54 protein-coding genes and 2 pseudogenes (2 of these 56 cut by a window edge) are annotated in these 57671 nt (G+C 40.2%); 23 read left to right on the top strand and 33 right to left on the bottom strand.

Going from position 1 to position 57671, the window contains the following annotated elements:
- Together prmB and aroC are read left to right on the top strand one after the other, a co-directional pair.
- A protein-coding gene (prmB, locus tag MMO42_RS01800; RefSeq protein WP_005152873.1) for a 50S ribosomal protein L3 N(5)-glutamine methyltransferase crosses the window boundary here: on the top strand, positions 1–843 show its 3' portion. It extends 168 nt beyond the left edge of the window; only the last 843 of its 1011 coding nucleotides appear in the window; the start codon falls outside the window, past its left edge; its stop codon occupies positions 841–843.
- Positions 844–854: 11 nt separating this feature from the next.
- Positions 855–1946, top strand: a complete 1092-nt coding sequence (aroC, locus tag MMO42_RS01795; RefSeq protein WP_241318940.1) for a chorismate synthase — start codon at positions 855–857, stop codon at positions 1944–1946.
- Positions 1947–2053: 107 nt separating this feature from the next.
- On the opposite strand, the gene MMO42_RS01790 is transcribed toward aroC, so the two are convergent.
- The gene (locus MMO42_RS01790) at positions 2054–3283 is read right to left on the bottom strand and encodes a GGDEF domain-containing protein (protein ID WP_005294000.1); all 1230 of its coding nucleotides are present in this window, start codon (positions 3281–3283) and stop codon (positions 2054–2056) included.
- Between the two features lie 293 nt (positions 3284–3576).
- On the opposite strand from MMO42_RS01790, the gene MMO42_RS01785 reads away from it, so the two are divergent.
- Positions 3577–4323, top strand: coding sequence for an iron-containing redox enzyme family protein (locus tag MMO42_RS01785; protein WP_241318939.1), 747 nt, complete (start codon positions 3577–3579; stop codon positions 4321–4323).
- A gap of 119 nt (positions 4324–4442) precedes the next feature.
- Here the strand turns inward: MMO42_RS01785 and MMO42_RS01780 are convergent, their stop codons facing one another.
- Together MMO42_RS01780 and MMO42_RS01775 are read right to left on the bottom strand one after the other, a co-directional pair.
- Positions 4443–6671 carry a phospholipase C, phosphocholine-specific gene (locus tag MMO42_RS01780; protein ID WP_241318938.1) on the bottom strand — a complete coding sequence of 743 codons (2229 nt, stop codon included), beginning with the start codon at positions 6669–6671 and terminating at the stop codon, positions 4443–4445.
- A gap of 31 nt (positions 6672–6702) precedes the next feature.
- A complete protein-coding gene (locus MMO42_RS01775; protein WP_241318937.1) occupies positions 6703–6927 on the bottom strand; it encodes a hypothetical protein in 225 nt (74 codons plus the stop codon).
- A gap of 306 nt (positions 6928–7233) precedes the next feature.
- Between MMO42_RS01775 and MMO42_RS01770 the strand changes: the two genes are divergently transcribed.
- From MMO42_RS01770 to MMO42_RS01750, 5 genes are all read left to right on the top strand, one after another.
- The gene (locus MMO42_RS01770) at positions 7234–7716 is read left to right on the top strand and encodes a sigma-70 family RNA polymerase sigma factor (RefSeq protein ID WP_241318936.1); all 483 of its coding nucleotides are present in this window, start codon (positions 7234–7236) and stop codon (positions 7714–7716) included.
- Positions 7717–7723: 7 nt separating this feature from the next.
- Positions 7724–8692: a FecR family protein gene (locus MMO42_RS01765; RefSeq protein WP_241318935.1), complete on the top strand. Its 969-nt coding sequence runs from the start codon at positions 7724–7726 to the stop codon at positions 8690–8692.
- A gap of 71 nt (positions 8693–8763) precedes the next feature.
- Positions 8764–9342, top strand: a complete 579-nt coding sequence (locus MMO42_RS01760) for a biliverdin-producing heme oxygenase (RefSeq protein WP_241318934.1) — start codon at positions 8764–8766, stop codon at positions 9340–9342.
- A gap of 11 nt (positions 9343–9353) precedes the next feature.
- Positions 9354–9824 (top strand): YbaN family protein, encoded by a 471-nt coding sequence (locus MMO42_RS01755; protein WP_241318933.1) that lies wholly within the window; start codon positions 9354–9356, stop codon positions 9822–9824.
- A 71-nt stretch (positions 9825–9895) separates the two neighbouring features.
- A complete protein-coding gene (locus tag MMO42_RS01750) occupies positions 9896–12586 on the top strand; it encodes a TonB-dependent receptor (RefSeq protein ID WP_241318932.1) in 2691 nt (896 codons plus the stop codon).
- Positions 12587–12643: 57 nt separating this feature from the next.
- Here the strand turns inward: MMO42_RS01750 and MMO42_RS01745 are convergent, their stop codons facing one another.
- Positions 12644–13345, bottom strand: coding sequence for an NAD(P)H-dependent oxidoreductase (locus tag MMO42_RS01745; RefSeq protein WP_241318931.1), 702 nt, complete (start codon positions 13343–13345; stop codon positions 12644–12646).
- A 129-nt stretch (positions 13346–13474) separates the two neighbouring features.
- Between MMO42_RS01745 and MMO42_RS01740 the strand changes: the two genes are divergently transcribed.
- Positions 13475–14500 (top strand): AraC family transcriptional regulator, encoded by a 1026-nt coding sequence (locus tag MMO42_RS01740; protein ID WP_241318930.1) that lies wholly within the window; start codon positions 13475–13477, stop codon positions 14498–14500.
- Between the two features lie 3 nt (positions 14501–14503).
- Here the strand turns inward: MMO42_RS01740 and MMO42_RS01735 are convergent, their stop codons facing one another.
- From MMO42_RS01735 to MMO42_RS01710, 6 genes are all read right to left on the bottom strand, one after another.
- Entirely contained in the window at positions 14504–15448 is a 945-nt protein-coding gene (locus MMO42_RS01735; RefSeq protein ID WP_005294021.1) for a phosphatidate cytidylyltransferase, read from the bottom strand.
- Entirely contained in the window at positions 15445–16095 is a 651-nt protein-coding gene (locus MMO42_RS01730; RefSeq protein ID WP_241318929.1) for a lysophospholipid acyltransferase family protein, read from the bottom strand. Before MMO42_RS01730 ends, MMO42_RS01735 begins: the two co-directional genes overlap by 4 nt.
- A 7-nt stretch (positions 16096–16102) precedes the next feature.
- Positions 16103–16525: a hypothetical protein gene (locus MMO42_RS01725; protein WP_241318928.1), complete on the bottom strand. Its 423-nt coding sequence runs from the start codon at positions 16523–16525 to the stop codon at positions 16103–16105.
- 189 nt (positions 16526–16714) lie between these two features.
- Positions 16715–19687 carry a Tn3 family transposase gene (locus tag MMO42_RS01720; protein WP_241318927.1) on the bottom strand — a complete coding sequence of 991 codons (2973 nt, stop codon included), beginning with the start codon at positions 19685–19687 and terminating at the stop codon, positions 16715–16717.
- A gap of 39 nt (positions 19688–19726) precedes the next feature.
- Positions 19727–20683, bottom strand: coding sequence for a site-specific integrase (locus tag MMO42_RS01715; protein ID WP_241318926.1), 957 nt, complete (start codon positions 20681–20683; stop codon positions 19727–19729).
- A gap of 27 nt (positions 20684–20710) precedes the next feature.
- Entirely contained in the window at positions 20711–21349 is a 639-nt protein-coding gene (locus MMO42_RS01710) for a WHG domain-containing protein (protein ID WP_241318925.1), read from the bottom strand.
- 87 nt (positions 21350–21436) lie between these two features.
- Here MMO42_RS01710 and MMO42_RS01705 point away from each other — a divergent pair, with 87 nt between their 5' ends.
- Positions 21437–22876 carry a carotenoid oxygenase family protein gene (locus MMO42_RS01705; protein ID WP_241318924.1) on the top strand — a complete coding sequence of 480 codons (1440 nt, stop codon included), beginning with the start codon at positions 21437–21439 and terminating at the stop codon, positions 22874–22876.
- A 193-nt stretch (positions 22877–23069) separates the two neighbouring features.
- Here MMO42_RS01705 and MMO42_RS01700 read toward each other — a convergent pair whose 3' ends face one another.
- Entirely contained in the window at positions 23070–23525 is a 456-nt protein-coding gene (locus MMO42_RS01700; RefSeq protein ID WP_241318923.1) for an SRPBCC family protein, read from the bottom strand.
- Between the two features lie 408 nt (positions 23526–23933).
- Here MMO42_RS01700 and MMO42_RS01695 point away from each other — a divergent pair, with 408 nt between their 5' ends.
- A complete protein-coding gene (locus tag MMO42_RS01695) occupies positions 23934–24248 on the top strand; it encodes a hypothetical protein (protein WP_241318922.1) in 315 nt (104 codons plus the stop codon).
- A 121-nt stretch (positions 24249–24369) separates the two neighbouring features.
- On the opposite strand, the gene MMO42_RS01690 is transcribed toward MMO42_RS01695, so the two are convergent.
- The 5 genes from MMO42_RS01690 to MMO42_RS01670 are packed head-to-tail and all read right to left on the bottom strand — an operon-like array spanning position 24370 to position 30192.
- Entirely contained in the window at positions 24370–26157 is a 1788-nt protein-coding gene (locus tag MMO42_RS01690; RefSeq protein WP_241318921.1) for an NAD(P)/FAD-dependent oxidoreductase, read from the bottom strand.
- Between the two features lie 25 nt (positions 26158–26182).
- The gene (locus tag MMO42_RS01685; RefSeq protein ID WP_241318920.1) at positions 26183–27133 is read right to left on the bottom strand and encodes a metal-dependent hydrolase; all 951 of its coding nucleotides are present in this window, start codon (positions 27131–27133) and stop codon (positions 26183–26185) included.
- Between the two features lie 59 nt (positions 27134–27192).
- Complete coding sequence (locus tag MMO42_RS01680) at positions 27193–28089, bottom strand: metal-dependent hydrolase (RefSeq protein WP_241318919.1); 897 nt, start codon at positions 28087–28089, stop codon at positions 27193–27195.
- 52 nt (positions 28090–28141) lie between these two features.
- Positions 28142–28933, bottom strand: coding sequence for a hypothetical protein (locus tag MMO42_RS01675; protein ID WP_241318918.1), 792 nt, complete (start codon positions 28931–28933; stop codon positions 28142–28144).
- A gap of 5 nt (positions 28934–28938) precedes the next feature.
- Positions 28939–30192: an NADH:flavin oxidoreductase/NADH oxidase family protein gene (locus MMO42_RS01670; protein WP_241318917.1), complete on the bottom strand. Its 1254-nt coding sequence runs from the start codon at positions 30190–30192 to the stop codon at positions 28939–28941.
- 124 nt (positions 30193–30316) lie between these two features.
- On the opposite strand from MMO42_RS01670, the gene MMO42_RS01665 reads away from it, so the two are divergent.
- Positions 30317–30814, top strand: coding sequence for a helix-turn-helix domain-containing protein (locus MMO42_RS01665; protein WP_241318916.1), 498 nt, complete (start codon positions 30317–30319; stop codon positions 30812–30814).
- A gap of 61 nt (positions 30815–30875) precedes the next feature.
- Entirely contained in the window at positions 30876–31718 is an 843-nt protein-coding gene (locus MMO42_RS01660; protein WP_241318915.1) for an SDR family NAD(P)-dependent oxidoreductase, read from the top strand.
- Positions 31719–31928: 210 nt separating this feature from the next.
- Here MMO42_RS01660 and MMO42_RS01655 read toward each other — a convergent pair whose 3' ends face one another.
- The gene (locus tag MMO42_RS01655) at positions 31929–33275 is read right to left on the bottom strand and encodes a hypothetical protein (RefSeq protein ID WP_241318914.1); all 1347 of its coding nucleotides are present in this window, start codon (positions 33273–33275) and stop codon (positions 31929–31931) included.
- Between the two features lie 151 nt (positions 33276–33426).
- The gene (locus tag MMO42_RS01650) at positions 33427–34080 is read right to left on the bottom strand and encodes a TetR/AcrR family transcriptional regulator (RefSeq protein WP_241318913.1); all 654 of its coding nucleotides are present in this window, start codon (positions 34078–34080) and stop codon (positions 33427–33429) included.
- A gap of 286 nt (positions 34081–34366) precedes the next feature.
- Here MMO42_RS01650 and MMO42_RS01645 point away from each other — a divergent pair, with 286 nt between their 5' ends.
- A complete protein-coding gene (locus tag MMO42_RS01645) occupies positions 34367–35386 on the top strand; it encodes a DNA-binding protein (protein WP_241318912.1) in 1020 nt (339 codons plus the stop codon).
- A 73-nt stretch (positions 35387–35459) separates the two neighbouring features.
- Here the strand turns inward: MMO42_RS01645 and MMO42_RS01640 are convergent.
- The 3 genes and pseudogenes from MMO42_RS01640 to MMO42_RS01630 all read right to left on the bottom strand — a co-directional run.
- Positions 35460–36710, bottom strand: a pseudogene (locus MMO42_RS01640) (phosphatase); the annotation flags it as partial.
- 13 nt (positions 36711–36723) lie between these two features.
- Positions 36724–38472 carry a bifunctional alpha/beta hydrolase/class I SAM-dependent methyltransferase gene (locus MMO42_RS01635; RefSeq protein ID WP_241318910.1) on the bottom strand — a complete coding sequence of 583 codons (1749 nt, stop codon included), beginning with the start codon at positions 38470–38472 and terminating at the stop codon, positions 36724–36726.
- Positions 38473–38482: 10 nt separating this feature from the next.
- Positions 38483–39118: a CDP-alcohol phosphatidyltransferase family protein gene (locus tag MMO42_RS01630; protein WP_241318909.1), complete on the bottom strand. Its 636-nt coding sequence runs from the start codon at positions 39116–39118 to the stop codon at positions 38483–38485.
- Positions 39119–39403: 285 nt separating this feature from the next.
- Between MMO42_RS01630 and MMO42_RS18235 the strand changes: the two are divergent.
- The 3 genes and pseudogenes from MMO42_RS18235 to MMO42_RS01620 form a co-directional block, all read left to right on the top strand.
- A pseudogene (locus tag MMO42_RS18235) lies at positions 39404–39520 on the top strand (site-specific integrase); the annotation flags it as partial.
- A 111-nt stretch (positions 39521–39631) separates the two neighbouring features.
- Complete coding sequence (locus MMO42_RS01625; RefSeq protein ID WP_004961824.1) at positions 39632–39868, top strand: VF530 family protein; 237 nt, start codon at positions 39632–39634, stop codon at positions 39866–39868.
- Positions 39869–40156: 288 nt separating this feature from the next.
- Positions 40157–41077: a LysR family transcriptional regulator gene (locus MMO42_RS01620; RefSeq protein ID WP_241318908.1), complete on the top strand. Its 921-nt coding sequence runs from the start codon at positions 40157–40159 to the stop codon at positions 41075–41077.
- 46 nt (positions 41078–41123) lie between these two features.
- On the opposite strand, the gene madM is transcribed toward MMO42_RS01620, so the two are convergent.
- The 9 genes from madM to mdcA are packed head-to-tail and all read right to left on the bottom strand — an operon-like array spanning position 41124 to position 48426.
- On the bottom strand, positions 41124–41891 hold the full coding sequence (madM, locus tag MMO42_RS01615; RefSeq protein ID WP_005294047.1) for a malonate transporter subunit MadM: 768 nt from the start codon (positions 41889–41891) through the stop codon (positions 41124–41126).
- Positions 41884–42300, bottom strand: a complete 417-nt coding sequence (madL, locus tag MMO42_RS01610; RefSeq protein ID WP_241318907.1) for a malonate transporter subunit MadL — start codon at positions 42298–42300, stop codon at positions 41884–41886. The genes madM and madL overlap by 8 nt, the downstream gene beginning before the upstream one ends.
- A gap of 49 nt (positions 42301–42349) precedes the next feature.
- Positions 42350–43279 carry a malonate decarboxylase subunit epsilon gene (gene mdcH, locus MMO42_RS01605; RefSeq protein ID WP_241318906.1) on the bottom strand — a complete coding sequence of 310 codons (930 nt, stop codon included), beginning with the start codon at positions 43277–43279 and terminating at the stop codon, positions 42350–42352.
- Between the two features lie 12 nt (positions 43280–43291).
- A complete protein-coding gene (locus MMO42_RS01600) occupies positions 43292–43894 on the bottom strand; it encodes a malonate decarboxylase holo-ACP synthase (protein ID WP_241318905.1) in 603 nt (200 codons plus the stop codon).
- Positions 43891–44712, bottom strand: coding sequence for a biotin-independent malonate decarboxylase subunit gamma (mdcE, locus tag MMO42_RS01595; RefSeq protein WP_241318904.1), 822 nt, complete (start codon positions 44710–44712; stop codon positions 43891–43893). Before mdcE ends, MMO42_RS01600 begins: the two co-directional genes overlap by 4 nt.
- A gap of 1 nt (position 44713) precedes the next feature.
- Complete coding sequence (locus MMO42_RS01590; protein ID WP_241318903.1) at positions 44714–45565, bottom strand: biotin-independent malonate decarboxylase subunit beta; 852 nt, start codon at positions 45563–45565, stop codon at positions 44714–44716.
- Positions 45558–45860, bottom strand: coding sequence for a malonate decarboxylase subunit delta (locus MMO42_RS01585; RefSeq protein WP_241318902.1), 303 nt, complete (start codon positions 45858–45860; stop codon positions 45558–45560). The genes MMO42_RS01590 and MMO42_RS01585 overlap by 8 nt, the downstream gene beginning before the upstream one ends.
- A gap of 17 nt (positions 45861–45877) precedes the next feature.
- Complete coding sequence (locus tag MMO42_RS01580; protein ID WP_241318901.1) at positions 45878–46747, bottom strand: triphosphoribosyl-dephospho-CoA synthase; 870 nt, start codon at positions 46745–46747, stop codon at positions 45878–45880.
- Positions 46747–48426, bottom strand: a complete 1680-nt coding sequence (gene mdcA, locus MMO42_RS01575; RefSeq protein ID WP_241318900.1) for a malonate decarboxylase subunit alpha — start codon at positions 48424–48426, stop codon at positions 46747–46749. The genes MMO42_RS01580 and mdcA overlap by 1 nt, the downstream gene beginning before the upstream one ends.
- A gap of 343 nt (positions 48427–48769) precedes the next feature.
- Between mdcA and MMO42_RS01570 the strand changes: the two genes are divergently transcribed.
- Positions 48770–49003, top strand: a complete 234-nt coding sequence (locus MMO42_RS01570; RefSeq protein ID WP_005294069.1) for a hypothetical protein — start codon at positions 48770–48772, stop codon at positions 49001–49003.
- A gap of 256 nt (positions 49004–49259) precedes the next feature.
- Here MMO42_RS01570 and ppk1 read toward each other — a convergent pair whose 3' ends face one another.
- Complete coding sequence (gene ppk1 / locus MMO42_RS01565; RefSeq protein WP_241318899.1) at positions 49260–51338, bottom strand: polyphosphate kinase 1; 2079 nt, start codon at positions 51336–51338, stop codon at positions 49260–49262.
- Positions 51339–51628: 290 nt separating this feature from the next.
- Between ppk1 and MMO42_RS01560 the strand changes: the two genes are divergently transcribed.
- Entirely contained in the window at positions 51629–52327 is a 699-nt protein-coding gene (locus tag MMO42_RS01560; RefSeq protein WP_241319572.1) for a DUF1826 domain-containing protein, read from the top strand.
- Here MMO42_RS01560 and MMO42_RS01555 read toward each other — a convergent pair.
- Positions 52324–52923 carry a TetR/AcrR family transcriptional regulator gene (locus tag MMO42_RS01555; protein ID WP_241318898.1) on the bottom strand — a complete coding sequence of 200 codons (600 nt, stop codon included), beginning with the start codon at positions 52921–52923 and terminating at the stop codon, positions 52324–52326. The genes MMO42_RS01560 and MMO42_RS01555 overlap by 4 nt on opposite strands.
- A 181-nt stretch (positions 52924–53104) precedes the next feature.
- Between MMO42_RS01555 and MMO42_RS01550 the strand changes: the two genes are divergently transcribed.
- The 4 genes from MMO42_RS01550 to MMO42_RS01535 all read left to right on the top strand — a co-directional run bounded on the left by MMO42_RS01550 (position 53105) and on the right by MMO42_RS01535 (position 56501).
- Positions 53105–54157, top strand: a complete 1053-nt coding sequence (locus MMO42_RS01550) for a sugar phosphate isomerase/epimerase family protein (RefSeq protein WP_241318897.1) — start codon at positions 53105–53107, stop codon at positions 54155–54157.
- A 21-nt stretch (positions 54158–54178) separates the two neighbouring features.
- Complete coding sequence (locus MMO42_RS01545; protein WP_241318896.1) at positions 54179–55060, top strand: alpha/beta hydrolase; 882 nt, start codon at positions 54179–54181, stop codon at positions 55058–55060.
- Positions 55057–55968, top strand: coding sequence for an alpha/beta hydrolase (locus tag MMO42_RS01540; protein WP_241318895.1), 912 nt, complete (start codon positions 55057–55059; stop codon positions 55966–55968). Before MMO42_RS01545 ends, MMO42_RS01540 begins: the two co-directional genes overlap by 4 nt.
- Before the next feature lie 101 nt (positions 55969–56069).
- Positions 56070–56501 carry an SgcJ/EcaC family oxidoreductase gene (locus MMO42_RS01535; RefSeq protein WP_347005669.1) on the top strand — a complete coding sequence of 144 codons (432 nt, stop codon included), beginning with the start codon at positions 56070–56072 and terminating at the stop codon, positions 56499–56501.
- Positions 56502–56611: 110 nt separating this feature from the next.
- Here the strand turns inward: MMO42_RS01535 and MMO42_RS01530 are convergent, their stop codons facing one another.
- A protein-coding gene (locus MMO42_RS01530; RefSeq protein ID WP_241318893.1) for a TonB-dependent siderophore receptor crosses the window boundary here: on the bottom strand, positions 56612–57671 show its 3' portion. It continues 1061 nt past the right edge of the window; only the last 1060 of its 2121 coding nucleotides appear in the window; its start codon lies beyond the right edge, outside the window — the gene reads right to left on this strand; it ends in the stop codon at positions 56612–56614.

Here is a 57671-nt window from a genome sequence, read left to right as displayed (position 1 = left end):
ACACTTTCACTTGAATGGAAAGCTGATGCAGAAATCTTAGATTCGAAGCTATTACCAAGTGAAAAAGCTGAATTTTTAAGTCTTTTGGAACGTCGTATCAATGATCGAATTCCAACTTCATACTTGTTGAATCTTGCATATTTCTTCAATAAACCATTTTATGTCGATGAGCGTGTCTTGATTCCGCGTTCACCGATTGCTGAGTTGATTGAACAACGCTTTGCACCATACTGCTTAAATGAAAATGGTCAGATGTTGGAAGCATTAAACAACTTACCAGAAAGCAAAAATCCGAAAACACCGCAACGTATCTTGGATATGTGTACGGGTTCAGGTTGTATTGCGATTGCTTTGGCTTATGCGTACCCTGATTCAGAAGTCGATGCGACTGATATTTCGAAAGAAGCATTGGAAGTGGCTTCAATTAATACAGAACATCATGATAAGCAGTATCAGGTGGCATTGCTTGAATCTGATCTATTCTCAAAAATTCCTGCTGAAAATCAATATGATTTGATCGTCAGCAATCCTCCATATGTCGATGCTGAAGATATGGCAGATTTACCAGAAGAATTCCTGCATGAGCCTGAGCTTGCTTTGGCAGCCGGTCAAGATGGTTTGGATCTGGTTCGTAAAATGTTAGCTCAAGCTGCTGATTATTTAACTGAAGATGGTCTAATCGTGATTGAAGTTGGTAATTCTGAGTGGGCAATGCGTCAGAACTTCAACACGGTTGACTTCCATTGGCTAACATTCCAAAAAGGTGGTTCTGGTATTTTTGCTTTAACTGCTGAACAATGCCGTCGCTATAAAGAAGTATTTCAGCAATCAGTTCAAAACTAAGGGGTTAAAGCATGGCAGGGAATAGTATTGGGCAACTTTTTCGAGTAACAACATGTGGTGAGTCACATGGTGCAGGCTTGATGGCGATTGTCGATGGCGTGCCACCTGGTCTTGAGCTTTGTGAAGCCGATCTGCAAAAAGATTTAGATCGCCGTAAACCGGGAACCTCAAAGTTTGCCACACAGCGTAAAGAGCCTGATCAAGTCGAGATTATTTCTGGTGTTTTTGAAGGTAAAACCACTGGAACATCGATTGGTTTATTGATTCGCAATACTGATCAAAAATCAAAAGACTACGGCAATATTGCACAAACCTTCCGTCCAGGCCATGCTGATTATACCTATACACAGAAATACGGCTTCCGTGACTATCGTGGCGGTGGTCGCTCTAGTGCTCGTGAAACGGCGATGCGTGTTGCTGCGGGTGCGATTGCCAAGAAGTATCTTGCTGAAAAATTTGCTATTGATATTCGTGGACATGTCACACAAATTGGCAATGAAGTTACTGAAAAACTGGATTGGGCTGAAGTACCGAATAATCCATTTTTCTGTGGTGATATCGATGCAGTTCCGCGTTTTGAGCAACTTGTAACTGCTTTACGCGAGCAAGGAACCAGTTGTGGTGCAAAACTTGAAATCGTTGCTGAAAAAGTACCTGTGGGTTGGGGTGAACCTGTATTTGATCGTTTAGATGCAGATATTGCCCATGCCATGATGAGCATCAATGCGGTCAAAGGCGTTGAGATTGGTGATGGTTTTGCGGTTGCTGGGCAGTTTGGTCATGAGACTCGTGATGAACTGACGACAGATGGATTCCTTGCAAATCATGCTGGTGGTATCTTGGGCGGAATCTCAAGCGGTCAAACCATTCGTGTTGCAATTGCATTGAAACCAACTGCAAGTATTACCACGCCAGGGAAAACCATTACCATCGAGCGAGAAGATACGGATGTATTGACCAAAGGTCGTCATGACCCTTGTGTGGGTATACGTGCCACACCCATTGCAGAAGCAATGTTGGCGATTGTGTTAATGGATCACTTTTTAAGACATCGCGCACAAAATGCAGATGTTGTTGCTCCATTTAAACCGATCGAGCCATAATAAAAGTATTAAGCCACACAAATAATTTATTATATGTGTGGCTTACATCACATTTTAACAATATAAAATTAAATTAGTTTAATATTCATTTAATAATGATGAATGAATTATAAAGCTTCAGAAATCATATTATCTGATGTCGCAATATGATATTGATTCCGACCATTACTTTTTGCGATATATAATGCATGATCTGCTTGTGCAACAAACTCAGAAAGACTATCACCAACACATGGAACCATGGTTGCAACACCTACACTAATGGTCACGTGTTTTGAAACATTACTACGTGGGTGCAAAATTCCAATATTACGTACCAATTCCATAAGCCTTTGTACCTGAGTGATGGCCTGATCTCGATCAGTCATCGAAAACAGCAACAAGAATTCTTCTCCACCATAACGTGCTGCAAGATCACCGCTACGTGAGGCGATAGAGCCTAGCATGATGGCGATTCTCCTTAAGCATTGATCACCTTGAATATGTCCTAAAGTGTCATTGTAGAGCTTAAAAAAGTCGATATCGATCATCATGATGGTGATTGGCATTTCATGGCGGGTCGCTCGTTTCCATTCATTTTCAAGCACTTCATCTAGATAGCGTCGGTTGGCTAGACCTGTCAATGCATCTTGTTGAGAGAGAATAGACAATTGCTGTGCTTGTCGCATTAATTCCAAACGGTTCAGCTCAAGCATACAGTTTTGTAAATAGTTCTCACGGTGCTGCCGATCGGTTGCATAAGCAAGTGCCATACCTAAGAAACTGCTAAACGTATAGGTACGGTTTAGGAAGGTCCAGTCAATTGCACCACTGAACCATGTACTGGCCGCAATACCAATCAAACCACCAACCCAACCAGCAATAATTGCGGTGTAGAAGCGCATCCCAACAAAAGCATAGATGATAACCACGGCATACATCATCGCAGCATGGAACAGGACGTTATTCTGACCTTGTTCTAATACGTTGATGATGGTGAAGGAAATTGCCACAGCACCTGTTGAGCCAATACAAACATAATGATCAAACCATTTGTTCATGATTGGTAGGAAAGACAGTAACCATGCCAGCGTAATGATGATACCCACCCAGCCGTAGGTCGCCATCCAAGTAATACGGAGGTCTGTAGGCAAAACTTGATAGATACCGAAGCTTAGAAATAGATATAAACCTAAAATAATAGGGGCGCGATAGCGGAACTCATGCGCAGCCTCATTTCTATACTGATCTCGATAGATCGCTTCTAATTCTTTAGGAAACCAAACTAAATTTAGCCCGCGAGAAATTAACAAGTCGATTTGTTCTTGTCCCAAAATATTGGAAGCTTTCAACTTCATCTTATCTCTCACCACTCCCAATGTTCTTATAAATGTCAAAATAGGGATTATTTTTTTACTACGTTACACTGATTTAAATAGAATGTGTATTAGATTATAAAAAAATATTAATTTTTATATAAGGGTCATTGCCTAATATAATGATTCAAGTTTAAATTAGGTTCAAGAAATAAAAACTGTTACAAACTAAATCACAAGCGATTGTATCTTTGCGATATTAGGATACAATTTATAAAAAAGCAGCAATCATGGAACATGGTTGGATTAAGTCATACGAAATAGGATGCATCGCAATGACTGCTATGAATCAATATGGAACAAAACTAGAAATTACACCTCATTCGGATTGGGCTCAACGATTCTGGGATGAATTATTACCCTCAAAAGAACGGGTGAGTAAACATCCATTATTCTTAGATATGGCAACAGGTTCTTTAAGTCTGGAGTGCTTTCGCTCAGCTTTACTCAATTTCTATCCCTTAGTTGCACATTTTCCATCTTATATGGCGGGATCTTTGGCAAAAGCAACAGCTTTTTCCTCAGATGGCGTGACCGAAACCAGAGATTGGCTGATCCAAAATATTAAAGTGGAAGAACGACATTTGAACTGGTATCAGGACTGGGCTGGGGGCTTTGGTCTAACGGTTGATATGTTGAATAATGTTAAACCACCAGTGGCGATGAATGCGGTTAATCACTTCTTGTGGGATGTCAATTTTCGTGGCAGCTTGGCTGAAAGTATTGCGGCAACCAATCTGGCAATTGAGTGGGCGACAGGAGATTGGACGATTCAAGTCTATAAAGGGATTCAGACCTACACACAACATCCCGAAGTCAATATTAATAAACGCTCGTTGGCATGGTTAAGAGCGCATGCACATTATGATGATCTGCATCCATATGAGGCAATGGAGTTGATCAAACGCCTATGTGATAAAGATCCCGTACAGCAAAGAAAAGCCTTCTTGGCTGCGAAGGAAGGACTTGAATATTATGAGCTTGCTTTAGATGAGTGTTATAAACTTCAACATAAAAATTAAAGATAAAGTGCTTACAGCCATTGAAGATAAGGCTAACGGTTCAATCAGATGATCTAATCTAAAAAAACCGCCTCAACTGCATCTGCAATTGAGGCGGTTTCAATGAGATGAATTCAAAATTAAACCATTGCAGGGTCACTCACTGAGTCTTCACCTGTTTCTACACGACCTGAAAAACGGCGATAAAACTTTGCATCCTGAGTACAAGTCACAGCAAAATCATACCATTGCCAAGCATCTTGCAATTCCCAATGCTGAGTAGAGCTTTGTCCAGCTTTCACGATCACTTTTAGTGGAGCATCAGTACGATAAACCACTGGGCTAATCATCAACTCAATATCTTTAGTGCCAGTATTGTTCAGATCGACATAAACATTACCATTGGCAATATCATAACAAACACGAATCTCAGGATTAATCTGTAAATCTTGGTTGCGGTTCAGGTCACCTTTGAAATGACGATGAAAACCATTCGGACCGATGACCCAAAGATCATATAAGCCTTGATTATCCTTTTGTACATTCCATACATCATCTAAGCTTTTGCCTGCTTCGACAATGTAACGTCGCGGAATTCGGTTGAGGTTTAATTTGTCGTAAACATGAAAAACAGCACCTTGTGTGCCTGTATTCGAAAACAACAGCTTGACTGTGCCATCATTTAGGCAGCGCGCACTGGTATGCAATTCATAAGGCAATGCTTTTGAACGACGAATACCGCTGGTTTGAATCGGCAATTGTAAATTGGTAGGAATCGGCATATAAGGTAAGTTCTGCTGTGCACTACGCAATTGATCCGCTTGCTCACGAGTTTGCTTGCCATTTAATTCAGGCAATACATCTTCATTAGGGTTTTTAAAGTTGAATGCAGAAGTTAGATCCCCACAAATGGCACGTCGATAAGGACTGATATTGCTTTCTTTGACGCCAAAACGTTGTTCTAAAAACATGAGTACTGAAGTATGGTCGAAGACTTGTGAATTCACAATCCCACCGCGACTCCATGGCGAAATCACAAATAACGGTACACGAGGACCAGGGCCATATACACGATTGTCTTTTTTGGGCTGACTTTTGCTGCCTAGAGGTGCTTCATGAGAATAATATTCATACTGCATATCGGCTTGGCTAAGTGTTGATTTGCCTGCATAGGTATTATTAGCTTGTAATGTCGGTGCCGATGGAGAAGGAACATGATCAAAATAGCCATCATTTTCATCAAAATTGATCAGGAAAACGGTTTTACTCCAAACTTCAGGCACTGCTGTCAATGCATCGAGTATTTCTTGAATAAACCATGAGCCTTGTACTGGGCTAGATGGGCCAGGATGTTCACAATAAATTGAAGGTGCATTTATCCAAGACACCTGTGGCAATTTTCCAGTTTTGATATCATTTTTAAATGCATCTAAAAACTCTTCAGGTTTGTTGCCTGGTAAAGTATTTGCAATGCCTTTATAAAGCGGATTTTTGGCATTATCTGTGCTTGCATCGTAGGCTTTGTAAGGCAGCTTTTGTGCGGCCGCATTATAAGGACTATTGGGTGCACCACCACTTGAAACAGGATAGCCAGAGTCGATGTTGGCTTTTCTAAAGCTGCGGAATGCACCCAACATGTTATCGCCCCATTCGTCAGGCATATTTTGATAACAAATCCAATTGACCCCAGCTTCTTCTAAACGTTCGGCATAGGTTTTCCATGTATAGCCGACATCAACTGTTTCGGGATCGCCATCGATCCAGTCCCATTCATTATTGACAAATGCGGTACTGGTCGGCACTGCGCCATTGGTTCCTGTGAGATGAAAGGATCGGTTTGCATCTGTACCAGTATGCATTGAGCAATGATAAGCATCACAAATTGTAAAAGCATTGGCTAATGCAAATTGATAGGGGATTTCCTGTTCCTTGAAATACCCCATGGCGTAATCAGTTTTATAGGTTGGCCAGTTTGACATGCGGCCATTGTCCCACGCTTGTTGGCTATCCACCCAAGTATGGTTGGTTCCAGGTGTGCGTTGGGCATTATTACTTGAGCCATCTAAATGAAAGGGAGTTAATAACGCCCCATTACTGCGTTGTTGTTGCCAAACTGTACGGCCATTTTGCAAAGGAATGGTGAAACGATCGGCAAAACCACGAACGCCTTTTAATGTTCCAAAATAATGGTCAAAGGAGCGGTTTTCTTGCATGAGGATAACGACATGCTCAACATCTTGAATCGTGCCCGTTTTATTGTTGGCAGGAATCGCCAAGGCTTTTTGAATGCTGGCTGGAAAGGTGGTTAACGCAGCAGCACCAAAGCCAGTTTTAAGTGTATTTGCTAAAAATTGACGACGATTAATCACAATATTTTCCCTATCTTCGTTGTTCTTATGTTTATGGTGCACAGCGCATGACTGGTTTCTTGGTGTCATCAGGTTTTACTGCTGTCTGATCGTCACTGGAGTCATTGCACGCTGTAAGTGCGAATAGAATGGGGAAAACATAAAGACATGCCAGCCATCGTTTGGTTTTATTCAACATCTGCTTCATCCATAACAAAGATGTCAACACACTAGACAGACCTTGTGACAACACGGTGTCACCTTTATGACGATTCATTGACGTTTCATATGAAAGTGGGTGGTAAAGCGAGCGGGAAACATGTGCAAGGCAGTGCTTCGGTGAGACCTGAAAGTCTTAGATAAAATAGTGCAATTGTGGAGTCTTCAGTACTGTTGAAGGCTAAGCGAAACTCGTTTTAAGGTTGAAGAAAAAGCAGTGTGACTGTCTTTTGAGTGTTAAAAAAACTACTTTTAAAAAAATTCAATTAATCATCATAGATATAGCGATTAAGGTATAAAACAGAGGTGGTCATTTTCTTATTTTTTGTTAAGATATTATTAATGATTCTCATTATCTTTTGAAATGTCTGATCCAGTCAATACTCTCTATCGTCAACATCATTCGTGGTTGTATCAATGGTTGAAACGACGCCTCAATCACAGTGAAGATGCTGCAGATTTAGCTCATGATACCTTTATTCGTATTTTAAAACGTAAAGATCAATTGTATTTTGATCAGCCTCGTGCACTGTTAACAACGGTGGCAAAGGGAATATTGATCAATTGGTACCAGCGTAAATCAATAGAAAAAGCCTATTTGGAAGCACTTAGTAGACCTGAGTATGATGAAATTAGTCCTGAGCAAAAAATATCTGCAATTGAATCACTATGTTTGATTAATCAATTGTTAAATCAAATGCCTGAACGTCAACAGCAGGTCTTTATCTGGTCACAACTTGAGGGGCTTACACAGCAAGAGATTGCGAATCGTTTGAATATTTCTACACGAACGGTTATGCGAGATTTGGTTGCTGTACTGACTCAATGTTTAGCGATCATGGATTGAGATTGGCATGTCGCAGGCAAAAATTTTGAAAGAAGCCGCTGAATGGATTGTACGAATTCAGGCAGCAGCATTAACTGAATCTCAACAGATTGAATTCGAAAAATGGAAAAGTCAAAGCGAAGCGCATCAAACTGCATGGCTGAAAGCAGAGCGTCTGCTGAGTAGTTTTGATTATTTTCCTGAAAATGGTCATGAAATCATTAAAAAAGGCAATCAAGCTGCGCAGTTTCAGTGGACCAAACAACTTGTTGTGGCTTGTATTGCATGTCTGGGCAGTATCCTCGCATGGAATTCTGATTATCAATATTTCTGGCTTTCAGATTACAGCACAGCTACGGGTCAGCAGAAGAATGTGACACTGGAAGATGGAACGCAACTCCAATTAAATACCAATACAGCGCTTGATGTTCGCTATACACCCGTTCAACGAACGCTGCGATTACACTACGGTGAAATACAGATTCATACCGCAAAAGAGACTCAAAGCGATCGTCCATTTTTTGTCGAGACTGAAAGTGCTCATTTACAAGCGTTAGGAACAGTCTTTAATGTGCAATATCTCAAAAATAAACAACAGCAAACCTGTTTAGGCGTGATTGAAAGTGCGGTCAAAGTGACTTTGAATCAATCTAAAAAAATGACAGTTGTGCGGGCAGGTGAGCAGTTATGTTTTGATGATACGGACTTTAAAGCGTTAGGACAGCTTGATCCGAATGTATTGGTTTGGAAAAATCAGATGATTATGGCATTTGAAATGCCTTTAGAGCAGCTCTTTCAAGAGATTGGGCGTTATCAGCATCAATATGCTGATCTTGATCCTGAATTGAAATCATTAAAAGTTTCTGGTTCTTATCCCGTCAATAACTTAACTCAGTTGCAGTCGGCTTTGGAATTAAGCTATCCCATTCGTATGCAGCGACATTTAGGCGATCATGTCATTACAATTCGGGCTAAAAATGAAAAAAGTGAAAAATAATTGAAAATTGCTGTCAGCTTTTCAACTTTGGACGGGTAATACAGTTAAACCAAAGTAACTGGAGAAATCTCATGGCAACTTCATTCGTCCTCAATCAGCTTGCATCACGGTTAAAAAATGAAACCGCCAGCCAGCACCAACAGATGCATCTTTTGATGGAGAAAGCTCAAGTATTTGCTGATACACAGCGTTATGCAAAATTTACCTTGGCTCAATATTATTTTCAGCAAAATGTCGAATATTTATTTCGGCATCCTGAGGTTTCCGCGCTTATTTCTGATTTGGATATTCGTGGTCGTTCTCAGGCAGCTTTACTGGATCTTTATGACTTGCAGCTCAAACCAGAAGCACAGGAACTACTCACTGAAAATATCGACTTTCCGGAAGCATTGGGCTGGATCTATGTCTCGGAAGGTTCGACGCTGGGTGCAGCGTTTTTATTTAAACAAGCACAGCAGCTTTTAGGATTTACTGCTGAGTTTGGGGCACGTAATCTGGCTGCATATCCAGAAGGCAGAGCACGGGTGTGGAAGCACTTCATTGCTGAACTTGATACGGCTCAATTGAGTGAGAGTGAACAAGATCAAGTCATTTTAGGAGCTAAACAGGCATTTGATTACTTTGGCAGCCTGCTGAAAAATATTGATTAAGTAGCTACCCTATGCCCAAAAACGCTTCTGTAAGGTGTAAGGCGAAAAGCACAGATTGCGGTGATGTAGAGGCTTTACAAGCACCGCAAAAAGAAAAACTCCATGCATCGCTTATCATGCGTGGAGTGTTTATCGCACTAACCATTGTTTGTCTGGTTTTGGCAGTGCTGGGTATCGTATTACCTGGCGTGCCTACTTTTGATTTCTTATTCCTCGCCACCTTTTTTGCTGCTAAAGGCTCTACGAGATTGCATCACTGGATTCATCAGAATCGTTATATTCATCTGTTGCTTACGCAATATACAGGTGGTTTTAAATCCATCTCCCGTGTACGTAAGTGGATGATGGCCTTAACTATTGTTTTAGTTTCAATCAGCTTGATACTTTCATCTCTGCATATGCACATCAAGTTAACGCTCATGCTTATTTTGCTAGCTTGTATGCTATGGATATGGAGCAGAGCAGAAAAAATTGAAATTTAATGTCATATTTTTCGAAATCACTGGGTAATGATTATTGAAAATGAAAATCATTACCAAGTGTGGATCCTCCTATGAAATTTAAGAAGCAAACTCTCGCAATCCTCATACACTGTTTTTGTATCAGTGGAGCTTATGCCGAAATAACCTCATCTATTCAGGTATTAGACAAGCCCGCAGTGGAGAGAAATTATCAAATTGCAGAGAACCAATTGGGATATGTGCTGTCAAGCTTTGCGGCTCAGTCTGGCATTGTATTGAGCTATGATTCTAGCCATTTAAAGGGGTTAAAAAGTAAGGGGATCGTAGGAAAGTACTCTGTCAAGCAGGGTTTTGACTATCTCTTGGCTGATCAACCTTATCAAGTGATCAAACAAGGGCAAACCTATCTCTTAGTACCCAAAACCAGTTCCATGCTTGGGCATGCTGAGAAACTCACTTCCAATGCAAATACTCGTTCACAATTAGAGCAGCATGCTAAAGCTCTTGTCCTGATGCCAGAAATTAAAGTGAATGCTGAACCACAAAAGCAAAAGGTAAATACCACTCATCTTGATCGAGAACAGATTAGTCGATTCAGAGGAACGGGCAATGGTGATGTGTTTTCGGATATTGCAGGGGTACAAGTCAACAGTTTACGCAATGAAGCGGGTGCGATTGATATCGGCATTCGTGGTATGCAGGGTGAAGGACGTGTACCAGTAATCATTGATGGTAGTTTACAGTCCAGTCATACTTTCAGAGGTTATCAGGGAGAGAGTGACCGTACTTACATCGATATGGATTTGATTAGCCAAATCGAGGTTGAGAAAGGTGCATCTCGGGCTAAATTTAGCGTGGGAGGAATTGGGGGAATTGTAAAAATGCGGACCTTAAGCGCCAATGATATTCTACTGCCTAATCAAAATGCGGGTGTAATGCTCAAAGGAAGCTTCTACAACAATAACAGAACACCTCACACCTCAGATAATGAAAAGGAGCAGATGTCTTATCGGCTTCATAACAAAATTTCCTCAAACAATTTTCAAAATGGCGCAGGCACGTTGGCACTGGCTTATCGAAACGATATGTTTGATTTGGTTGCTGCTTATAGTAAGCGAGAAGTCGGCAATTACTATGCTGGAAAACATGGTATTGAGTATTACGAAAAACGGGATATCGTCGATGTGGGCCCTGGTCAAGAGGTCGTGAATACCAGTTATCAAAGTGATTCGGGTATTATTAAAGCTGGAATGAATATCACTGATGAACATCGTGTGGAGGTAAATTTACGTCGTCATGTGCAAAAAGCGGGTGAAGTCATGGCCTTTTATTGGAGTCGATCCAAAGTGATTGATCCTAACTCACCGCCATACGGCTATATCGATGACGAGTATGTTGAGCCAAAATATATAGAAGATGCTTATACCATGCCGCAATGGTCTTTGGGTTCAGCCGCAATTAATGCATTCAGTACGAGCTATACGTATAAGCCTAAGCATAATCCGTGGGTAGACCTTGAATTAGGGATGTGGCATACCAATGCCAAATATCGCCAGCACAATGGCATGATCGGTATGAAGAATTCTAGTTATGGTGATCAATATTGGGGGAGTTTCCAAGATTATCGTAGTGGTTTGAACCTAGAAAATACCAGTAAATTTGATATGGCCACATTGAATTATGGCTTAACCTACGATGAACAGCGTATGAAGCCACGTAATTTGATTGATCATGAAATTGCAAGGGATGGATTACGCCAAGAATCTTCAGTGTTTCTGAATGGTGACTATCTTTTTAATGATTTTACTTTGAGTTTAGGCGGTAAATGGCATAAAGCAAAAGTGAAAGACTATGGTGATCAGTATCGACCAATGACACCGGTGGCGCATTCAGACTTAAATAATAAGGGTTATGCTGTACGTGACTTTGGAGGCAACATTGATTGGATGTCGCAGTTGAACTATCAATTGGTCGATGGTATCGATATTTATGGAAAACTCTCCAATACACATCGTAGTCCAAGCCTCTTTGAATCAACTGTTTCTGGTCAAACCTTTAGTTATGATCCAGACCTACCGATTAAGCCAGAGAATTCTCGTCTTATCGAGTTAGGGTTTATGGGGGAGCGAGAAAATCTATTCGCTCAAGATGATCATTTGAAATTTAACCTGAATTATTTCCGTAACCAAACCAAAGACTTTCTGACTCAGGGCGTACAAAGAAAAGATATTCCAAACCAGATTACGCCTGACTATATTCTTCCATATACAACTTCTTATACATTCGTCAATTATAATCAAGTTGTGCTGAAAGGTTTGGAGTTAGATCTTTCTTATAACCACCCAAGTTTCTTTGCCAATTTGAATGGAACCTTGTATCAAGCACCTAAAGTCTGCCCAGCAACTAAAGATGATTGTAATGAGGTGGGTGATTCTTGGAGTTTGATTTCAACTCGTCTACCACCGCGTAAGATTTTTAATATCACGATCGGTAAAAATCTGTTTGAAAATAAACTTGTTGTTGGTGCACGTGCTAAATACCATTCGGAAAAGACAAATCCTAAAGGCTGGTTGGCAGGTACAGGTGTAAGTGGACGAGCAGTGACCGAAATTTCTTCTGAAACTTTAATTGATGTATTTGCGAGTTATAAGTGGAATCCAAATTTAGCGTTGTCATTTAATGTCGATAACTTAACAAATCGTTATAACTTTGATCCAGGTACCGTGATTGGTATGCCGATTCCAGGTCGTACCATCAAAGCTGGTGTTGAGATAAAATTCTAAGAATTATCGTGATAAGGTTCTTTAAATAGAGCCTTATCACCATAACAACATTCCGATTTATCCGAGTGGATTCATTCTCTCATCGAAATTTTCCAATAAAACAAACTCTAATGGCTGTAAGTCATCTAGGTTCTGTAAGTATTGCTCAAAATCGACCACGATCTTTTGTCTGTCTTCTTGGCTAATGTAGGGTACATGGTATGCAATAAATGGTGGCAGTACTTCAAAGCCCACATAAGCCAATGTGCCACGTTGTAGTGATGATAGATAATGTTCAATCGGCCCATGCACCGAACCTTCACCAAACATATGTTCACGACCGCCAAGTGTTAAACACAGCATCGCTTTTTTGCCAGTCATTCCACCATGATTGTAGAAACGTTTACCGCCATAAAACAGACCCGATACAAACACACGATCAATCCAACCCTTTAAGATGGCAGGCACAGAGGTCCAATACAAAGGAAAGTTAAATATAACCAGATCAGCACGTTGAACTTTTTCAATTTCCACTTGGATATCTGGTGCAAATTGGTGTTGTTTAAATGCATGACGCTGTTCCAACGCATAATTAAAATAATCAACTTGATTCAGGCTGCCAAAATCATCTTTAGAAGCAACAGGATTAAAGTTCATTTCATAGAGATCAGACACTTCGACAGTATGACCTTGCTGTTCAAAAGTCTGCTGCGCCGTATCTTTGAGGGCTGCGGTAAATGACTGCTTTTCAGGATGTGCATGTACGATCAAAATATGCATGATGTCACCAGTTTAAAATCTGAGTTTTTAGATAGGGCTACTATGCTTAAAGTAAGAAAGCTGTCATAGTTCATTAACCGCCAATATTTACCATTTTGCGCCAAATTTCCGCTGTCTCATGGAGATCACATGAATCCAGAATTACCAGGTACTTACGTCAATTTATTGGTTGAAGTCATACAAAAATGGAATGTGTCTTCTGAACAGCTTTTGTCTGGAACAGGGATTTCAGCACAAACTTTAAGTGCACCGTTTTGGTATGTAGATTTCGAAATCTTCAATCATCTATTGGAAAAAGCAGCATTACTGACACATGAACCTGCACTTAGCCTCTATCTTGCAGAGCAAATGCGAATCTCTTGTTATGGTCATGTTGGTATTGCCGCGACTGCCTCTGAAACATTAGGGGATGCGATCAAGATTCTAGAGCAATTTATTGGCTTACATTGTTCAGTGTTTCAACCTAAACTGAAAATACAGGCAGAAATGGCTTATTTGTACTTTCATCAACCTTCACCAAAGTTTAAGTTGAATCAACAGGGAACGATGTTCTTAATCTTGGGTTTTTCTCGAATTTTGGAAAACTTGGTGCAGCATAAACTTGCAGTCCACTTTCAGTTTCAGCAACAGCAACCCAGTTTTTATAAAAATACTAAGATTTTTAATGATTCAAATGTTAGCTTCGAGTGTGAAAAAGATTGTTTAACTTTCAATAAGGCGTTGCTACTGCAGCCGTTAAAGACAGCAGATGCGTTACTGGCACGCTTAAGCAAACAACAGTGTGAACAAGATGCCTCTAAGCTGTCATTAAAAAGACGGCAGAAGGATAGTCTGGACGCTCAGGTCAAAACATTACTTTATCATGAAGAGGATGGTTTCTTATCGCTAAAACAGGTGGCTGAAAAATTACATCTTTCAGAACGAACATTACAACGACAATTAAGCAATCAGCAAACTTCATTTCAGATTCTGGTGGCCGAAGTCCGCAGGAAGCAAGCAGAGCGGTTATTGAAACAGCCCAAACTTTCCATTGAGCAAATTGCAGAGCGTTTAGGCTATGCTGATATTTCTCATTTTTCTCGTGCATTTAAAAAGTGGACCAATGTTACACCGAAGTTCTATCGGCAAGTCAGCATTGGTCATTCTTTGTTTTAAGGATTAGCTCCACCAATAGCGAAGGATATGGAAAAATATTGGAGCAGAGAAGCAGATGGAGTCGATGCGGTCCAGCATACCGCCATGACCTTGAATGAGTTGCCCCCAATCTTTTACACCACGATCACGCTTGATGGCAGACATGACCAGCCCACCAAAGAAACCGAAAATACAAACAATCAATCCAATCAATGCTGCTTGCCAATAATTAAATGGCGTTAATGCTGACATCAGCACACCGAGTGCTGTGGCAAGAATGATACCGCCCACCAAACCTTCTACTGTTTTTGATGGGGAAAGGGTAGGAGCAACTTTATGTTTTCCGAACAGCTTGCCACATACATATTGCAGGACATCAGATGCTTGCACCACCATAATCAGCCAAATCGCCAACCAAATTTTTTCCCCTGTAAATTTTGGTAAATCCAAATTGAGCAGGGCGGGAACGTGTGAAATACAAAAGACACTGACCATCAAACCCCATTGGATTTTGGCACTACGTTCTAAAAAATGTGTTGTATCTTCAAGTTTCAAGCTTGCAATTGGGATTAGAAGAAACACATAGAGTGGAATGAAAATAGAAAATAATCCATACCAGTTGGTGTAGACCAAATAATATTGATAAGGAATAACGAAGTAGAACGCAATCAGTAAGGGAAGATAGTCACCGCGCCGTGTGGGCAATAGACTAATAAATTCTCTTAATGCAAAAAAAGAAATGAGGCCAAACAGCACAATAAAAGCAGTTTTACCCAATAAGATTGCTGCAGCCAAGACAATCAGCATGATCCACCATGCATTGATACGGGCATTTAAATTATCAATAACGGGGGATGGTTTTAACCCTGCTTTTTGCTTCAGAATAAAGCCAATACTTGAAGCGATAATCAAAATGACTGCAAAGATGCCAAACAATAGATAAGTTTGTTGCAAGTTGTCTAAACTCATTGATTCTCGGCCTCTTTTAATTTTAATAATTGCTGCTGAGCATGTTGCAAGAACTGGTCTTTGTCTGTGAGTTGATCAAGTGCTAAGGGTTCACCAAAGATGACTGTTGAGAGCAGAGGTAAGGGGATAAATGCACCTTTAGGCATCACCCGTTTTAAATTGGAAATCCAAACAGGAACAACTTCAACTTCTGGAAATTGTTGGCTGAGATGATATAGCCCACTTTTAAACTCAAGCAGTTCGATATCATCATTCAAGTTCCTTGTTCCTTCAGGAAAGAAAATAATCGAATCACCTTGAGCTAATACATCTTTGACAGGCTGTAAAGGATCTTGTTGATCTGTGCGATTACGCTGAATAGTGACACCTGAAAAAGTATCTTGAATCAGAAAACGCCTGAATCCATCTTTAAGCCAATAATCAGACGCGGCAATTGGTCGTGTTTGTCGACGGATATGAATGGGCAAAGAAGACCATAATAGAATGAAATCAATATGACTATTATGGTTGGCATAATAGATTCTTTGCTTGAGTTCAGGCTCACAGCCGACCCATAAACTTCTTGCACCCGTCAGGAGTCTAGCACTGCGCCGTGTTAGAAAAGCAATAAAACGTGCAACTGATTGCGTGATTATATTTTTTTTCATTCAACCTTCATCTATGCGCTAATTTATAAAAAAGTACAATGAATACAGCATATTGTACTAATACAATGCTCATCTGTATTCTAAACAATCTTAAACACCCCTTGAAACGTTGTAACCAGTCACGTCCTGTTTTTTCAGCGGGAATTAACTTTAGTTTGAGCAGTGATTGGTCTAATTGCTGGGTGAGGTTTTCAATATTCTCTGGCTGTTCAATCATATGCTGTATCAGCCCTTGATCAAACTGGACCCGAACAAAAACATAATGATGGACAATCAATAAGCCAGTGATCAGCAGGAGTGGAAATATGACCTGCATTTTTGAAAATAAAGATAAGATGATAATCGACAATATAAATGCTAAATAGCCTGATTTTAAAAGACTATTGCTTTGTTTTAGTAGCTGGCTAATGATCACAAAATCCATTTTCATTGATGCACCTCCTTTACAAGAAGAGCTTGAAAACGATTAATTTCAGCAATATGAGTCTTACTCAAAACAATCCAAGGACGTGACTTTTGAATCAGGTTAATTGCTTCCGTCGTTGTTTTTACATAGCCTTGCTGTAATAGAGGGTTGGCAGGGATTCGTGTAAAATTCCGCAAAACTTATTTTAACCAATTAATTTTTATTGATTATTTTAACACTATAGTTTAGTGGTCTACTTTTCTGATCCAGATTCAAAATATAATCACCATACCTGTTTATATGCTCGGTTCTATATGGTGCGAGACCTCCTAATACCTCCTCGTTAATAAACTCTCCCTCAGATTGCAATTGCTTTAAAACACCAGTCATCGCTTCAACATTGTGTAAAATTGCCAAATTTGCAACCAATTGGTTATATTTGATAACTTTACGCTGTTCATACCTAATGTTTTCTGCAATAACTCCTTGATTTCCAAAAAACAACCATTTAATAAATTGGTTAAATTCTTCGCTTTTATTGGTAGCGGCACTAATGGTTTTACGTAAATCTGCATCTCCAATATATTTCAATAAAAACTCTGTTCTTACCACTCGTCCTAATTCACGAAATGCAAAATAAAGCTTATTTTTTCTACTGGAGGTGCCAAGTCTTTTTAAGATAGTAGATGGTGTAATTTTTCCAGCTTTGATTGAGAGCACTATCCTCAACATATCTGGAAGGTGTGTTTCTATTAAATCCCATTGTATGGATTCACTAAAAATCCCATTAATATTTGTATATTTTATTGTGCGATCTGGTTTAAAAAATACCAGCTTCTTCAGATTCCTGATCCGAGGCATTAAATTAATACCTAATAGGTATGCTAAACCAAAGACTGGTGCACTTTGTGCGTGAGTATCGCCATGTAACGTATCTGGCTGAATATCCGACTCATTTTTAATTAAACCATCAAGAATATAAATTGCTTCGTAAACACCACAAGGAATGAAATGGCTAAATAGCGCAATATACATATCCGAGACATGATAATAACCTATGCCACCATAGCCGCCATAACGAATGTGGTACTCGGATAGCAAGTTTTGTTCATACATATTCCACTTTGTACCATCGGCAGAAGCGCTTTTACCTGTGCCCCAGTATTTGGGTAGCAAGAATTTATTATAGGCATTAACCACTTGAACAATAGCCTTATCTAATCTTTCTTCAGTGATATAGCGAAGATTTAACCAAGCAATTTGTCGTCTATTGAAACCTTTGATTGATCGAGCAGTTTGAGATGGCCCCAGATTGCAACCATAACAAAATAGACTGGTCACAAAGCGTTTGCGAGGATCATCAATTTTTCCTTCAAAACCAGATAATGGTTTGAATTGTTTATGTAAATCAAGCCACTTCTCAGTTTCAACCAGAATATCTAGAATATTTTTTTCGGGGAGTCGTTCTGTCAATTGTTTATCAATACGATCAAGCGTGGCTGGTTTAGCTTGAGCAGTCTGTTTTCGGATAATAATTTCATTACCATTGAGTTCAACGCCTTCATTATTGGGGAAATTCTTATCGATTATTGAGGCAGTGTTTGCAAGCCATTGTTTTAGGTGATTGGTAAACTCTTGGGGATCAATCGGTATATCAAGCATTGCCCCATAGTCAAAGGATTGCTGCTCATATTCATCCCAATCAATTAATTGATCTCTATAATCACTATATTGGTCACTATTGCTCACATACAAATCACCAGATTGCAGGTCACGCATTGTTTCGGTCAACACGCACAACTCAAAATACTTGCGGTTAATGAGCCGTGAGGTAACTTGAGATTGATCAAATATGAGTTTACGCCATTTTTCAGGTATCCACTTTAAGCTGCCGTTCTGAATTGGATATTCAAGCCAGACTTTATGGCTACTCCTATGCTCTAATATGAAATTTATTGCATGAATCAATGATATATCTGAAGAAGTTGGTTTTAACTCCAATAAACTCAAGCAGTTCAATAATAATGGTCGATGTGATTGATAGGGTTTTTGTAAGAAAGGAATATAATTATTTCCAGAATACGCAATATGCTCCTCACATTCGGCTAAAAGTAATGCGGGTTCTGAGTGAATTGCACTAGCTACACGCTCACCACGTTCTTCGTTTGATTGTCCTCCCTGAAAAGCCTCTAGGACATCTCTTAACTGAGTAATGAGTTTTTCAGCACGTTTCTGGTGTTCAATAAAATACTCTTGCAGTCGTTGCTCTGCAATAAAATGGAGTTTTCTCAGTGTTTTAATATACATATCCACTGCATCATCTAATACTTTTCCCAATTGTGCATGCAGTAAAACAATCATTAAAGCATATCGTTTATTGGGCTTTAATGCTTTCATCTCCTTAATATCCAAGGCACGAGCTTCGTAAACATATTGCTGCCTTTTGACGAAGGGAATATGGTCTATGGTTGGCATGTCTTTCTCCCAAACCTTAAGCCATTGGATATGTTCAATGTATTGTCTAATTTCCTTATTTGTTGGTTTTTTTGGTTCCTGCTTTATTTTTTGCCAACCACTTATTGATAATCTTGAACTCAGGGTAAGCATGTTATCAAGTTTGGACATGGATTCTGAAGAAAGTTCATTAATGATGCTTGTGTAATATTCCTCATTTACTTTACTTCTGATCCTTTGAGCTATCCGACTCAATGTGCTGAATGCTGGAAGCTCAAAACTTTGCCTGATTAACTCCTCAATCACCACATTAATAATATCAGCTAACTCTTGTTTCGTTTCTGCGGCTTGCTGAGATGCTTGCTCAATTGCTTTTATTGTCTCTGGAGTAATTGGCTTAACTTTTAAATAAAGCCTAATATATTCCATAAATCTTTGTCTTGAATCGGAATTTTCTACAGAAATCAAGCTCTTTATAGAAACATTACGCTCAGTAAACTGTTTAATTAAAAATTGAATGATAGAGTTTGGAACTTCTGAGAGCATCGGAAAATAACCCAGACGCTGAATTGATTTGAGCAAAACCATCAAATAAATACATAAAGGCAACGCTTTTGTGGAGCCTCTAGCAAATTTGATATCCTCTTGTGAGGGGGAGTAAATTGCTTGAATTTCTTGTGTTGTCAAATCTGGCTTAAATCGAGGGTATGCCGTTTCATAAACATCAACCAATGCGGTCTCCTTTTATATGCTAATTCTCTGAAAAAATAATCACTTTTCTATAGAAAAGGGTTTAACTAAACCAAGTTCAATACGATGTCGGCCAAAAGGATCACCACTTTCAATATATCTCATGGCAGAGTTAATGTTTTTCCAGCCCACGTACTCCATCAGCATCTTTAAGTCCCAACCATTTGCTGTTGCCCAGTTGGCAAAGCCACGACGTAATGAATGTGCGCTATAAAGTTCTGGTGCATCAATACACGCTTCTCTAAACAAACTGCGCAGCAAGGGAATCAAACTATCAGGATGTAAACCGCCACTGGATATTTGCCCCCACCGATTGATCGCTCTAAACACTGAACCCTCAACTAAGCCTGTCAGCTTGATCCAGTTAGAATATGCAGCTACAGGACATAATTGTGATAGTGCAGGGGTTTTGAAGGAGGTTCCTTTGTGTTGTCTATCACTTTTTGTTTGTGGAAAAAAACAAATCATACCCTCACTAGGGAAAACTTCAACATGTTCCACGTGTAACCGGGTGAGTTCATCACCGCGAAATCCACGCCAAAAACCAAGTAATAAAATAGCCTTATTTCTAGTATGACGTAACTCCTCACCATATCGACCTTGTTGTTGCGCATTATGTATAGCTTGATCAAGCCAGTCTGAAACGATTTTTAATTGTTCAATCTGGAAAGGTTTAGCTCTTTTTTCTTGGGCAGGGTGTAGTGTTTTAATACCGCGAAATACCTTGCGAACAAGGGGAGCTTTAGTAGGATCAGGAAAGCCTTGATCAATATGCCACTGCGCGAGTGCTGCCAGCCGTTGGTTTAATGTGTTGATTGATAGATTTTCTGCATGATCTACCAAATATTGAGCAATACTATCTGCTGTGGCAGGTAAGAATCCTTGCCAATCAACTTCAAAATGACGTACCGCAGAATCGTAACTTTTGCGTGTATTTTCTCTCATTGCAGCATAAAGATAGTCATCTAAGGTTTTCACAGACAGATCCTCGTTACACGTTAAGTTTTAATATTTTTTATCAGATTTACGCAAAGTCAATAGTGGTAATGTTTGTTGCATGACTGCATTAATCAAGTCCTCAATATTCGTGACGTGGCGATCTACTTGACCATCGATAATCAAATGACTCAACCCATGAATAACACTCCATGCATGTATGGAGGCAACAATCACCTGTTGTTCGTCGGCTGGTTTACCAAGTACGATAGCCAAGCTATAGCGCATCGCATCATAAGCAAACTGAGCTGCAGTTTTGACTTCTTCGTGTTCGGTTACGCTAGAAAAACGTCCATACATAAGGCGGAACAATGTTGGGTTGTGACAGGCAAAAATGATATAGGCTTTCCCAGCAGCCAGAAAACTTTCTGCAGGCTTGGAGCATGTCTGAACCGCAATACCTTGGGCATTGATCAATTTTCGGAACCCTTCTACTGCCATTGCCGTGAGTAATTCTTCTTTGTTGGCAAAGTGACGATAGATGGCATTGGCAGTAACACCAACCTGGCGTGTCAGCTCACGTAGACTGAACTCAGTACTCTGGGTTGATTCCAGTATTTCTAATCCCGCAATAATCAATGAGTCACGTAGATTGCCATGATGATAGTTTGATGAACTTTCTTTTTTTAGTTTGGTTAATGTTGACACTATTAATATCCTCATGCACTATGTAATAATGTGTATGTTATACACATTATTACATAGTGCATCATCAATTTTCGTCGGGAGACTCTCATGGGATCAACAGCCATCATCGGTAAAACGGTGCATAAGACTGTGCGTTGGGTAACCAATCAATTGCAAAGAAGCGTACCGTATGAAGCACATAATCCTTTCCTAGAGGGGCCATTTGCACCTATAGGCGCAGAATACACTGAAACGAATCTTCATGTACAAGGTGAAATTCCAAAAGCCTTAAAAGGTTTGCTGTTACGTATGGGACCAAATCCTTTAGACGTAGAGAATCCTGCTGTATATCATTGGTTTGTTGGGGATGGGATGGTACACGCTTTACGTTTAGATGATGGTAAAGCTGTGTGGTATCGCAATCGTTATATAGGCGTTGATAGTGTTAATCAGAAACTCGGTAAACCATCTTTACCGGGTCCACGTCGTGGCGTTCAGGATATTGTTAATACCAATATCATTGGTCATGCGGGTAAGTTATGGGCGCTTATTGAAGCTGGGGCATATCCCGTTGAACTGGATGCAGAACTCAATTCAGTCCGTCATGGTTTATTTAACAGTAAAACAAGCTTGCCTTTCACAGCTCATCCACATGTTGATCCTGATACAGGAACGATCCATGCTGTTTGCTATGATGCATTCATGAATAACAACAAGCTCTGTTACATACAAATCGATAAAGACGGCCAGTTAATCCACCATGTTTCGATTCCGGTTCGCCACGGCCCGATGATACATGACTGCGCAATTACCCAAAGCAAAGTATTAGTTCTGGATTTGCCGACGACTTTTTCTTATACAAGGGTGCTCAAAGGCAGTAAATTCCCTTATATCTGGAATCCGCGACATAAAGCTCGTATTGGTATACTTGCACATGATGGTAAGGCTAAAGATATCCGTTGGTTTAGCGTAGATCCCTGTTGTATTTTCCATACGTCAAATGCTTTCGATTTAGCCAATGGCGATGTTGTGTTGGATGCAGCAGTACATGATCGAACATTTGATCAGTCATTGCAGGGGCCTGTTGAAAAGGATGTAAAGGTGACCTTTGAGCGCTGGACATTTAAGTTTGCAACAGGTCAAGTTGAACGCAAAGTAATTTCTGACATTGCTCAAGAATTCCCACGCATGGATGAACGTCGTGCAGGAAAGCCCTATCGTTATGCTTATACCCTAAGCATCGGCGAAGGCGCAGTTTCTGTAGCACCAAACTATCTCATTCGTCATGATTTACAAACTGGTGAACTCATTGAACACCACTATGGTGCGGACAAACTCACTGGTGAGGTGATTTTCGTTCCACGGCATCCCAATGCTGCTGAGAATGACGGTTGGCTCATGTCTTATGTGCATGATATCCATTGTGGGTTTAGCCAAGTTGTCATTTTGGACGCGCAAAAAATGGGGGAGGCGCCACTAGCGGTCATTGATCTGCCAATCCGCGTGCCCCTAGGTTTTCATGGCAATTGGGTGGCTGATCAGGCTTAACTTACCGAGAAGAAGATTAGAGAGCTTGCACATCATAGGTGATGTGAAAGCTCTCTTTTGACATATGGGCTTTAGCCAGCTTTGTCATAGTTTATTTGAGTAATATAGTCATAAGCTCACGATCACACCATCATTGCGCAAGGCCGTATTGTCCTTTAACACGAGCAGCACTTTTTCAACAGAATATACATGTTTATCTTGCATTTATTTTTTGCAATACAATACGTTTCATTTGTATAGAGGCTAGCTTTAGTCCATAGCCACTAAACCATGCGAACCATGGCAGTACAACTTTGGCTAGACCTTTGATCTCAACGGTAGACTCCCAAGTCATTTGAGTGCCGCCAGAGACTGCCTTAAATGACATCCGTCCGCCAATATGGGTCAGAGGTAATGGCCATTTGATAAAGTGATAATCCCAATAATCGGGATAATGAAAAGCCGTGACCTGCTCATGAAAGACTGCAAACCCTAGATCAATTTCTCGAATCGCCCCCAATCCATTGGCCTCTTCAGGCTGTCCAGCCTGAATGAGTCGTGTACTTCTTACCCCTGTGATTTGTCGATAGGTATGGTAGTGAGTAAATACATCAAATACAGTTGCTGGTGGTGCAGGAATAAAAGTTGAAACGTGTATGGTTTTATGCATGTTTAACCCTTATGCCATAAAATTAAAGCCAAATTTGGAGGATCAGATCATCCACTATCACATTGCTCAGCAGTGGTACATGTGACCAACGGGTATCACTTAAACCACTCTAGTTCCAAAAAAGAACTAATAGAATTAAATATAGTTATGCCAAGATAACTTGTCAATTTTTATTCCTAAACTTTGAGACATTTATTGAGCTTTCATCAGCTTTGCAATTATACCGTTATGAGATTTGATCCTTAGTCGAAAGCTTCAAAATACCTATAAAAAGCACTAATTAGTAACACTTGAGAGTAAGCCGTTTGATACAATTCTTTTTCGTCAGAAATTTTACTAATATTCTCCTCGTTGCAGATAATTAAAAACGTCTATTTTCTATTTTCTATTTAGAAGGATGGCTATAACATGAATAACCAAGAAGATACATTGAGTTTCCCAACGGACTTCAAGCAAAGTTCATCAACCTCAGATATTGTTGTTGAATATCAGAAAATTATGTTAGATCGTATTAAGGAGATTACTCAACTCACTACGGATCAGCTTAATCTGGAACTTGAGCGAAGGGGTAAAATTGGGGTTAGAGGCTACAAGGGGGTAAGTATTGGTTATATTCAGTCAATATTGCATCAAGAATGCTTTGAATGGCTGCACAATGGAGATAAAAAAACCGCCTTATGGATTGCAGAAAACCAGACAAAATTGGCTCTGTCGATCGAATAGTTGGGCTATTAGTAATATCTGACTAAGGTCTAAGTGGTAGAGACGCTATTATTGCTCTACCACTTAGAGTTAAATAATTTATCCGTTAGATCGATGTACTGATCTTAAATAATAGGAGCATTTAACGTACGATTACGCGCCGACGGCGACGTTTACCCGCCACAGCTTGAGCTACTTCAAACGGATCCCACTCACCTTCTGGATCAGTGGGTAATGTGACTCCAAGGACAGTCCCACTCCGAATTTCAGTATTTAAATCACGGTCTAGCACGGCAGCGGCAGCATGCATCCCTGATAGCATGGCACCTTCAACTGCGGGGCCCCACGCCATACTTGCACCACACATATACAGTCCGTTAATTTCTGTTCGTACTCCAGGGCGGAAAGGCACAAATTGGCTAATAGATAACTCAATCCCATAAGGTGTGCCACCTGATGCTCGGGTGTAACGATGCTGTGTCAGAGGTGTCGCCGCTTCACACCAAACAATATGCTTTTCTATGCCTGGGATAACCTCAGAAACACGTTGAATCATAATTTGAGTCATGGCTTCTTTAGACTTTCGATAACGTGCATTTTTGCGGTAGCTTTCATCACCATCTTTAGGCCAGTGATCAAGTCCCCAAAATGCCAGATCTTCTGGACATAAGGTCATGACTTCGAGTACTGAGCAACCTTCAGGTGCAGCGCGTAGATTGCCACGATCCTTGGTACTGGTGACACTAATATAGGCACCCAGACGTTTCCTCGATTGCTCTATAAGCTCATCTTGACTATAACCGCCACGATTCTCAGTGAGATCATAATAAAGCGATGTCATGTCTTCAGAGGTAGGAATTGAATAGAAATTTGTATTAGACATATGTTCTGTCAAATCAATATCTACACCCAAATAACAGTTGAAAAATGGCTGAGACATGCGCATACGATTGATCCGCCATGCGGTACTACGGCGTATATGTTCACGTCCTACCATTTTCAAATAGGTATTTTTAATATCGGCATTGGACACCACAATCGGTGCATTGATACGAGTTCCATTTTCCAGTTCAACGCCAACCACTTTTTTATTTTCAATCAAGATACGGCCCACAGGCGCACGGGTACGAATCTCTCCGCCATTGGCAACAATCACTTCACCAAGACGAGCAGACAACACTTGTCCACCACCTTTAGGAAACCATGCACCATCCCGTAAGAAATTCTGCAACATGGTCGCATGAACCGCCACTGGGGTACGATGTGGTGGACTGGCATAGGTGCCATATTGCACGGCAAATGCTGATTTAAGCCCTGAACTTAATTGATGTGCATCCAGTAACTGCGTCAGTGTACGCAAAGCCCATCGTGCCGTTAAACCACTTTTAGCCAGGAACTTTGCTAATCCAGGTAAGGAAGCAGGTGTCGTACTTCGGTCAATACTACGACCAACTTTTTCCAGAATATCAACGATTTTAAGAATTTGCTTTTCTTCATCTGGAAAAGCAGCGATCAGGTTTTTGCGATACTGATCCCAACCTTTGGGTACTTTTAGGGTACGATCAGGAAAAACAATGGTATCAAAACCTGCTGGGTCGAGCGGTAAAAACTCCACCTTGCCTTTTAAACCGACACCGTTTAATAATGTCGGGATAACGCCTTGTGGACCGCAATCTCCCAGATAGTGTATGCCGACATCAAATTCCCATTTGTTTTTGCGGCGGAAAACATGCGTACAGCCACCAATCACAGTATAGGATTCTAATACCAGTGTACGTTTTCCAGCGGCAGCCAGATACGCAGCAGCCGTCATCCCACCAGCGCCTGAACCGATCACGATGGCATCAAAGGATTCCTGATGGTTGGTTTTATCTGAATGAAGAGTGGGTGACTTTAGTCGTGTATTGGATGGTGGTGAAGAGTTTGTCATGAGGCAATTCCCTATAAAGTAAGCGTTAGTGTTTTAAATGTTGCATGCCAGAGACACTGGTGATGGATTGTGCAGCAAGTACACCCGCAGACTTGCTAAGATAGTCGAGTGCTTGTTGGGTATTACCTTCTGTTTCAGGATGAAAGCGCGGTGCAATCCATCGTGCAGTTCCATGCAAAAGTAGGCTAAAAGTCGGGACGTGATCGGTTTTCTGACCGACCTTTTCCAGTTTCCAGAGTAGCCGTATCACTGATTGACGTGCCATCGTTCGCGCAGCAGGATCAGGATCTTGCCCTGCCAAAAAACGGCCTGCGTCAATGAGGAAATAAACAACCAGAGGAAAAACAGCCGCCATCAGCGCTTGTCGGCTGATATAAAAACCTAATTCGGTTTGACATAAGCGCTCAAACAGATCATAGGCAACATTGCGGTGCTCCACTTCTTCCGCCAGATGCCAGCGGAACAAATCTGCCATCACTGGATCGGCTTTATCCCAACCACGACTATCAAGTGACCATTGACCGAGAATGCATGTAAAATGCTCAATCGCTGCGATAATGCCGACACGGGTCACCAACCATATTTTTTCAAGCTGTTTGATTTTCAACGTTTTTATACCGAACGGACTTTCGCCCAGTAACTGACCGAACAACCAGTCGATACGGGCTTCAAACTCCTTGGTATTAAAACCATGCTGATGTAAGAACTTTTGTGCACTGCTGTGCGCACGTGAGTGAATGGCTTCTTGACCAATAAAACCTTTCATATCCGCACGTAGTTTTGGATCGGTTACATGTGGCAGTACTTTGTTATACACACGGCAAAACCATAGCTCGCCAATGGGTAAAATCAGATTGATACCATTAATGAGATGGGATGAGAACGCATCACCATAAATCCAGTGTGCTGGGGTCTCAGTAAAGTCAAACTTGACTGGTCTCGCAGCCAGCATTGGTTGTACAAAACTATTATTCATAAGCAAGTTCTCGATTTATAGAATTTATTTGGATGTGCGATGCACGACTTTTTTGCTTATTAGGCTGTATTGGAGCGATGATTAGTATCCACTAGGTTATTTGTTAATAATTGTTGTCGCCAATGTTCAAGCAATGCCGTTTGGTCAATATCTGAGGGATGAAAGTCTTTTTTATAAAATGAAAAATAATCAGGCAATAAACTGATCACCATATGTGCCAAGAAACCCATCCCTTTCAGGTTTTGCCAAAGCTGTCGGAAACTGCCTAGGCTGTGTTGACGATCTTGCCAGAGCAAATAAGTGGTCATCACCGTGGTACTGGTTAAAAAACCTATGGTAATGGTTCGCATACTACGACGACGTTGTGCAAGGTTGTTAAAGACACGCTGATAGACATCAAAAGCAATATGTTTATGCTCAATTTCTTCAACTGCATGCCATATCCATAAACTGGCCATGTTGGATGGCAGTTGCTGGATTAACCGTGGATGGGTGAGCATATATCCCGCGATCATGGCAGTAAAATGTTCCAGCGCAACCGTAGCCGCCAATTGACGACGTGGGGAGAGTGTTCTGAGTCTGATCATTTCCTGACGGGATGCTGCATCAAACCGTTTGAGGTGATAGGAACTGGATTGAATGTGCAGGTTAAATTGCTCATGCGCATGCGCATGCATAGATTCTTGTCCAATAAAAGCAGAGATGTCCGCTTGCAGACTGGCATCCTGAATCTGGTCACGCACATTTCTAATCGTTTCGACAAAAAAACGCTCTCCATCTGGGAACGAAGACGACAATGCGGTGAGAAAATGTGATAGAAGTGTAGACTGGGTATATTGCTTTGCTAAATCAATTGGCTTAAATCGAGTCTGTCGAATAAAAATAGCTTTAGACTTGAGTCGTCCAAGAGGTGACAATATTGTCTGTGACGTACTTTGTAGTGTTGTTTTTGTCATGATGACACCTCAATTTTACTCTTAACTTCATTAATCATTCTCAGATGCCTCTTTAAGCTGGATCAGGCAAATTTATTAATGCAGCCGTCATTTTCTGATGAACAACAGTGGCTTCCTGTTGAATGATCTTTGCTTGTTGTTCTGGATTAGCAGCATCAAACTCTGCGGCGGTGATGGTTGGACGATGCAATTGGATAAACCATGGATAACGCTTTAATCTGCCGGCACGTAATCGGCTCAGATTCATCCCATCTTTGTTCAGTAAAGCTCTCCTACGCTCAGAAAGCCAAGGCGTACCCTGTGGCAAACGCGCGATATATTTTCCAAGTGCTGGATAATGGCGTGTCCAATAGTGAGTTCCACGATGCACAGCCAATAGGATCGGTGTGTTGGTTCGAATCGCAATTTCAGCGAAGCGTGGGCTGATAAATGGCTCTAAAGCAATACCATTACCAAAGCCACAATGTTCACCCTCTGGCATGATTAAAATATCATCAACAGAATTACTGTTAATTTTACCTATTAGTTCTTTAGCATTGAGATTAGATAATGACTGGGTAAGGTAATGTGTAAAATATTTAAGGATGGGAAGCTGGTAGTAAATTTTTAAAGTGACCGTCAGTACCCTTCGATTTCCCCCTCCATAACGAACCAAAATATCATGCAGCGCAGGAAGTGAAATCACAGGTGCAAACATATGTCCATGGTTAAGAACGATTAACAGATGAGGTTCTGCATTCAGAATTTGCTGTAATTCTGATGAGCTAGAATTTAGACTAATCTGCTGAAAGAATAGTCTATGGAAAGGCCGACTCAAATTGGCAAACGTGGATAAAGGACGCATGGCGATTACACCCGTAATCGACTGCGTAAGCTGCTGATACCCATTTCAGGAATCACATTTAATAAAGACAACAGTGCATGTTCATTCGGTTTAGGTTCTAATCCTTTAGCCATCAGATGAATTTGACGGGCATACCACAACATTTCCACTGCGCCTGTCTTGTCAATAAAACCGATGCCTGTACTAATCGGTTTGACAGGATGATTGGCCTCCAGTCCTTTTAGCAACAGTGCAGGAAAATTGGGTTCCACAATCAGTCCACGTCCCAATCCAACCAGATCCAGACCGCCAGAAGCTAGTGCCTCCTGCATACCAGATTGACTACGGAATCCGCCAGTGACCATCAATGGGGTTTTAACGGTTGTACGCACTTTTTCGGCGAACTCAAGGAAATAGGCTTCGCGTTGTTGAGTTGATGTTTTTTGACCATTGGTGCTGACAATATTTACTGGGTTTTCATAAGTGCCACCCGAAATTTCAATTAAATCAATCCCTGCATGTGATAAGGCTTGGATCACACTCAAAGACTCTTCTTCAGTAAAGCCACCACGTTGGAAATCTGCGGAGTTGAGCTTAATACCAATCGGAAAATCTGTACCGACTTGACGTCTTATTTCACGATAAACCTCTAAGACAAAACGTTGGCGGTTCTCAGCGTTACCACCCCAGCGATCTGTACGTTGATTATGATGCGGAGACAAGAACTGACTGACCAGATAACCGTGTGCACCATGAATCTCTACCCCAGAGAAACCTGCTTTTTGTGCAATACGCGCAGTTCGTCCAAAGCGAGTAATGAGATCTTCAATTTCTGCCTCAGTTAATGCGCGTGGTGTGGCAAACGCAGCGGCAAGTTTAGGACTAAACGGAATTGCCGAAGCCGAAACACTATCTTTATTTAAACCACGAGGCGCTTGCTTGCCAGGATGATTAATTTGCATCCAGAGTTGGGCACCATTTTGCGTACCCGCAGCAACCCATTTTTGCAACATGGCGAGATCACGCTCATCCTCAACCACCACATTATTCGGCTCACCAATCGCCCGACGATCAATCATGACATTGCCAGTAATCAGTAATCCTGCTCCTGATCGACTCCAGCGCTGATATAGGCTGATGATTTTTTGGGTTACTCGTCCATCGGTAGTCGCAAGGCGCTCACTGAGAGAGGCTTTAACCAAACGATTCGACAACTCAACACCATGACCAAGTGCAAATGGCTGATTAATTAATCGCGGAGGAATAGGTTTCTGCTGCATGGATTTTGCCTCTTAAAGGAATAAATACTAACTTGACATTTTTTATAATAGATTCCAAAATAGAACTTGTCAAATTAGCACGATCAACGGTTCAATTAATGACGATCAAAAGAAGTAGCATGCTATGAAATGGAAAAATGTTGGCAAACAGCCATGTTCAATCGGACGTAGCCTTTCTGTATTAGGCGATCGTTGGACTTTACTCGTATTAAGAAATGCGTTTATGGGAGTTCGTCGCTTTGATGATTTTCAAGCTGTATTGGGAGTTACTCGTCATGTATTGTCTGATCGACTAAAACGATTAGTAGATTCAAATATTTTAAAAAAAGTTCCCTATCAAGGGCGTCAAGAGCGCTTTGAATATCGCCTCACAGAGAAAGGTCATGAGCTCCACCCAGTGCTTATGGCTTTGGTGACATGGGGTGACAAATGGATGGATGAAGGGCGTGGTCCACCTATTATTTATCAACACAAAAGCTGTGGTCACCAAATTACTCCTATCTTTGTTTGTCCTGAGTGTAAGGAACAAATCACATCGCGAGATGTTATTCCTATGGCTGGTCCTGGTTTGATCTTTGAGGGTGAAGACTCTGAGGATGAAAATTCTACCAACGCTGGTTGATATATCTAATCACCAAGAACATTGATTAGAGAAATGTGCTCATTCATGAAAGGTCTCAAATATGTCTTATTCCCAAAAAATATTTCACAATAAGCTTGCTCTTATCACAGGTGCTGGTTCTGGTATCGGTCGAGCAACTGCATTGAAGTTTGCCGAGCTTGGTGCAAAGTTAATTATCTGTGATCGGAATCTTGATGCACTTAAAGAGACCAAGCAACTTCTCGAAAATCAGTCAAACCATGCTGTACTTGAGGTTGCTGATGTTTCCGACTGGCAAGCCATGCAGCAACTTGCTGATCGTATTCATCAACAACATGGCCCACTTGATCTTCTGATCAATAATGCTGGTGTGGCAAGTACAGGTGAGTTTTTAAGTACACCTATTGAGGACTGGCATTGGCTCATTGGCATTAATCTGATGGGAGTGGTACACGGCTGTAAAGCCTTTGGTCAAAGAATGGTAGAGCAGAAGTCGGGGCATATTGTGAATATTGCATCCGCAGCAGGCTTTTATGCCGCACCAGAGATGTCGGCATACTCGGCAAGTAAGCATGCGGTCATGGGATTAACCGAATCATTACGCATTGAGCTTGCTGAGCATCATGTGGGAGTGAGTGCGATATGTCCTGGTGTCATAAACACCAATATTGTAAATAGCATGAGAGCACACGGTTCAGTAGCTCAATCTAAAGATAAAATAGCTGATATATACCGCATTCGAAATTATGGTCCTGAACAAGTTGCTGATGCAATTATTAGTTCGATTATCCATAATCGTGCCGTTGTGCCAGTCAGTCCAGAGGCATGGGCACTCTATGCAGGCAAGCGGTTTGTGCCAGCAGCACTTGATGTTGCACAACGCTCCAATCTATTTCGCAAGTTAAAGCAGCGGGCTCAGAATTAAAATATGGTATAGTAAATATAACGCCAAAATGTTAAAGATATCCATATCTAAATTTTGAACTTAGGTTGGTGAGATAACCTTAAATATTTATGACAATTTATTGTTTGTAGTTAGTTAGTTTTACTTAAAATAACTCTCGTTTTTATATACTCCTCCTCATTTACAAGATATCACCCATAAACGAGGAGGAGAAAATATTATAAAAAGTTTTTATGATTTACAGCCACGTGACTCAAATTCAGCTTTAGTGGTATAGCTAATTGTTGGTAAAAAATCACCCATGACTAATGATTCATCACCAGGGGTTTTGGTATTTTGAATCGCTTGAGTGAAGTTTGCTGAAGGGAGCATATTACGCATGATCAACAGCACATCATTTTCATGCCCCAAGCCATCACCCACATCTGACATGGAAAGATAGCCATTTCCGCATTCATTTATTGCATTGTTTGGCTTATCTTCATTTCGGGATACCACAATCGTGTACAAGCCGTCTTTGTCCACTGACACTTGTTCATCATATAAACACGTGGTGACTTTTTGTGTGAAATACTCATTACTGCAAATAGACCAATAACGAACTTGCCCCTGTTGTGCATATCGGTCGCCATTTAAGGTTTGCGGTACTGTTGGAATTTTACCGCGCAAGACAACAATCTTACCCAGATCGCGGCTGATATTTGCAAATGTATAGGCATTATCTGGATTTGCATAATACCCTACACCGCGAGGAGGTGTTCCTCCACAAGCGCCATAAAACATGCATTTAAAATTCCACACCTGATTATATGCAGACCACCAGATTGGGGGGGTTTTTGCTGGAAATCCAAGTGGCGTATCTGGACGATCACGTGCGGTAAGGTAGGTATTTTTATCTGGAGATGTTCTTGGGAACATATTTGGAGAGGCTTTTAGGGTGTCACAAGCTTTTGATCCTGTTATCTTTTTTCCATCTTTGGTTTCAATCTCAATTTCTGGTAATGGCACACCGCCCAAAATATCTCTATCTTTGTCAGCTACATAAATACGATACAAAATCGTAACCGTCTTGTTTGCTGCTATTGGGGCATAGATTGTATTTGCTGGTCTTTCTACAGTTGATGCTGTGCCAGAAACTACCTCAACACGGTAATCACGTTGTGTCAAAGTTCTCAAGTTACCTTCAATAAATGGATTCGTCGAGCCACTTTCAGGATTAATGGCTGTATCGGGTAAGGACTCTGACGGGGTGCCATCAATGGCGTTATAACTCACATAAGACATGTATCGTGCATGTGGATACTGGCCTTTGATAAACATGCGGGTATCTTTTGGAATGGTAACAATCGTAGACCAATAATATGCCCCAGAATCTGGAAACGCATAATTTGTTTCTGGATTAAAACCCGTTAGTGGACCCTTCCAGACACAGTTTGATGTCGGGTTAGGTGAACTCGGTACTGGGATAGTGTCTTTAGATGAACTATTGCCATTACATGCAGTTAATGTAGTTACAAGCGTTATAGTAGTCAATGCCAACACACCAAGTCGGCATAGGGGAGAACTCATGTTTTTCATAGCATACATCCTGTTTTACAATCAATGTAAATATTTGTTTTCAATCTTATGCAGCACATCATGTGTTGCATTGTTTATTGCGTCACCTCAGCACCTTCCTGAATAAATATTGATATCTCCTTTAAATTTAATGAATTGTCACTGATAGGGTTTAGGCATTAAAGCGGATGCCGCCTTCAATATAATCATGTAAATAACGATCAATTTGACGAGTATCTTGGGTCACAAGAGGCCAGTACCTCTCCAGACCAATATCGCTAATAATGTTGATGACAGAGTTAAAGGCAAATAAAACTTTGACGCTGGCAGCTTCTTCTCCAATGCCCGGTAAACTCCTTACAACTAATTGATTGCAACGCAGGGTTAATTCACGAAACTCATCCGCAACAAGTTTGCGGCCTTTGTCTCCTGCACCACCAATAATTCGGGCAATGAATTTAATTTTATGAAGCCCGTCAGGTTGTTGAATAATGCGCACCATCGGACGGATTAAGGCATCTACTATCTTATTCAACGCTGGTGGGGAAATGCCGTCAGACTCCAACTCAACCTGATCAAGCATGGTATTAACCCCACTAATATAAGGTGCTAATGCATAACTAAAAGATGCTGTCACCAAGCCCCACATATCGCCAAAGTGATAATAAATTGCAGACTGGTTAGCAATGCCTGCAGCCTGATTAATGTCCCTAATTGATACGGTAGAAAGCCCACCCTCTGCAAATAATGGAATAGCTACTTCAATCAGCTGAAACTTTGTCTTAATTTTAGGGTTGGGCTGGGTCGTCTCGCTGGACTGTTGCATTTTAATACCTTTGTATTAAATATTAATTAATACGAATGTATTAATTAATCTGGTTTTTGTCAAATGCTTTCTAAATAAAAAATATATTGTCTAGAGATTGATATTTCATACCTATTTTTTATACGTAATAAGATCTATCAATTTTCAATAAGATTAAGCTTTAACACAGGATAAGCACTACTTATCCTGTGTTATTTTTTGACTAAATTCTATTGAATAAATATTATAAATAGTATGTAATTATGTGGTATGTAATATATTACATGTAAGCAAAGGAACTTTTAAAATGGCACGTACTGGGTTAGATAAAACAGATGTTAAAAATGCTCGTGAAAGTCTGCTGGCACAAGGTAAAAATCCGTCTGTTGATGCCATTCGGGTAGAACTGGGTAATACAGGATCGAAGACTACTATTCATAAGTATTTAAAGGAATTAGAATCAGAAAGTGTTCAAGGTATTGGTAACCAACTCGATATTAGTGCCGCATTGCAGCAATTAGTGGCCAGTTTGTCTGAACAACTCCATACAGAAGCCAATATAGAAATAGAAAAAAAGCAGCAGGAGATGGATGAGCAAAAAGAGGAACATCAAAAACAAATATTAGCTTTACGTAATGAAATTCAAGCCCTGATAGATAAGCTAGCAAGCTCACATAAAACATTAGAACAAGAAAAATTAGCACACCAACAAGCCCAAAATGCCCTTCAGCATGAAACGGTCACAAGACATACACTGGAACAGCATGTTATTGATTTAAAAACGCAACTATCCACCAATGAAGAATATCGTCATTCGCTTGAAGAGAAGCATCAACACGTTCAAAAAGCCCTAGAACATTATCGTCAGTCGGTAAAAGAACAACGTGAGCAAGACTTGCGTCGCCATGACCAGCAGATTCAGCACTTACAGTCAGAAATACGCTTACTACAACAAACGATTATTGTTAAACAGGGTGATGTGACCAACTTGAAAGAAAATAACTCAGCAATTTCCACTGAATTACACTTATTAAAACAAAGCTTTGATGCTTCAAACAAAGAAAAGAACGTACTGCTACAGAAAAACAAAGAATTGGAGCTTATTGAAAATAAATATAATATTCAGAAAGATAATATTCTAACCAAAGAAAGTGAAATTCAAGAGCTAAGGGAGGAGCTGTTCCTGAAAAAATCCCAAACAAGAGAGTTGGAAAACTGTTTAAGCCAAGTCAACCTTGAGATCGGTGTTGCACACTCAAAATTAGTAATTCAAGAAATTCTGATTTCAGAGTTGCGACTACTAACTCAAGCCACAATTAAAAATTGATAACAGATTGTCACTTTTGCCTTTGAAAAACATAATATATTTAATAACTTATTTTGGTTTTTGCGGAATTTTACACGAATCCCTGTCGTCCCTCTAATAGCCACGCAATTAAGATGCTACAGCTCCGTGAATAACCAAGTGCGCAGAATATCAGTAATTTTTGCGGCTCATTTGCTTGTATTAACGGTTGAATAAAATGATCAAGTTTTGTTGCCGCTTCCAATAATTGTGAACTTTGGACTGGAATTAAATCAAGCGTACTATACTTCTCATAATGATGGTCATTATTTGCAGGCAATTCAGCGCAGCAATCAAATACAGCATGATATTGCTGAGAATGTATCGTTGCTGGAATACGACCTAGATAAAGCTCAACACCATTTAACTGTAGAATCAATGAATCCTCAGGATGTTGATAGGTCCAAATACGGCTATTAATCCATGCAACCAGAAAATAAGGCGCAAACAATAGCCATGCAGCGATAGTCATCCGACCATTTTCTTGCTTTTGGAAAAAATGTGGGCGAACAAAAAAGTATGCTAATGCGACCAGTAACAGACTTATTGCTGGATATAACATCCATAGCCAAATACCGTTGAATAAAAATGCAGGTGTAGCACAAAGATAAGCAGCGATCAGATAAAAACTACCGAGTTTTAAATGCTTAAAAGTAAATTGCTGTACAGGATTTTTTTGATAGGGTGCTTTTACCGTGAGAGGGAAAAGCCATAAGCACAGTGCACCAGCCAGTAGTCCCAAAGGAATATCAATAAAGTGATGTTGCCACGTAGTTAGGACAGACAATCCAATTAGAAAAGACCAAACATGGACCAACCAACGGTAGTTCGGTTGAATATGTCGACGGTAAAAATCCCACAAAATCACCAATAAGACGATATGCAATGATGGTGCTTGATTAAAAGGCTTGTCAAAACCCATGAGCACATCAAACCATAACCCAAAGAAACCATGTAATTCAGCACGTTCAAAACTAAATTTTAAAGGAAAGATCAAAAAACAACTGATGGAAATCAACTGAGCCGAAAATAGCCTAAGCGTATGTTGTTTTAATTCAAATTTATTCCAACACAGCAACAAAGATAATCCGTAAAAAAGATCGATTGACCAATACGGCACAATAGTCCATGCCCACAGTGGGATGTGATGCTCCCAAGCAAAAACGATACTTGGGACATGACTTAGGCCAGAAGCATATTGATTGGCAAATCCGTAGGTTAAAAAGAAAAAAGGGGCTAAAAAGACCAGACAGAGTAGTCCCCATTTCCATGTACCGTTTTGACGGTCTAAAATATTATTTTGCATAAAACGTCTTTATTTAAATTTTTTGAGCAACAGAAACTGTGAAAATCCCAAATTCATCAATACATTGATCAACTTTTTTGAAGCCAGCTTGTTCAACCAATGCATCCATCTCTGCTTGTGAGCGTAACCGCATTACCCAAGCGTCGCCCTGACGATGTGAGGTTAAAGCACGTGCAATAAACTCTTGCTGCGGATGCCAGATTTGTCCCGTATAAATCAGATAACCGCCTTGCAGCATGGCTTGATGGATACCAGAGAGGGATTGTCTTAATAAATCGTTATCACTAAAAAGTTCATAAAGCCCTGAAACAATGACTAAGTTTGGTTTTGGTTTAACCTTTGCCAGTGATGTGGTATCGAATGCATCACCTAATTCAAACTGAGCAATGTTTTCGAGATTTCTTTGTTGAATCAATGCTGTGCCAGAATCAACATTGAGCTGACTATAATCTCTCAAAAGCACAGATTTAGGCGGTGTCGGAAGCTCATTCACAGCATCTAAAATATAGCGACCATGACCCGCAGCAATATCTAGGATTCGAACATCTTTACGTTGCTTGATCAGTGCTTTTGCGTATTTTGCCAATAACTGTTCGATGTGTTGTTTACGGACACGAATTCCACGCCAACCAATTGCATTTAAATATTGTTGATCGATAATATTGCCAAGAATATTTTTGCTTTCACCTTGATTGCGATAAACAAAATCTAAAGTACTGCCAGAATCGTAACCGGTATCTTCACCAATTTTTAAACCATGAGAGAACTTACTGCCTAGCTTTAAATTACGTTTAGTTAAATTCCAGAATAGATTTTTGATTGAAGAGGCGGGAAGTGCGCTACTTAGCTGTTCTGCCGTTGCGCAGCTTGGACCGATTTTATCGGCATTCAATACATCTGGGGATTGATAATCTTCGGCAAAGCTTTGCAAAATGAAGCGACGAATCTTTTCAACAGCGATATGACGATCTTTTTCGCCTAAAGTATCGTGAAAAAATCCTTCTAATACATGAAATTCTTTTCTGGGATGAGGAAGCTTTTCATAAAATTGTTGTTGTGGCTTGCGGTACACCACAAAATCTGAGCCTGAGCACAAAACTTGTGTAGGTACAAAGATATTTTGTGCATCATTTACAATACGTTCAGATGCAGCATATAAACCCAAAAGCATACGGACCGAAATAGCTTTGGCGATTTGAGGATCTGTATCATAGGTTTTTGCACGTTCACCATCATGCGTCAGCATATTGGCTTTTACATAACTGGTAATAAAGAAATTACCCTTTAATTTGCTTAAAGCCGTTAAACCAGCTTTTGCAAATGGCACATACAGTTTAATGTCAAATGCTGGTGATGCAAGGCATAAAGCTCTGATTTTAGGTGCATAATCATGTACCCATGTTGCTGCCAAAACTGCTCCAACGCTTTGGCCAATAACAGCGATATTGGTGGATACAATGCTGTAACTTGCTTCAATATGCTGAACAAAATATTGAATATCTTTTACGCAAGCAGAAAAACTTGGCGCATCGCCACGTAAACCTGGGGATTGCCCATGTCCGCGAGCATCCCATGCAAAGAAATCAAACTCAGGTAAATTGAGTTCACTGACCAAATGAGCCATACGGCCAGAATGTTCATGTCCACGATGGAATAAAATAATTGCTTTTTTTACATCTTGTGGCGCCAATGCTGGCCAGTGTTGGTAAGCCAACTCAGTATCATCATGGGTCATAAATATATGTTTTTGTGGACTTTGCATCTAATTTTCCTTAAAGCTGAATACTATTTTTAATACGGTTATAAATTGTCAAAATCAGTAAGATAGCAATAATGACGAGAAGCCCATTGCATATATAAGCTAATGAATTTAAATAATTATTTTCGATTAAATATGGACTGAAACTTGCACATATTGCAATTAAACTAAACCAAAATGCACGGTCACTTTTACCCATAGGGCCATCATAACGGCGTTCCTGACCAATTAACGGTGCCATAACACCTGTATATTCACTCAGAATCGCTAGAAATACGACTAAACCTAGAAGAAATGGCTGAATAAAGGCTAAACCTAAAAAGCAGAGGTAAAGTGCAGAATCAGAGATGACATCGCAGAGCTCATTTAAATATGCGCCCAGTTTTGATTGCTGATTGAACTCACGTGCGAGCATACCATCAATTGCATTGAACGCCATGCGAACAAGCATCCATACAGGAAATAATAAGAACAGAATGAATGGTTGCTGGTAAACATGTAGGTTGTACAAAGCAAAAGCTAATCCAACAGAGATAAACATTGCTAAGAGCGTCACTTGGTTTGCAGTGATCTTTTTTGAATAAAGCCATTTTACCAATGGACGAAGTAAATTTTGAAATGCAGGTTTTAACTGATAAATCGAAGACATTGTTATTGGTATAAACATATTTATATAGTGACTAGCATTGTGTGTAACTTTCCAATGTATGTCAACATACTAGGAATTGGGCAAAATCTGTAATTGCAAAGGTATTTAGATATTAGGTTATTAATCTTATTTTATTTCGCATAATGTATATTATGTTAAATAGCTTACACCTGATAATAAGTTCATCTCTTTCATCCTCTGACCTTTATTCAATAACTTATATGAGTTCTATTAAAATTATAAAATATGATATGTTGACCTTAAGAATACTTCATAAACTTTACTATGTTTGCCCTAAAGACAATTCATTTAGAAAAGAAAGTCTCAAACGAAAATCAAATTATTCTGTTATTTGATCTAGATGCATCTTGTCCATGTTTGTACCCTATGCTTTACACAATATAGGAAGATAAGCTGTAATTTTATATGTTAATTACGTTTCAATTCCAACTCTCTCATTTTCTAACTCGCTCAGGTTATAATAATGGCCTCCCAAAATATGGTTGATCTATTATGAACGCCTCCAATGACCCTTTACACGGCAAAAAACTTGCTGACATTTTGGATGAGTTATTGGATTACTACGGTGGATTTGAAGGCTTAAGTCGTAAAATTGAAATTAGATGTTTTTGTATAGATCCAAGTGTTAAATCATCATTGCGATTTTTACGTACCACACCATGGGCACGTGAAAAAGTAGAAAACTTATATTTGTATGTCTTACGCCAAAAAGCCAAACAGAAATCGTAGCTATCAGAACCCTAGCCTAATCATTTAAATAGTGGTGGGCTGCCACCACTCTGCTAAACAAATTTAGTCTATTCTTAAGGCCTTTTTAGTATGAAAATATGTATTCATAGCTAGGTTCATCAATAAAATATTTTATAAGTTATCACTTTAGTGCTCTAAGTAATTAAATTTATTGTTTATTAATCATAGATTAAATTGTGAACTAGATTTTAGGTGAACATAAGTTGAATGGAATATCTAAGGATTTAGCTATATAATTGTTTTTACTATTTTAATTTTGATAATTCTATGAAAATAGAAGAAGAACTGACCCTCAAAAAGATCCAAATTTTTTTGGCTTTTATGCGTCATGGAAATTTATCCAAAGCGGCCGATGAGATGCAAATAAGCAATGTTAGTGTGCATAAGGCACTCCATTCTTTAGAAAGTGCTTTGCGCTGTCCTTTATTTAAGAATGAAGGACGAAACTTGATTCCACTGAAAAGTGCCTATGTCTTGCAAGAGCATTCACAGAAACTTATTCAGGATATGATTGTTGCAGTGAATAAAACCCGTGAGGCGGCTGGCTTTGCTGCAAAAATATTGAATTTGGGTTCTCTTTATTCGCTTACTGTGAATACGATTCCAAATGTAATTAGTGGCTTAAAGTTAAGGCGTGGTGAGTTGGATATTCAGCTCCTGCTGAGTTCAAATCTAGACTTAGTAAAGAAACTAAAATCGACTGAATTAGATGCCATTATTGTTGCTCTGAATGACACCACCAATGACGCTGACTTTGAAACGCTTCCGATGTTTCAAGATGATATTTATTTAGCTGTAAATAAAAATTCTCCACTGGCTTTAATGAATGAAGCGGATCTCACGACGTTAAAGGATGAAAAGTTTTTAACGCTTTCCAAAGGTTTTGCAACCCGTAATGATTCAGATATCTTGTTCGAAAAAGCAGGAATTGACCCAAAAGTATTTTTACAAGTCAGTGACATTTTTACTTTGGTTAGCATGGTGAGTACGGGTGTTGGTCTTGCCTTGTTACCAGGTCGTATTTCAACGATCTATGAAAGTTCAGTTAAGCTCATCCCTTTGAAAGCACCCTTCCAAATTAAACAAGAAATTGGTTTGGTTTTTCTAAAAAGTAAAGAACGTGATCCAAACCTACTTGCATTAATTGCAGAATGCCGTATGTTTTCCAAAAGATTTTTAGAAATGTAAAAAAGCCCTGCATACATTTGATGAAGGGCTTTTCAAATATAAATGCTTAGCTGCCAAGCAAAGCTTTAACGGTAAAAAACAAGATTGTTGGTCCCATTAAGCAGCCTAGACCAGTATGGAATGTTGCAGTTAATGCACCATAAGGAACTAAACGGCGATCTGTTGCTGCCAATCCAGCAGACACACCACTTACTGTGCCCGCCAGCCCACCAAAAATCATTGCTGAACGAGGATTATCGAGCCCCATAAATTTCGCAGTCATCGGTGTCGAAACCATGACACAAATTGCTTTTACCAAACCAGTGGCAATTGAAAGCGCAATAACTTCTGAACTTGCTCCAATCGCTGCACCAGTAACAGGTCCAACGATATAGGTAACAGCCCCTGCACCAATCGTGGTAATACTTACAGCATCACGATAACCGAAAATCCATGCAAAGATACATCCAACTATGAAGGGTAATATGGTGCCTAAAAGTAGTGAGAATGCACCAATAAACCCTGCCTTTTTAGCTTCTGTTGCTTGAACTTCAAATGCTGTTGCGACAATTGTAAAATCTCGCAACATCGCACCGCCCATTAAGCCAATACCAGAGAATAAGGCAATATCGGTAATCCCTTTTTCACCGCCTGTAACTGTTCCACCCACCCACGCCAATATCAAACCAATAATGATTGCAATTGCAGAGGCATGCACACGACCATTGGTTAAATATTTTGATAATTTAGTGGATAACCACATAATTAAAGCAATAAGTGCAAATGCTGTAATCAAGCCCAAATGCGTTAAATCCTTTAATAGCATCTCAACCATGAGCTTTGCCTCCTACCCTTGTTAATGTGCTGATTTCTTCTTTTGGTAAAGGCGTACCTTTTTTATAGCGACTTAAGATTGCAATTGTGATGGTACATAGTGCTACAGAAAAAATTGCGGCTAAAACGGCCATATGCCCACTTGTAATCGCAGAAACAACATTTTGCTGTGCTGCCATTGCAACTACGACTGGGATATACATCATGCCCCAAAAGACCACACCTTTTTCTGTATCGACATTCATCAGACCACGTTTGTCCATCCATAAACGAATACAAATCAGTAGGATCATCGCAATACCGACACCGCCAACATTTGAGGGTACGCCTAACAGAACACCTAGAGCATCGCCAATTATGACGCCTACCAGCGTACATAAGGCGAGTAAACCAACGCCATAAATAATCATTTTCAATTTCCTCTATCCATTGAGTGACTTCATTTATTTTTGATTTTGTTTATGCAAGACGATGTTGCTTCTGCATCTCAATAATCAAATTTTCCAATCTTGTATTTTGAAAAGACAAAACCGTTCCGTCCTTAAATACTTTCCGTGCTAAACCTGTCAGTGTTGTGCCTGGCAAAGCTTCGATCTGTAATCGAACACCTCGCTCCCATGCAGCCTGAACGGTGTTTTCCCAATCTATCGTTCGGCTCATATTAAAAACGAGATCATCAAGAATCTGTTCACCTGTTCTAAGCAAACGAGCAGAAGTCCCGCTTAAATATTTAATATTTGGTTGATTTAATTGAACTCCCTCCGCCAAATAGGCCAATTGCTCGGCTTGTTTTTCCAATAAACAACAGTGTGATGGCACACTGACCTCTAATCTTTTAGTTACTGCGCCAGATTGCATTGCAAGCGCTTCGACCTGTTGCATTGCTTGATCTGAACCTGAAATCACGATCTGATTCGGTGCATTAAAATTTGCAATATAAACATCAGATTGATGCTTATGGATCGTTGAAACCCACTCCTGAACTTTAGATGAGTCCGAACTGAGGATTGCTGTCATGCCATAGCCTTTCGGATAGGCTTGTTGCATCAACTTTCCTCGTTTGGCCACCAATGCAAGACCATCTTCGAAACTGATGACATCTGCGACGGTCGCCGCAGCCCATGCACCAATCGATAAACCTGCAACATAATCTGGTTTGAGACCTTGTTCTTTCAACAGCGCAGAGCAAATTACACCAGCAATATACAAACAAAGCTGAACGGAATACGTCGATTTCAAGGCTTCTTTTTGATCAAGCGACAGTACATCCTGATGCAATAAATCTGACGCCTGTTCCAAATGTGTCTTCACCAGTGAATGTTGAGGTAAATCATGTAACATATTCACTTTCTGAGAACCTTGTCCTGGATATACCCACATTGAACTCATGTCTTTTTCCTTTTAATGCCAAGGATTTTTGACTAAAACTGCTTTGTCATTTTGTTTTAGCAAAACCTCTCCTGCTGTCCTTGCCCATTCTTTCAGTGCGACGCCGCCTAAAGGTGTTTGTAGTTGCACATCAATGTTGATCCCTAAATTTTCTAACGCCGTTAATATGATTTGCGCTTCTGATTTTGAGATGAATTGTTCTGTACGAATCAATAAATCAACATCACTATTTTGATTGACTGTTTTAAGTCCTGTTGCCAATTCATAACCTACACTTCCTGTATATCCCCATGGCAAAGCAAAACTTTGCATGGTTGTATAAATCCGCCGCAGTTTGTGTTGTAAATGAGGGAAAAAGGCCAAATTCTTTGCAAGCAGACTTTCTGGACTCACTCTTTTGACGATCGCCTGAGTCGGCATTTCGGTTGCAAAGCGTTGATTTCTTTGTTCTCCACGAATACCCACGGCAACCATATGTATCTTAGTCATCGCCCGTCTAACCACAACAGGCTTTTGCTCAAATAGCACTTGAACGGCCCAATCTGGTACGTTATCAGGTAACATGTGTGGGCTCATTCCCCACAATAAATCATGTGCCTGAATACACCTGTTCATGACCATTGCTCACGTAATAATTCGCGAACCTGTTTCGATGCTTGACGATTTTCCCCATTTAAGCGATGCTTTAAATCAACCTTGCCTTGTTGCTGAATATCTTGAATTGCCTCATTCAATGCTGCTTTAACAGCGCTGATATCGGCTAGAGTGGGTTGTTCAGCATCTTCAACCTCAAGGACATTGGATAACAATCCTAATGTGTTATAGCTTTCGATGTCATACGCCATTGGTGGAATGGCGGCGGCTAAGACTTCCAGCTCATCAACACTTCTCAAAGTGACACGAGCAGCGGACTCTTTCCCCATCGCATGTACCATGACTCCTGGGTCCTTAAGTGCCAAAATACGATTCGCCTGATAACCATGTGCTAAAAAGGCACCCGACATCGACTTACCTACAAGTAAACTAATCACAGGATGCCCTGCCAAACGAGCAGTAGCATACGCATCTACGGCGCCAGCAAGCGCTTGATGGATGCCAAGCACTTCCTCCCTACGCCCATAAGCCTGACTGGGTACATCGACAATACATACAATACTGCGCTTCACAGATTTACTTTGATCAGCTTGAATGACTTCATCAATTGTCTGCGCCAATGACCAACCTTCCAATAAACCAACTTCACCATTTTGTGCACGTGGGTAGTGATTCAGTTCATCTGCGACAATGGCAAAAACACGAACGTCTTGACCATCCAATTGGCCATCAGCAATGAGCAATGAATCAATTTGGGTTTTGATGAAATCAAAGTTTTGGGTTAAAGCATTAAACCAGTTTCGTCCACGTGAGGAGGCTTGAGTAATATGTGTATTCATTTTAGACCTCTTTGCCTTGATATAAGACTTGAACTTCGGTTGGCAATATCTGTGCTGTCGTATCTACCTGTTGAAGTTTTGACAGGTAAAAAGTGGCATTACTGCTTCTATGAATCCGAGGTTTACCTTGTGAAATACAATGGATAATTTGCTCTAGAATCGATACACGATCATCTTCAACATAGAAGTCAACCAGACCACTGGCAAATCGTTGTACTCCCCCCGTAATACTCCAGATAAAAGGTCTATCTTTTGAGTCGTATTCCTGAACACCTGCCTCTTGTTCAATTACTTGAGGACCGTTTAAACCTAATCGCCCTTCTTGTGTCATGATCAAATAACTACACAATCCAGCCGCAATTGACATTCCTCCAAAGCAGCCTACGCTGCCAGCGATCACACCAATAACGGGTTGATACTGTCTCAGTTCCACAATCGCAGATTGAATTTCAGCAATTGCTGCCAATCCTAGATTTGCCTCTTGCAAGCGGACTCCACCTGTTTCTAGCAATAAAATTGCCGTTGTCGGGATACCTTTAACATTATCTTCGATTGCCAGTTCCAAAGCCCCTGCAATCTTGGCACCTCCAACTTCTCCCAAGCTCCCCCCTTGAAATATGCCTTCAATAGAGATGACAACAACAGGGTGTTGTTGAATTGTTCCCTTAACAACAACAACGCCATCATCGGCTTGAGGAACAATATTTTGTTTCGGCAACCAAGGAGACATCATTCGTGCAAATGGATCCAATAATTCACGAAAACTTCCAGCATCGAGTAAAGATTTAGCTCGATCACGCGCTCCAAGCTCAATAAAGCTTTGTTTATTCAATAAGTGATTAAGATCAGCCACCTTTCACCTCCTCAAAAGCCTGTTCAAGTCTTAAACGAACCACGCCAGGGGTTGCACCAAAATCATGAATATCAATGTTGACTGCGGGAGGACGTTGAATTGAAAAAATTCGTTCAAACAAATTTTTCCAGCGTTGTTGACTACCATCGACAGAAGTGACCACTTTGATTGTCGTGGTTTGACCTGAACGATTTGGTTCCATCAGAATTTCAAGATCACCAGATCCAACACAGCCGACGAGCGCTGATTTTTTGGGAATCTCTCCTGCCGAAAATTCAAAAGTTAATGTTTCCATCGTTATCTTCCCTAAGATTATTTGCAGTGATATTTTTCTATGCCATCAAGGAACAAGAGTGTGGCCAGTAAATCTGCTGCACCGCCTGCAGAAGCTCGAATCGCCAATAAGTCCTGTTCAAGTTGTAACAAGCGTTGCTGTCCTTGCACTGTTGAACAACCGCCTAGCGCCAATACATGTTGAGCACCCACCTGCATTTTATGAAGTCCATCCAACCCAGCTCGATGGATAACGCAGGTATCCGTCAGTTGCCCCATCATCGCCAGTAGCGCATCCAATCGAGCAGAGGATTCAGGTATTCCTTGCACACGGCTACGGTGTAGTTGAGCGAGTCCATATGTGGTAATCACTGGAAAACCCTGTTGTGCTTGTTGTTTTGCTCCATTGATTCCAAATTTCTGTCTGGCTTGCTGCCCATGCGTGGTTGGTTGTTTAGGGGCAAATTGATCCTCAATGTTTGCCAGTTCACTGGCAGTTTTGCATAACCCTTCAACGGTGCATCTTTGCTGATTTAAAAGCGTTAATGCGGCAGATGTCACGACCAGACCAATTGACCAAATTGCACCACGATGTGTATTTACTCCCTGAGTGACTTGCAACATACGATGTTCACCATAGCGACCAAGCTGTCCAATATCCTCCCGCAAAGCGGTACAAACTTCGCCATAGAGCTCGGCAGCTTCTGCCATTGCCTTAAACATTGGAAATAAGCATTGAGCAGAACGTTCCATTAACTCAAGCGTTAAATCATCATGAGCGCCACTTCCACGCTGATCTACTAAAGCGGGTTTTGGGGTTAAATTCACTTCATCAATTAATGCCTGCACCGCCATATCTGCCAAGAATTCTGCAGTGTTAAAACCTGTCTTTTTTAAGAGTGCATTCATTACCAACTCCTAAATTTTGCAGGCGGTTGATACAGGCCATCCGACCACGTCACAAGGTCAGCAATATTTTTAGCCGCCAACAATTCACGTGTTGCATCGGTACGGCGTATGCCTAAATCTTCAGGAAAAACGACTAAGCCCTCTTGTCGTAACTTTTCGGTTTTTTTCGGATCATGGTTTAAGCCAATATCCGTAACACCAGCGACAGCTGCAATCATCGCCTGACGCTCTTCCAAGCTTCGTGCTTTATAGAGATATGCAATTCCTTCCTCGGTTAAAAGATGGGTCACATCATCACCATAGATCATAATTGGTGCTAAAGGCATCCCTGCCTTTTTCGCGACATCCACTGCATCAAGCGTATCCACAAATGTTGGTTTTCCACCTTCCTGGAATGTTTCCACCATCTGTACAACTAATTTTTTACCCCGTGCTAGATATGTTTCGGTCTCATTTGTACCTTGGATGCGCATATCGAGCCATGCAGGTGTTGAGTGTCGTCTACCACGTGGATCATGTCCCATATTTGGCGCCCCACCAAATCCAGCCAAACGCCCTTTGGTTACAGTTGAGGAATGACCACTCCCATCAACTTGTAAGGTTGCACCAATGAAAAGATCCACTGCATATTGTCCGGCCAACTGACACATCATGCGATTAGAACGTAAAGATCCATCACAGCCAGTGAAGAAAATATCTGGTCGTGCCGCGATGTATTTTTCCATCCCTAGTTCTGTACCAAAGCAATGCACGCTTTCAACCCAACCTGTTTCAATTGCAGGAATAAGCGTTGGATGTGGATTTAAAGTCCAGTTACGACAAATTTTTCCTTTTAGACCTAATGATTCGCCATAAGTCGGCAAAATTAATTCTATTGCCGCCGTATTAAAGCCAATGCCATGATTCAGTGATTGCACCTGATGACGTTCATAAATTCCACGTATTGCCATCATGGCCATTAAAACGTGAACGGGTTTAATGTGCTTCGGATCTCGCGTAAATAACGGTTCAATATAAAAAGGTTTATCTGCAACCACGACAAAATCAACCCAAGACGCTGGAATATCCACACGAGGAAGATCTTGCACATCATCGACAAGCTCATTCACTTGTACAATCACAATGCCGTCACTGAAGGCAGCGGGTTCAATTAATGCGGGTGAATCTTCTGTACTTGGACCTGTGTAAATATTGCCATGACGGTCAGCCATGAATCCTGCCGATAAAACAACATTTGGGATTAAATCGACCAGTAAACGTGAATACAGTTCAATGTATGTATGAATAGCCCCTATCTCAAGCAGCCCATCTTCAAGCAACTGACTAATGCGTAAACTTTGCGTTCCAGCGAATGAAAAATCGAGCTTGCGTGCAATTCCTTTTTCAAAAATGTCGAGATGTTCTGGACGTCCGACACTAGGCATAATCATATGTAAGTGATGAACTGTCTTAGGATTGACTTGAGCGAGAGCACGCGATAAAAAGTCAGCTTGTTTCTGGTTATTTCCTTCAAGTACAACCTTATCGCCTGAACTGATTAAAGTTTCCAAGACTTGAATAATATTTTGTCTGGGAATCACAACGCCATCGGTATATTGGCGTACTTGTTCTAGTTTCAATTGTTTAGCATGTCGACGTTTTGTCCATAGATTTGCTTTATTTTGAACAGAACATTCCATGTGCTTTTCCTTGGTAACGATGACTTACCTTATGAAAAGCTTTTTCTTATGTCTGATCAATCAACCTAAATTCAATACCATTAACTTGAAGTTAATGAGTTTGTAAGATGCATTGCCTCTTTTTTCAATAGTTAAAAATAAACATAAGTGGTTTTAATACTTTGCCCGCTCATCTTGAAGGGCAAAAAGATGATCATCAACTCAAACCAGAGTTGTTGCTAAGGGTATCTAAGATGAAAATCGATAGCTGGTCGAATGTTATTATTTATAAAATTGTCTTAAATATTTAATAAAGATTGATTAACTTAACTGTACTTCTTCTACGTATTTAGAGGCAATTCATATGACAGTAAACTCTATCTTCGAGTCCCTTAGCCAATTGATTGAGTCTTATAGCCAACAACATGGAGAGAAACCTCAGAAGATGCTACTCGGTTATAAAGCCTATTATGACTTGATGAGAAACAAAGATTTTGCCAATGAAGTGACTAATTCTGCTCTAGATCCAAATAAAAGAAAATTTCAAAAAATCAAAATTAAAATTACCAAGGATGACTATCAGCTTAAATTGGAATAAACCCTTGTTGAAGCTTAAAATTATCTATCCAGATTTTACTTTTTTGTTGGCTCAGAATGAAGCCAAAAAAGTTGCGGCGTTTCTACAAACGCCCAGACGCATCACTTCTTCTGATGCAATAAAAAACCCACCGAAGTGGGTTGGAAAATGAACGGTATGTTGTGTGATAAGAGATAAAATTATTATTGTTACGTCCCTATGAGCTCTTTTTTGTTCTTCTAAAATTAGTTTAATCGCTGTTCATGACAATTAAGTGTCACCCGATCTCTCGATCCATTAAATATCTTTGTGCGATATGGACAACTTGATCTTGTTTCGGTTGACACTGGAGCCATGTCCCATCTGCTTGAAGCTCCCATGCTCTGCGATTATCTTTCAAATAATTCTTCAGGCCATCTTCAATAATGAGTTTTTTTAGCTTTTTATCTTCGATCGGGAAACAACATTCGATACGAGAGAACAGATTTCGACCCATCCAGTCCGCACTGGCGCAATACAGTCTAATCTCACCATCGTTATAAAAATAATAAACACGCGTATGTTCTAAATAACGTCCCACGATTGAACGGACTCTAATATTTTCTGAAAGCCCTTTGACCTGTGGTCTTAAACAACAAATTGAACGGATAATCAAATCGATCTGAACACCGGCCTGCGAAGCTTTATAAAGTGCATTAATCAGTTGAGGTTCAGTCAAGGCATTCACCTTGATCATAATCTGTGCTTTTTTACCGGCTTTACTATTTTCAATTTCTTGTTGTATTAATTCAATCAGTTGCGAATGTAAGGTGAAAGGTGCATGGAAGAGTTTTTTTAATTTTGCCATCTTCCCCATACCGGTTAACTCCTGAAAAACTTTATGTACATCCTCACAAATGTCATCATCACTGGTTAATAAACCATAATCTGTATAAATTTTTGCATTGGTCGCGTGGTAGTTTCCTGTACCTAAATGCACATATCGTTTGATTCTATCTTGTTCTCTGCGCACCACCAGAATCATTTTGGCATGGGTCTTATAGCCAACAATTCCATATACCACAACTGCACCCGCCTCTTGAAGTACATTGGCTACTTCAATATTTGATTCCTCATCAAAACGAGCTCTTAATTCAATAACCGCTGTTACTTCTTTGCCATTTCTAGCGGCTTCTGCAAGAATTTTGACAATCTCTGAGTCTGCGCCGCTCCGATAGAGCGTTTGTTTAATCGCAAGTACATTGGGATCATAAGCAGCATCTCTGAGGAGCTTGATCACTGGAGCAAAACTATCAAATGGATGATGTAACAATACATCTCCTGCTTGTAGCACATCAAAAATTGGTTTTTTGGTATAGAGTGCTTTAGGGATTTTTTGTTGATAGGGTTGGAAGCGTAATGCTGGTAAATCAAAATTGGCAATAAAACGAGCTAGATTGACAGGTCCATCTACATGATATAAATGCTGTTTTTCTAACTCAAATTGTTCCAACAAATAGTCTGCAATATGCTCTGGACAGTTTTTATTCACTTCTAATCGAACGGCGCGCCCAAAACGTCTAGCGGATAACTCACCTTTTAATGCAATGGCTAAGTCTTCAACATCTTCCGAAACGGTTAAATCGGCATTCCGTGTGACACGAAATTGATAGCATCCTGTGGCTTTCATACCTGGGAACAAATCTGCAATATGTTCCTGAATAATTGCAGACAGTAAAATGTAATGCTCTGAGTTCCCTGAAATTTGATTTGGCAATTTAACCAATCGAGGCAATGATCTCGGCGCTGGTACGATGGCTAAATCAATTTCTCGTCCAAATGCATCTTTTCCTTCTAAGGTCACAATAAAATTCAGACTTTTATTGACCAAACGTGGAAATGGATGTGCTGGATCTAAACTAATCGGGGTAACAACAGGTTGCACTTCATTAAAAAAATAATCTTTAATCCATGCTTTATGCTTTTCGAGTATGTCCGCATACTGGATGTAATGAACACCATGACCTTGCAATTGAGGAAGAATAGAATGGTTTAATATTTTATATTGTTCTTCTACCGCTTCATGAACGACTTTCGAGATTTGCTGTAAGACATCATTGAGCGCCGTCCCTTCTGGCCCCAGCGTTTGAGTCGACAAGTTCATTTGCTGTCGTAAACTAGCAACACGGATTTCGAAGAACTCATCCAGATTGCGAGAAAAAATAATTAAAAAATTAAGGCGCTCAAGCAGTGGATGACCATCATCTTTTGCCTGTGCAAGCACGCGTTTATGAAACTCTAATAAAGATAACTCTCGATTTATATAAGTTTCCAAACAGTGTTCCTGACCATTTGTTAGTGCATGCATAGAAGTCATTGATTACTCTAAATGATATAAAAAAGTGTTTTGCCAGTACGCGAATAGACAGGCGTAAAATTTTTCATTGTTTATTTTGTGCCTATTACATTGCAAATTAATGAAAATCATTTTTTTCTATTCAATCATCTAAAAGACATCCGATTTTTAGGTTCTTCTCATATAATAAAATTAATCAATGGTATAAGTTGAATTAATAAAGTGTATTTAAATCAACATAATTAATGGGCGAACAACATTTCGATAAAGTTACTTGTATAATTGAGCCAAGTTTATTTTTTAATTCTCATATGAAGAATCCATATTCTGAACATGCTCAAGTGGGTGTAGTTTCTACATTTTCTGAACTGGTAAATACCCATTTTCACGGTGATATCAATGCTCTTTGCTGGCATAGAAGTTTGGAGGGTGATTTTAATGAAATTGTGGCTAAACTTGAATTAAAAGAGAATATTACCGAAGTTTCTATTGAAGATCTTTTGGCATTACCACTTTCAGAAAAAGGTCATCTGGCAAGGGAAATTATCTTAGCAGATATACAGTTACTCACTGATTTAGGTACATCACCATGCCTTAATTTACTGAAGAGCTATGAACGGGACGAAGAGCTCGATTTCATTTCAACCGATGTATATTCATATCATGTGGATCGATCACCTATCGAAACCGATACTTTTTTATGTACTTATCAAGGACCTGCAAGCGATATTCTGGCTCAAGATCAAGTTGAACAAAAGATTTTGATTCCAGAAATTAGAGAAAAGTTAAAGAAATTATATGACGGCCCAGCGGCTGACTTTGAAACTTTCTTGGCGGAGTATTTTTTTGATCTACATTATCAGCCTAAAACAGATGCGAAACCTGTAAATTTAGGTTCGGGACATCTTTGGCGTCTGGCGGTAGACCATCCAACACAACAGGTATCGCCATGTGTGCATCGAGCGCCTGCTGAGAAGGATGGTGAGTGTAGACTACTATTAATTTGCTAAGGCTTTACCAGATATTGGTCTAGATTCTTAAGTGCCAAGCTGATGTTTGATAATAGCACTTGTTCTGAATAACCATCTCTTGCCTGTACAGATAAGCCATGTAAAACTAGCCCATAATATTGCCCTAATTGTTCAGGATCCGCATCCTCCAGCAATTGACCATCCAGTTTAGCTTGCTCAAAACGCTTAACTAGACCTTCAACGCGCTCAATGCGCTGCTGTTTCATCCATGCTAAAAGTGTTTGATTCTCTTCACTTAATACACTTGCCGAAGAAACTACCATACAACCATAAGCATGATTTGTTTGAGTGTATAGCTTGATTGCGTCTTGAAATAATTGGGTGATTACTACTTTGATATCTTGCTGCTGCAATGCTTTTATTGCAAAGCCACCTTCATTTTCTTCGTAATGTTTAACTGCTTCTCTGAAAAGAGCTTCTTTTGAACCAAATGCTTTGTAAATACGTGCTGAAGCAATGCCTAAAACATCGACTAAATCGGACATCGATGTTCCTTCATAACCGTGTTGCCAGAACAAGTCTCGTGCTTGAATCAGTGCTTTTTCTCTATCAAACTCTCTTGGTCTGCCAGCCATTACGACCCTTTATTTTCAGATTTAGTATTTTTATTATTATTCTAAAAAAATATTTTCGCAAATAAATCAATATCATTTGTTAAAAATAGCACTGTTCTCCAACTTCATTTGAAAAAACCAGTTGTTTTAAAATGAGATAAAGCCTATTGTTTGTCAATCGACAACTAATTGAGTTTTAACAATGCAGACCCTGAAAGGCCCAAGTATTCACCTTGCACAATTCAGTGATAATATTTTCCCATTCAATAACTTGGAAAGTATTGCAGCATGGGTTGCGGATAAGGGTTTTAAGGCTGTTCAACTTCCAGCTTGGGATAAACGATTATTTGATGTCAATTTAGCTGCTGAAAGTCAAAATTATTGTGATGAGATTACAGGGGTTTTAGATCAGCACGGTTTGCAAATTAGTGAATTAACCACTCATATATTTGGCCAGTTAATGGCTGTTCATCCAGCTTACGATGCATTATGTGATGGTTTTGCACCCTCGCATTTGCATGGAAAACCAATAGAAAGAACAAGATGGGCTGAGCAACAGATGCTTGCTTCAATTCAAGCTTCTGCGCGTTTGGGTCTACATGATATGGGAACATTCTCTGGTTCTTTAGCATGGCCCTATGTATTCCCCTTTCCTCAACGGCCTGCTGGGCTGATTGAAACTGCTTTTGATGAGCTTGCTCGCCGTTGGACGCCTATTTTAAATGCCTGTGATGAATACGATGTCAATCTTTGCTATGAAATTCATCCTGCTGAAGATCTGCATGACGGTATCAGCTTTGAAATGTTCTTGGAACGTACCAATCATCACCCACGTTGCCATATCCTGTTTGATCCTAGCCATTTCATTCTCCAGCAACTGAACTATTTAGAATATTTAGATATTTACAAAGATTTCATCCGAATGTTCCATGTAAAAGATGCTGAGTTCACCCCTACAGGCCGTCAAGGTATGTACGGCGGCTATCAAAATTGGGGAGATCGAGCGGGTCGCTTCCGTTCCACAGGAGATGGACAAGTTGATTTCAAATCAATTTTCTCAAAACTAGCTCATAACGACTATCAAGGTTGGGCGACTTTAGAGTGGGAATGTTGTCTAAAAAATAAAGATGATGGTGCGCGTGAAGGGGCTGAATTTATTAAACAAAATATTATTCATGTGACCGATAAAATATTTGATGACTTTGCGGCTGCGCCAATAAACCAATCACAAATCAACCAACTATTGGGCATTTAGGGTACAGTTCGAGAAATAATCATGACAGCGCTCACTGAAAAACTATCAAATCAATTTAATCATCACTACATCAATATTGAAGCTAAAAAACTACATTACGTATCCACAGGTCAGGGACCTGCTGTGTTACTTATTCCTGGGTGGCCACAAACATGGTATGCATGGCGGCATGTCATGACTGAATTAGCTAAGCATGGTTATCAGGCCATTGCAGTTGATCCACCTGGAACAGGATATTCAGCTCCGCTTGATGGTCACTATGATACTGGACGTATTGCTGCAATTCTATCAAGCTTAATGTCTGAACTTGGGCATCATACATATGCGGTTATCGGGCATGATATCGGGATGTGGGTTGGCTATGCCCTTGCCGCTGATTTTCCAGAGTCAGTCAGCTGTCTTGCGGTAACTGAAGCTGTTATCCCTGGCTTAGCACCACCACCCCCAATTTTTGTTGCTCCTGAAGAAAATATTTTTCTTTGGCATTTTATGTTTAACCAAATTGGTGATTTACCCGAAGCTTTAGTGATGGGTCGTGAAGATACTTATCTCAATTATATCTTTGATAAATGGTCATGGCATCGAGATAAAGTTGCCGCTGAAACCTATATAAATGCGTATAAAATTTCAGGACGCTTAGCTGCAGGTTTTAATTATTATCGCGCTATCCCTGAAACTATTCGTCAAAATAAAATAAGGCAGGCGAAAACTTTAGCAATGCCTGTATTGGCGATCGGTGCAGAGCATGCAACCAACCATGCACCTTATGAAACTATGAAAAAAGTCAGCACTCAGTTATCCAGTGCGATTGTAAAAGATTGTGGTCATTTCATTATGGAAGAACAACCAGAAATATTTTGTTCATTAATTCTCAACTTTTTACAGCAGGACCATGCCAAATGACTTTACGAATAGAAATCAAAAATTGGCTCAAGTCTCAGTCTATGCTACCCGCTGCAAACACATTGGCTGAACTTAGAGAACAAGTCAATCAATCGATTATCCAACAACAAGGCATTGAACGAGACTCATCTTATCAACACAGCTTTACTGTTATGACTGAAGATCAAGCGGAAATTGAAGTTCGTGTTTATGTTCCCTATATCTTAGAACATGTACAACAAAGACCAGCGATGGTATTTGCTCACGGTGGTGGATGGTGTCTTGGCAGCCTAGATGCATGGGACCGTGCTTGTCGTTTATTGGCTGAAGCAACGGTGCAAGTGATATTTTCCGTCGACTATCGTTTGACCCCAGAGGTTAAATTTCCTATTCCTTTAACAGATTTTTTTAGTGCACTGTCTTATATCCAGAAAAATGCATCTACATTTGGGCTTGATCAAAATCGTATAGCTGTGGGCGGTGACAGTGCTGGCGCGAATATAGCTGCGGCAGCGTGCTTGCTCGCAAAACAACATCCTGACATTAAAATTAGCCACCAACTACTTTTTTATCCCGCCTTAGATGCCACCATGAAAAGTCCGTCTTATGAAACATATGCGCAGGGATTTGGTCTAACCTCTTCAACCATGGCTTATTGTTGGGATCAGTATCTTAATACTGAGTCAGACAAAGTAAATGAACTTGTTAGCCCTTTACTGGCACATTCATTACAAGATCTACCCGACGCCACCATTTTTGTATGTGAATATGATCCCCTTCGCCAAGATGGTGAAAAATATGCAGAGCAATTGCGAGCCGCTGGCGTAAATGTCAAATTCCATGTGTTAGAAGGTATGATACATGGTGCTATTCATATGCTAGCGATCACAGCAGAGGCAAAATCAATTTATGCTAAAGCAGCTTTCTAAAGGATATTTTTAAGTTAAAAATATTATCTATGCTGTCCAACAGCATAAATGCGATATCTAAGTTATGTTGTTGGATATTTAAAATAAGTCAGATAGGTTTGATGACAATGATTAAAGCAACTGCCCCAGAGCAAATTCCGTCTTTATTCCAAACGGCTTGGAATAAACATGACATGGTTGCCCTTGCATCGTTATTTGATGAAGATGCAAGCTTTGTAAATCGTTTTGGGCATTATGTAAAAGGCATAAAAGAAATCGTTGCCTTACATCTTCCTATTCATGAAACCATTTATCGTGATTCGACACTTCAGAATGAAATAATAGAGCTTAATCAACTCACGGATGATATTGTCATTCTTCACTTCTGGAGCAGACTAACTGCAGGTCTTGCACATCCAGCAGGCCCACATCAAGTTGATACTTTAATTCTGGCTGTGCTGACTAAGCAGAATGACTCATGGTTGATCCGTGCCTTAGAGAATGTGACACTCACCAATCCGCGGACTGGACAGGTCATATTAAGGGACACCTAACAATTGACAATAAAAAAGCCCTACACATTGCTACTATCAATACCTCAACACAAATCTCTAGGGCTTTTGGGGTTTACAATAGATGCGAAAGCAAAAATCAATTTGCTTAATTAGAAGCTTACATTCCATGACAACTGAGCTGTGCGTGGTGTCCCAAGGAATAAATAATCATCCCCGAAGAAGCTTCCCGCATCACGCCAATATTTTTTATTAAATACATTGTCGACGTTAAATCGGAGGGTATTGTCATAGCCATAGGCACGGAAATTATAAGCCGTACCTACATTAAACAAGGTATAGCCTGATACTTTCACATTCCCTGTTCGATTGGCATATTTACTACTACTGTATTGCATGCCCGCCAGTAAACGTAATCCATCTACTTGTGGTAATTGATAAGACACAGAGTTGGCGATGCGTACGCTTGGGACATTTTGTGTTTGATGGCCTTGATATTCGTTTGCTTGAATGTCTTTTAAACGTGAACGTGTAAGTGCTAGAGAAGATGTGATATCCAGATTTTGTCCTAAACGACCTTGTACACCGAGTTCCAAACCAAGATTCTGTTGTTTGCCATCAGTAACATAGTCACTATCCGTATTGGTATATTGGTTATCTTGCTTTAACTCAAATAAAGAAGCAGTCAATAGTAAGGCTTGCCACTGTTGCTTAATACCGATCTCATATTGGGTTGAGTGTTTAGGTGCCAATGTTGCAAATGCATTATTGGCGTACCACGGTGCTTGTCCACCATCACTTAAACCTTTTGCATATGAAGCATAAAGATGAGTGTCCTGCCATGGCTGATACATCAAGGCAAATTGTGGTAAGAACCGATTGAAATTGGTATCTCTGATACGATTACCTATTGCATCATAGGCATCTTCATTTAAATGAAGTAGTTTTCCACCAGCGATAACTGACCATTCTTGATTCAAATCAATTTGGTCGAGCAAATTCAGAGCCGTTTGTTGACTCTTAAATGATTTGTAATGATTGCCTAAGGTTTTTTCACTTGGCGTAAATGGATCAGGGTCCTGATAAATATTTCCTGTACCGGCCCATTCATTTAATGCATCGTATTGTGCATGACGTTTATAGCTTTGCGATAGCTCTAAGCTAAGCTTATGTTGCCAAGTCCCTGTATTAAATTTGCCATTTAGCCCAGCT

The sequence above is a fragment of the Acinetobacter sp. ANC 3882 genome (assembly GCF_022549545.1).
GTDB lineage: Bacteria > Pseudomonadota > Gammaproteobacteria > Pseudomonadales > Moraxellaceae > Acinetobacter.
The sequence above is the reverse complement of the archived record's forward strand: the minus strand, read 5'-3'. Positions and strand labels throughout refer to the sequence as shown.

What these genes read in the sequence shown, in the direction of transcription:
- MMO42_RS01785 (WP_241318939.1), top strand. Translation starts at nt 3,577, where the DNA reads ATGACTGCTATGAATCAATATGGAACAAAACTAGAAATTACACCTCAT.
- MMO42_RS01765 (WP_241318935.1), top strand. Translation starts at nt 7,724, where the DNA reads ATGTCGCAGGCAAAAATTTTGAAAGAAGCCGCTGAATGGATTGTACGA.
- madL (WP_241318907.1), bottom strand. Translation starts at nt 42,300, where the DNA reads ATGATTATTTATGGCGTTGGTTTACTCGCCTTATGTACGCTGGTAGGC.
- MMO42_RS01535 (WP_347005669.1), top strand. Translation starts at nt 56,070, where the DNA reads ATGACAATGATTAAAGCAACTGCCCCAGAGCAAATTCCGTCTTTATTC.
- MMO42_RS01735 (WP_005294021.1), bottom strand. Translation starts at nt 15,448, where the DNA reads ATGAGTTTAGACAACTTGCAACAAACTTATCTATTGTTTGGCATCTTT.
- ppk1 (WP_241318899.1), bottom strand. Translation starts at nt 51,338, where the DNA reads ATGACTTCTATGCATGCACTAACAAATGGTCAGGAACACTGTTTGGAA.
- MMO42_RS01620 (WP_241318908.1), top strand. Translation starts at nt 40,157, where the DNA reads ATGAAAATAGAAGAAGAACTGACCCTCAAAAAGATCCAAATTTTTTTG.
- MMO42_RS01655 (WP_241318914.1), bottom strand. Translation starts at nt 33,275, where the DNA reads ATGAAAAACATGAGTTCTCCCCTATGCCGACTTGGTGTGTTGGCATTG.
- MMO42_RS01625 (WP_004961824.1), top strand. Translation starts at nt 39,632, where the DNA reads ATGAACGCCTCCAATGACCCTTTACACGGCAAAAAACTTGCTGACATT.
- MMO42_RS01670 (WP_241318917.1), bottom strand. Translation starts at nt 30,192, where the DNA reads ATGCAGCAGAAACCTATTCCTCCGCGATTAATTAATCAGCCATTTGCA.
- MMO42_RS01540 (WP_241318895.1), top strand. Translation starts at nt 55,057, where the DNA reads ATGACTTTACGAATAGAAATCAAAAATTGGCTCAAGTCTCAGTCTATG.
- MMO42_RS01725 (WP_241318928.1), bottom strand. Translation starts at nt 16,525, where the DNA reads ATGAAAATGGATTTTGTGATCATTAGCCAGCTACTAAAACAAAGCAAT.
- MMO42_RS01770 (WP_241318936.1), top strand. Translation starts at nt 7,234, where the DNA reads ATGTCTGATCCAGTCAATACTCTCTATCGTCAACATCATTCGTGGTTG.
- MMO42_RS01750 (WP_241318932.1), top strand. Translation starts at nt 9,896, where the DNA reads ATGAAATTTAAGAAGCAAACTCTCGCAATCCTCATACACTGTTTTTGT.
- MMO42_RS01550 (WP_241318897.1), top strand. Translation starts at nt 53,105, where the DNA reads ATGCAGACCCTGAAAGGCCCAAGTATTCACCTTGCACAATTCAGTGAT.
- MMO42_RS01730 (WP_241318929.1), bottom strand. Translation starts at nt 16,095, where the DNA reads ATGAAAAAAAATATAATCACGCAATCAGTTGCACGTTTTATTGCTTTT.
- MMO42_RS01650 (WP_241318913.1), bottom strand. Translation starts at nt 34,080, where the DNA reads ATGCAACAGTCCAGCGAGACGACCCAGCCCAACCCTAAAATTAAGACA.
- MMO42_RS01705 (WP_241318924.1), top strand. Translation starts at nt 21,437, where the DNA reads ATGGGATCAACAGCCATCATCGGTAAAACGGTGCATAAGACTGTGCGT.
- MMO42_RS01555 (WP_241318898.1), bottom strand. Translation starts at nt 52,923, where the DNA reads ATGGCTGGCAGACCAAGAGAGTTTGATAGAGAAAAAGCACTGATTCAA.
- MMO42_RS01675 (WP_241318918.1), bottom strand. Translation starts at nt 28,933, where the DNA reads ATGCGTCCTTTATCCACGTTTGCCAATTTGAGTCGGCCTTTCCATAGA.
- MMO42_RS01630 (WP_241318909.1), bottom strand. Translation starts at nt 39,118, where the DNA reads ATGTCTTCGATTTATCAGTTAAAACCTGCATTTCAAAATTTACTTCGT.
- MMO42_RS01645 (WP_241318912.1), top strand. Translation starts at nt 34,367, where the DNA reads ATGGCACGTACTGGGTTAGATAAAACAGATGTTAAAAATGCTCGTGAA.
- aroC (WP_241318940.1), top strand. Translation starts at nt 855, where the DNA reads ATGGCAGGGAATAGTATTGGGCAACTTTTTCGAGTAACAACATGTGGT.
- MMO42_RS01680 (WP_241318919.1), bottom strand. Translation starts at nt 28,089, where the DNA reads ATGACAAAAACAACACTACAAAGTACGTCACAGACAATATTGTCACCT.
- MMO42_RS01660 (WP_241318915.1), top strand. Translation starts at nt 30,876, where the DNA reads ATGTCTTATTCCCAAAAAATATTTCACAATAAGCTTGCTCTTATCACA.
- MMO42_RS01635 (WP_241318910.1), bottom strand. Translation starts at nt 38,472, where the DNA reads ATGCAAAGTCCACAAAAACATATATTTATGACCCATGATGATACTGAG.
- MMO42_RS01760 (WP_241318934.1), top strand. Translation starts at nt 8,764, where the DNA reads ATGGCAACTTCATTCGTCCTCAATCAGCTTGCATCACGGTTAAAAAAT.
- MMO42_RS01545 (WP_241318896.1), top strand. Translation starts at nt 54,179, where the DNA reads ATGACAGCGCTCACTGAAAAACTATCAAATCAATTTAATCATCACTAC.
- MMO42_RS01600 (WP_241318905.1), bottom strand. Translation starts at nt 43,894, where the DNA reads ATGAACAGGTGTATTCAGGCACATGATTTATTGTGGGGAATGAGCCCA.
- MMO42_RS01685 (WP_241318920.1), bottom strand. Translation starts at nt 27,133, where the DNA reads ATGAATAATAGTTTTGTACAACCAATGCTGGCTGCGAGACCAGTCAAG.
- mdcH (WP_241318906.1), bottom strand. Translation starts at nt 43,279, where the DNA reads ATGAGTTCAATGTGGGTATATCCAGGACAAGGTTCTCAGAAAGTGAAT.
- mdcE (WP_241318904.1), bottom strand. Translation starts at nt 44,712, where the DNA reads ATGAATACACATATTACTCAAGCCTCCTCACGTGGACGAAACTGGTTT.
- MMO42_RS01775 (WP_241318937.1), bottom strand. Translation starts at nt 6,927, where the DNA reads ATGAATCGTCATAAAGGTGACACCGTGTTGTCACAAGGTCTGTCTAGT.
- MMO42_RS01700 (WP_241318923.1), bottom strand. Translation starts at nt 23,525, where the DNA reads ATGCATAAAACCATACACGTTTCAACTTTTATTCCTGCACCACCAGCA.
- MMO42_RS01570 (WP_005294069.1), top strand. Translation starts at nt 48,770, where the DNA reads ATGACAGTAAACTCTATCTTCGAGTCCCTTAGCCAATTGATTGAGTCT.
- MMO42_RS01585 (WP_241318902.1), bottom strand. Translation starts at nt 45,860, where the DNA reads ATGGAAACATTAACTTTTGAATTTTCGGCAGGAGAGATTCCCAAAAAA.
- MMO42_RS01745 (WP_241318931.1), bottom strand. Translation starts at nt 13,345, where the DNA reads ATGCATATTTTGATCGTACATGCACATCCTGAAAAGCAGTCATTTACC.
- mdcA (WP_241318900.1), bottom strand. Translation starts at nt 48,426, where the DNA reads ATGGAATGTTCTGTTCAAAATAAAGCAAATCTATGGACAAAACGTCGA.
- madM (WP_005294047.1), bottom strand. Translation starts at nt 41,891, where the DNA reads ATGGTTGAGATGCTATTAAAGGATTTAACGCATTTGGGCTTGATTACA.
- MMO42_RS01665 (WP_241318916.1), top strand. Translation starts at nt 30,317, where the DNA reads ATGAAATGGAAAAATGTTGGCAAACAGCCATGTTCAATCGGACGTAGC.
- MMO42_RS01695 (WP_241318922.1), top strand. Translation starts at nt 23,934, where the DNA reads ATGAATAACCAAGAAGATACATTGAGTTTCCCAACGGACTTCAAGCAA.
- MMO42_RS01580 (WP_241318901.1), bottom strand. Translation starts at nt 46,747, where the DNA reads ATGAATGCACTCTTAAAAAAGACAGGTTTTAACACTGCAGAATTCTTG.
- MMO42_RS01560 (WP_241319572.1), top strand. Translation starts at nt 51,629, where the DNA reads ATGAAGAATCCATATTCTGAACATGCTCAAGTGGGTGTAGTTTCTACA.
- MMO42_RS01690 (WP_241318921.1), bottom strand. Translation starts at nt 26,157, where the DNA reads ATGACAAACTCTTCACCACCATCCAATACACGACTAAAGTCACCCACT.
- MMO42_RS01740 (WP_241318930.1), top strand. Translation starts at nt 13,475, where the DNA reads ATGAATCCAGAATTACCAGGTACTTACGTCAATTTATTGGTTGAAGTC.
- MMO42_RS01790 (WP_005294000.1), bottom strand. Translation starts at nt 3,283, where the DNA reads ATGAAGTTGAAAGCTTCCAATATTTTGGGACAAGAACAAATCGACTTG.
- MMO42_RS01755 (WP_241318933.1), top strand. Translation starts at nt 9,354, where the DNA reads ATGCCCAAAAACGCTTCTGTAAGGTGTAAGGCGAAAAGCACAGATTGC.